This window comes from Aliidiomarina shirensis, from assembly GCF_003987345.1.
Lineage (GTDB): Bacteria > Pseudomonadota > Gammaproteobacteria > Enterobacterales > Alteromonadaceae > Aliidiomarina > Aliidiomarina shirensis.
On record NZ_PIPP01000003.1, the window covers coordinates 1 to 57,671 of the forward strand.

Genomic DNA, 57,671 nt, shown 5'->3' on the forward strand with positions numbered 1-57,671 from the left:
GTATAAAAGTAAACTTTCATACCTGCCACCGAAATGGCGTTTGGTTGATGCTTTTCTTGCGCAAGTGCCCACACAGATTACTTGGCTTGATATATTGTTAAAGAACGTTTGCTCGGCTCAGTGGAGCTCGTAGCGAGGTGCGCATTCTACACGCCTCATTTTTGCTGTCAACCGCTTTCGAAAAGTTTTTCATTTCTCTATGCTAGCTGACTTAAAATCACTCGAAACCTTACTAGAATACTGCTTCTTTTGGGGTTTTCGTGCTCATCCGCAGATGAGGGGCGTATTTTAGGCTTTTTCGCGCTGGCGTCAACTACTGTTTTGCTTTTTAATTACTGTTTGCGCAGATATTGAACAAAACTGAGTGTTTTCCAGAAATATGCTAAGCTATCCTTTAGTAGATGCTCTTTTTTGCCGTGTTCAATCTACTTACTTTTACCTTTTTAATCTTTCAAATAACCAAGGAACCCATATGACTCGCGCATCCTCTGGCCTTCATATTATTATTGCAGCAATTGTTGCTGTTGTTTTCACTATCATTGCTCAGCTTTTTATTACTGCACCTGATAGCCTCACCGTTTCATTAATCGCACTTGGAACTTTCCTCGGCGGTGTTGTTACTCCTTATATTAACTTTTACCTTTCTCAACAGAAAACTAAAGTAAAAGCATCTAAGTCGCCAACTAAACGAACTAGTAAAGGCACCGATGGACGCACACTTTACGTTGGCAACTTACCTTTTAAGATAACTGAAGAAGAAGTTGAAAACCTGTTTGGCCGTTACGGCGACGTTACAGATGTGCGCCTTGTTAAGGATCGCCGCACTGGCCGTAAGAAAGGTTATGGCTTTGTAGAGATGGACGTGACCGGTGCAGATTTAGCTTTAGCTAAACTCAACGACAACGATTTTGAAGGACGTACTTTAAAAGTGCGTACCGCTCATGCAGAGCAAGACGAAAAGTAATGTAAACGAGCCGGTGTTCATGCACCGGCTCTTTAATTCTATCCCCGATTTTCTCAACACTTCCTTATTTCACTGCAGAAAGCCCCAAATTACGTTAAAATCCTGCCCTCATTTATTGTAGTGTAGGGCTCAGCATGATTGAACAAGATCTCCAATCGCGATATCAAGAACAGTTAAACGAAAAAGAGCAGCGTTTAATTACGTTACTCGCGCCGTTTAATGCTCCCGCGTTAACTATCTTTCCATCTGAACCTGAACACTATCGTATGCGCGCCGAATTTCGTGTTTGGCACGAAGGCGATGATCTCTTCTATATCATGTTTAATTCAGAAACCCGGGAAAAGTATCGCGTTGATCAATTACCTGCTGCTAATCAATTGATTAATCGTTTAATGCCGGCTGTGTTGAACTATGTTCGCGATAAAGAAACGTTGCGCCGCAAATTGTTCCAAGTAGATTTTTTAACCACCACCACTGGCGAAGCGCTCATTTCGATGCTTTATCATAAGCAACTCGATGACCAATGGTTACTAGAAATAAACCAAATGAGAGATGAGTTTGCCAATTTTGGCACCGTGAACTTTATCGGCCGTGCTCGGAAGCAAAAAGTTATCATCGATACCGATCGCGTTATTGAGCGGCTAAATGTTCATGGCCGTGATTATAACTTTGAACAAATTGAGAATAGTTTTACGCAACCCAATGCCCAAGTGAATACCAAAATGATCGAATGGGCATGTGATATCACCGGCAAACAAACGCATGATTTACTTGAGCTGTATTGCGGGAATGGGAATTTTAGCCTACCGCTTGCTGAAAACTTCCGACGTGTGCTTGGAACTGAGATCAGCCGAACATCGGTGGGCTCAGCGCAAACGAATATTGCCATGAATGGTATTAATAATGCTCGCGTGGAACGCCTGCCAGCAGAAGAGTGCGCAGCCGCAATGAAAGGTGAAAAACTACCAACCCGATTACAAGATATGGATCTGCACACTTACGATTTTAAAACGGTTTTGGTTGACCCGCCGCGTGCAGGCCTCGACGACGATACCTTAGCTATGGTGGCCGAGTTTGATAACATCGTTTATATCAGCTGCAATCCAGAAACTCTTGCGGAAAACTTAGTGCAACTATCACGAACCCATGAAGTAACCGCTAGTGCATTATTCGATCAATTCCCGTTCACTCATCATATAGAAACGGGCGTATACTTGCAGAAACGAAGCGAAAGCTAACGCCAGTACAAAGCACACGAACAGGTTTGAATAGCTGTATTTTCAGGATTTGTAGGTTGAAAAACGGAAAGGAAGTGCCTTGTTCGATTCAGCGAAGAGCCTAGAGGGTAGGCTCTTCTAAAACACCTTCCTCTTGAAGCTGCTCTTCTACTTCTTCGCAAGGCTTGCGGTTACGAGAACGGCACAAGTGCAAGTTTAAAGTATGTGCAACAACGATTAAACTCGCACCAACTAAAATCACCAGCGGCTCCCAACTATGGCCAAGAATGTGCTTATTGAAATACAGCAAACCGCCTAATGCAAGGAAGGTGACTGGCCACCAACTCTGATGATGGCGCATGCCCATCACCACAGCAATACCGCCGACAAACAAACTCACGCCCAGAATAATCCGTTCGAACAATTCAAAGCCTAAGAACGATAGCCCCATCAGCGCCAAGGTAGGTAATATCACAGGCACAATCAAGCAATGCAACGCGCATAACACGGCTACAATAATTCCTGCTTTATCGAGTGGCTTATGATGCATTAAAGGCTCCGAGTGCTGATACACGTGTTTTCGCAATTAAGCGTGTGCGAGCGTTTGTGATGATGCTAGTAACTAGCGAACGGGATAAGTGTAACTGTAATAGTATAACATTTCAAGCTCGGCTAACTGGAAAGGTTAATATTTCAGCAATATCCTTCACACCCAACCGCAGCATCAACAACCGATCAAGGCCTACAGCCACCCCGCTACAATCAGGTAACCCGTGTTCGAGCGCCGCGAGAAAGCGTTCATCAAGGGGTTGCGTGGCTAAGCCGAGCCGTTCACGTTCAACATTATCGGCCAGAAACCGCCCCCGTTGTTGTTGCGCATCAGCCAATTCCCAGAACCCGTTTGCTAATTCCAGGCCTTGAAAAAACAACTCAAACCGGTGGGATACTCGATGATCAGCAACTGCAATTCGAGCAAGTGCTGCTTGGCTAGCTGGGAAATGGCTAACGAAACACGGACGCCTTTGACCAATCACCGGTTCTATAAGCACGCTCATCGCTAGCTGCAATATGGTATCAAGGTTATCACTTTCATTTACCGCGCCATCATATCCGCGTTCGCTTAAAACCTTCAGCAGTGCTGGTTTCGCATCGCTATGAAGCGGATCGATATCGAGTATACTCAAAAATGCTTGCTGATAAGTAAGGTACTCGGCTGGTTCACACCCTAATACTTCCTGCACTAACGCATCCAATTCGGCCATTAATGCAGCATCATCGTATTCTGGTCGATACCATTCCAGCATCGAAAATTCAGGGTTATGCCGGCAGCTTATTTCATCATCACGCACTACTTTGCAAAGCTGGAAAATAGCACCACTGCCAGCGGCAAGTAAGCGCTTCATCGCGTATTCAGGCGACGTCTGTAAATAGAAATTTTGCGGTTCAGGCATGCCCGGGCCTTGCAACCGTGTAACCACATTACATAAATGCACATCGGTAACACCAGCCCGCGCTAATATTGGCGTTTCCACTTCGAGCACATTTCTTTTAGCAAAAAACGCGCGGATGCATTGCTGCATTTCCGCGCGTTCCTTTATTGCCTGCCAACTTGCGGTTGGCCGCCATTCAATGCCTGACATGGCTAATTTATTTCACTCGTGAAACGTATTCACCAGAGCGAGTATCTACTTTGATTACTTCACCGATTTGTACAAACAAAGGTACACGCACAACGGCCCCGGTAACCAAGGTTGCAGGCTTACCACCAGTACCCGCAGTATCACCTTTCAAACCCGGATCGGTTTCAGTGATTTCTAGTTCAACAAAATTTGGTGGTGCAACATTGATAGGTTTGCCGTTCCAAAGTGTAATGGTGCAAACATCTTGTTCAACCAACCACTTTTTATTGTCGCCTACCGCAGCATCATCAGCTGCAAGCTGCTCGAAAGTTTCATTATTCATGAAATGCCAGAACTCGCCATCGGAATATAAATAAGCAAGTTCAACATCAACAACATCGGCACCTTCTACGCTATCACCCGATTTAAATGTCTTCTCAACTACTTTCCCAGAGAGTAGTTTACGAATACGAACACGGCTAAATGCCTGGCCTTTACCAGGTTTTACCATTTCGTTTTCTAAAATTACGCACGGCTCGCCGTCTTGCATAATTTTAAGCCCTGATTTGAATTCGTTTGTGCTGAAATTGGCCATATGCCCCTCATTTCCTATAAAGCATGTTCAAAACTGGCCTAATAATAAACCAAAGCTGATTTGATTTCAGGTAAAATAACAAGAGTTCATTCGATAACACTATGGTTCTTCGATTTCGTGGAAATACAACTACAAGAAAATTGGCAACGGCAAATAGCTGAAGCGGTTACTTCACCAACCGAGCTAGGTGAATTATTGAACCTTCCTACCAGCTGGGTGAAGCAGCATAGTGCTGCGAGAACACTTTTCCCCATGCGTGTTCCGCGGCATTTCGTGAATCTTATGGAACCCGGAAACCCACGAGATCCTTTGTTATTACAAGTCATGCCACATGCAGAGGAGTTTGTTGAAGTTACCGGTTTTACCAAAGATCCGTTAATTGAAAGCGAAGCTACGAGCGCTTCTGGCATGCTGCATAAATATCACTCACGGGTGTTACTTATTTTCCGCGGCGGTTGCGCGATTAATTGCCGCTATTGTTTCCGGCGCCACTTCCCTTACCAAGATCATCATTTAAGCCAAGAGAAGTGGGCCACGATCGAGCAATATATTACAGCGCACCCAGAAGTGAATGAGGTTATTCTTAGTGGTGGCGATCCATTAATGGCCAGCGATGCACAAATCATCAAAGCCGCAAAGCGCCTTGCTAAACTTCCGCAAATTAAACGCTTACGTATTCATTCCCGATTACCGATAGTAATACCCGATCGGCTTACTGAGGAGCTTGCTACAGCGCTTAAAGCCACCGGGTTGCAAATTATTTTAGTAGTACACGCAAATCACCCGCAGGAAATATCTGTTCAACTAAAACGTAGAATCGCAGTGTGGCAGAAAAAAGGTATTACTCTATTAAACCAAAGTGTACTGCTCGCGGGCGTCAATGATCATGCCGATATACTTGCGGAACTTAGCGAAGCGCTATTTAGCGCCGGAATCTTGCCCTATTATCTACATCAACTCGATAAAGTAGCGGGAGCCGCTCACTTTGAGGTTTCTGACAAGCAAGCTCTTACGATTCAAAGCGAGTTACTGAAAATTCTACCGGGCTTTTTAATGCCCACATTAGTGCGGGAAATTGGTGGTGAGGCGAGTAAAACGCCGCTTTAGCTGCTTTTTCACACCTCGAAAACCAAAAAAGGCCAGTAGCAAACGCTACTGGCCCCCTCAGAATGGTTTCTGTTATTTACTCTTCATTACTTTCAAAAGTATTACGAAACCAACGATCTAGCATGGCACTTTCATATTCAATCAAGTTACCACCACGACGGCGTTCCGCTGTTGATAAACCTTGACCGGGTACTTCGTTACCACGAATGCGCTCATCTTCAACTTGTTTCAAAACATTGCCATCAGCATCATAAAGCGTATAACTTAGCTCCATGTACGGATAGTCCATGTTTTCTACAACTCGAAAATTCTGCATGCTGCCGCCAACTTCGCGCGGCGTCACCATTCCCGCTAAATCAACATCAGTAACCGTTATATGTAAACGCTGATCTTCCGGCAACTTACTTGCCAGTTCGGAAAACTTCGCATCAAACGCTTCCATAACACGCTTCTCATAGCGCTCTTGGTTAGATTCCGCCGCTTGCATATCTTTGTAACTATCTGGCTCGTGCCAAGTTACTTCCACTTCTGCCGCTACTGCGTGCAGAGGCAGCACAAGGCCCGCTGCCATTGCTATTGATAATAAACGCAACATAAGCCCTCCTAGTTGCTATTGAACCCACTATAGGTATAGGTGATCTGCATACAAACCACAAGCCTATAAATTGTGAATAATTGTAAATAAATCAAAAAGAAAACGGCGCAGAAGCGCCGTTTGAAAATACTCTATGGACTACTAAGCGTAGAGGTAAGCACAAGCTTACATCATGCCGCCCATGCCCATATCACCACCCGGCATTGCTGGTGCATCATCCTTCGGGATTTCTGCAACCATAGCTTCGGTAGTAATCATCAGCGATGCAATTGAAGACGCGAATTGCAGTGCTGAACGGGTTACTTTAGTTGGGTCTAGAATACCCATCTCAAGCATATCACCGTAGGTATCGTTACCGGCGTTGTAACCGAAATTACCTTCGCCAGCTTTTACCTTGTTGGCAACTACCGAACCTTCAGCGCCAGCATTTTCTGCGATTTGGCGTAATGGTGATTCCATTGCCCGCAAAGCTAGTTTGATACCTACGTTTTGATCTTCATTATCACCACGTAAATCACCTAACTTGCTAGCTGCGCGAACCAATGCCACGCCACCACCAGGTACAACACCTTCTTCAACAGCTGCGCGTGTTGCGTTTAATGCATCTTCAACACGTGCTTTTTTCTCTTTCATTTCAACTTCGGTAGCTGCACCCACTTTAATTACCGCAACACCGCCTGCAAGCTTCGCTAAACGTTCTTGCAGTTTTTCTTTATCGTAATCAGAAGATGTCTCTTCGATTTGCTGACGAATTTGCGCTACGCGGCCTTCTATTGCAGCTTCATCACCAGCACCATCAACTACAGTAGTGTTGTCTTTATTGATAACTACACGTTTCGCACTACCTAACTGCTCGATAGTAGCTTTTTCAAGCTCCATGCCGATTTCTTCAGAAATCACAGTAGCACCGGTTAATGCAGCAATATCTTGCAACATTGCTTTACGGCGGTCGCCGAAGCCAGGTGCTTTTACTGCAGCAACTTTTACGATACCGCGCATGTTGTTCACTACTAAAGTAGCTAAGGCTTCGCCTTCAACGTCTTCCGCAATCATTAACAATGGCTTACCGGATTTGGCAGTGCCTTCAAGAATTGGCAACAATTCGCGAATGTTGCTGATTTTCTTATCCACAACAAGAATCAACGGATTATCAAGCTCAACCGTGCCCGTTTCTTGGTTGTTGATGAAATATGGAGATAGGTAGCCGCGATCGAACTGCATACCTTCAACAACATCCAGTTCATCTTCAAGGCCTTGGCCTTCTTCAACAGTAATAACACCTTCGTTACCCACTTTATCCATAGCCTTGGCAATGATTTCACCAATGGTGCTATCAGAGTTCGCGGAAATCGTACCTACTTGGGCAATAGCTTTGTTATCTGCGCAAGGTTGTGAAATGTTTTTCAACTCGGCAACCGCAGCAATTACCGCTTTATCGATACCGCGTTTCAGGTCCATTGGGTTCATACCCGCAGCAACCGCTTTCAAGCCTTCAGAAACAATTGATTGTGCTAAAACAGTTGCTGTAGTTGTACCATCACCCGCTTCATCATTAGCGCGTGAAGCTACTTCTTTCACCATCTGCGCGCCCATATTTTCAAACTTATCTTCAAGTTCGATTTCTTTGGCTACGCTCACACCATCTTTGGTGATCGTTGGTGAACCGTATGATTTATCAAGCACAACGTTGCGGCCTTTAGGGCCTAAAGTAACTTTTACCGCATCGGCTAAAACATTAACGCCTTTCAGCATTTTCTGACGTGCGTTGTTACCAAATTTAACTTCTTTAGCTGCCATCTTTTCTATTCCTTATCTTGAAAATTCAGTGAAATCTCAAAAACTCTGGAGATTAATCTTTCGAAGATCACTCAACAATTGCGAGAATGTCTGATTCACTCATGATCAAATATTCTTCGCCGTCGATTTTCTCGGCCTTCACGCCGTAGCTCTCACTGAACAACACTAAATCACCTACTTGCACATCAAGTGCTTTCACTTCACCGCTGTCGAGAACGCGACCATTACCCACGGCAACAACTTTACCGCGAGTTGATTTTTCTGCCGCTGAACCTGTTAATACGATCCCGCCAGGTGATTTGCTCTCTGCTTCTGCACGCTTCACAATCACGCGATCATGTAATGGACGAAGTTTCATTCTTTTGATACTCCCATATCAGTGTTGATAATTAACGAAAGGCCAAATGGCCGGTGTTAAAAGTTTGTGCAATACAAATGGGGGCGCTGAGTATGTTTCCAAGCCCCCCCAATGAAAAAAATCTAATCTTTTTTGTGATTTTCATCCGCTTCGTTTTCTAACCGGCGGCGGCGTTCTTTCTCAGCACTATCGCTGACATCAAACGAATCTGCTTCAAAGGTGCGGCCACTCTCATCGTTTCGGTGCTCAAACGGGTTCTGCCCCGGGCGCTGGAATCCGCCCTTAGTATGAAAACCGAACGATTGAAAACCACCAGTGTTCACCTGTACCTGCATCCGCGCCATTATCTTCTGTGCTAGCGGTCGGCGAATAAAAGGAATTAATAATAAAATAGCGAACAAATCGGTGATAAGGCCGGGCGTTACGAACATCAAACCCGATACAAAAATAAGAATGCCTTCAGCAAGCTGCAAACCGGGCATCTCGCCAAGCGCCATGCGCTGCTGAGCTTGTTGCCATGCCTGCATTCCTTGGCCGCGCACTAACGCTGCACCAATCACCGCAGTAACAACCAGCACAAGAACGGTGTTTAAGCCACCAATTACCGAGCCCACTTGAATCAACACAAAGATCTCAAGCAGCGGCATAACGATAAATAATAAGAAAATCACTGGAAACATAGTTTACCCACCTTGGTTATACAATATATGTGGGGCGTTACTGGGAATATTTCAAGAGCACACTGGGAAACTACAAGAAAACAGATATGCGATAACACGCATCTGGTTTATTGTTGCGTTGAGCTAGCCCCAAAACGTGGTTCATCGGTTTGCGGCACGAGCACGCGAGGTACCCTGTGGCAATCGACATGAGTATAAGAAAAAGCTAATATGATCGCTCAACTAATCCGCAATGCAGTTACCGGAATTTATGAAAACACTTTTTGCCGCATCCAGCCTTTTAAATAGATTCGCCACGAACCCCGAAGCCGGCGCACGCTCAGGTATATTCTTTAGCCTTCTTCTGTTTCTTTTACTCGCGGTGTCCTTGGTATCGCCGGCAAACGCGCAACAATCATTTTTTGGTAACAATACCGGTGATTTTCTACCTGTACAGGAAGCCTTTGTTCTTGATTACGAACAGCAAGGCGATACGCTATATATTAATTTTCGCATCACTGAAGGCTACTATCTGTATCAGCATCGTTTTGGCCTAACCCCGGAAACTTTAGTTGGTAACCTCGAACTACCTGAAGCGATGCCTTATAGCGACGAGTTTTTCGGCGATGTAAATATCTACCGCGATTATGTAAGCCTTACCGTTGATTTAGCCGCCGCCGAATTAGGTGATGTGCTCACCATTCGCTATCAAGGTTGTGCTGATGCCGGCTTATGCTATGCCCCTACCACAGCGGAAATCTATTTGCAGGCAACCTCTGGTGATACCGAGGCTGGCAGTTATCAACTGGCAGATTTTTCCGAACCCACCAATGAATCTAGCGGCGTGTTTCAGTTTTTGCAGCCCGATAGATTAGCGTTTACGGCTGGTGTGTTCTTATTACTCGGCCTTGGCTTAGCATTCACCCCTTGCGTGTTCCCCATGTATCCGATTATCTCGGGCATTATCATGGGGCAAAAGCGACCGTTAAGCATGCGCCGCGGTTTCATGCTTTCGTTTGTTTATGTGCAAGGCATGGCGATTACATACACAATTCTGGGAATTGTAGTAGCACTTGCTGGCATGCAGTACCAAGCTTATTTGCAGCACCCAGCGCTACTTGGGGTGCTTGCAGCGCTATTCGTGATATTCGCCTTGGCTATGTTCGGCACGATTGGCTTTGATTTACCCGCTAGCTGGCGCAACAAGCTCAGTGCATTAAGCCAAAACCAAAAAGGCGGTGCCTACCCCAGCGTATTTTTCATGGGTGTGCTTTCCGGCATGATCGCTTCACCATGTACCACCGCACCGTTATCCGGCGCACTGTTATTTATCGCGCAATCGGGTAATGTGGTGGTTGGCGGCGTAGTACTCTACGCACTCAGCTTGGGCATGGGTATACCACTGTTAGCCATTGGCGCTTCAGGCGGGAAACTCCTACCTAAGAGCGGCCCATGGATGAACAGCGTAAAAGTGATGTTCGGTGTGCTTATGTTGGCTGTTGCATTGTTCTTAGTTGAACGATTACTGCCACTCACCGTTGCCGCATGGCTATGGATTCTATTCTTTGTTGCTTCGGCAATTATTCTTTATCGCGAGTTCTACCAGCAATTTGCCACAACAGGGCGCACATTGAGCGCTATTGTGCTGATCATTCTCGCGGGTATTGGTGTGAACTGGCAAAAACCTTATGTCGATGGCAGCTTCGCAGCCAGCAAGCTGCAATTTGAATATGTTCGTAATTTAGCGGAACTAGAACAGCGTATCACAGACGCACAAGCCGACAACCAATGGGTGATGCTCGATCTATATGCCGATTGGTGCACAGCTTGCCTTGAACTTGAGCGCTATACCTTTAGCGATCCTGAAGTGCAAAGTACGCTCGATAACTTCGTTGTACTGCAGGCCGACGTTACCGGCGTGAACGCTACCAACACTGAGTTGTTGAGCAACTATCAGGTGCTTGGGCTACCCACCATTCTATTTTTTAATCAATCCGGCGAAGAACTGACCGAACTGCGTGTTACCGGCTTTATGAACGCCGAAGCATTCCAAAAAAGGTTGGAACAAATTCAGCAACGTTAGAAATATTCAAGAGCACAAAACATGATTGAGTTGTTGCTAATTTCGCTGATAAGACCAGTATTTTGCTGCTAAAATTGAAATTAACCTTATAATGACCCGAACTCTTGTAAAAGTTTCGGGTCATTTTGTATATGATGGCGTTTCTTTCAATTTCGCAGCAGATAGCAACACAATGACCAATAAAACCCAAATTTTAGTAATTAATGGCCCAAATCTGAACTTGCTCGGCAGCCGCGAGCCGGAAGTTTATGGCGCCGCTACCTTGGCTGATATAGATAAAAGCCTACAAACAAGTGCAGAAAAACTCGGTTGTAACTTACGTAGCGTGCAAAGCAACGCGGAACATGAGCTTATTGATATTGTTCATCAAGCACGCGGCAACGTTGATTTTATTATCATCAATCCCGCGGCTTTTACCCACACAAGTGTGGCGTTACGCGATGCATTACTAGGGGTAGAAATCCCTTTTATCGAAGTACATTTATCTAATGTGCATGCGCGTGAAGCATTCCGCCGCCATTCGTATTTTTCAGATTGCGCCAAAGGCGTGATTTGCGGGCTCGGAGCCCAAGGTTACCAATTCGCTTTAACAGCTGCCGCGCAATGGCTAGCTGATAACAAATAAACATTTAATTCGCATTCACAGTGAAAGGTTAATAACACAATGGATATTCGTAAAATTAAAAAGTTAATCGAACTTCTTGAAGAATCTGGCATTTCTGAGCTAGAGATCACCGAAGGTGAAGAATCAGTTCGCATTAGCCGTCATTCAACTGCGCCACAACCGCAAATGATGCATTACCCTATGCAGGCACCAATGCAACAAGCGCCTGTTCAAGGTGGGCAAGCACCAGCGCCGCAACAAAGCCAAGATAGCGCAGCAGAAGCGGCAAAAGCGGAAGAAGTAAGTGGCACTATCGTACGCTCTCCAATGGTAGGCACTTATTATGAATCACCAGCTCCGGGTTCAAAAGCATTCATCGCCGTAGGCCAACGCGTAAATGTTGGCGATACATTATGTATCGTAGAAGCAATGAAAATGATGAATCACATTGAAGCGGAAGTATCAGGTGTTGTGAAACAAATTCTGGTGGAAAACGAAGCACCGGTTGAATTTGATCAGCCATTATTCGTTATTGAATAAATCACCAGATAAGGCAATTGTTATGCTAGATAAAGTTGTAATAGCCAACCGTGGTGAAATTGCTTTGCGAATTCTGCGCGCCTGTAAAGAGCTCGGAATCAAAACGGTAGCGATTCATTCCACGATTGATAAAAATTTAAAGCATGTTCTTTTAGCCGATGAATCGATTTGCATTGGCCCAGCCTCTGCAACCGAGAGCTACTTGAACATTCCACGCATCATTAGTGCTGCTGAAGTTACCGATGCAGCAGCGATTCACCCTGGATATGGCTTTTTAGCTGAAAACGCTGATTTCGCCGAACAAGTAGAAAACTCCGGTTTTATTTTTATCGGCCCTACTCCTGATGTTATCCGCATCATGGGCGATAAAGTAGCTGCGATCGAAGCGATGAAACAAGCGGGTGTTCCTTGTGTTCCTGGCTCTGGTGGTCCACTTGACGACGACGATGAGAAGAATAAAAAAATTGCGAAACGCATTGGCTATCCAGTAATCATCAAAGCTTCGGGCGGTGGTGGCGGCCGCGGTATGCGTGTGGTTCGTGAAGAAAAAGATTTATTAAAATCAATTCAAGCTACGCAAAGTGAAGCGCGCTCAGCGTTCGGTAACCCAGTGGTTTACATGGAGAAATTCCTTGAAAACCCACGGCACATCGAAATCCAAGTGCTTGCCGATGGTCAGGGTAACGCAATTCATTTAGGTGAGCGCGATTGCTCAATGCAACGCCGCCACCAAAAAGTAGTAGAAGAAGCGCCAGCACCTGGTATCACTCCGGAAATGCGCAAGAGCATTGGTGAACGCTGTGCCCGTGCTTGTGTTGAAATCGGCTACCGTGGTGCCGGAACCTTTGAGTTCTTGTATGAAAACGGCGAGTTCTATTTTATTGAAATGAACACCCGAATTCAGGTAGAGCATCCTGTTACCGAAATGGTAACCGGAATTGATTTGGTGAAAGAGCAGCTGCGTATTGCCGCCGGCCGCCCACTTTCAATTAGCCAAGAAGATGTGATTGTTCGTGGCCACGCGGTTGAATGTCGAATTAATGCCGAAGATCCGAAGAGCTTCATTCCTTCGCCAGGCTTAATTACGCGCTTCCACCCACCAGGTGGCATGGGCGTGCGTTGGGATTCTCATATTTATTCTGATTACCGCGTACCCCCGAATTACGATTCAATGATTGGTAAGTTAATTACGTACGGTGAAAACCGTGAAGTTGCCATTGCACGTATGCGAAATGCCTTAAGTGAGTTAATTATCGAAGGCATTAAAACTAATACGCCGTTGCAGAAAGACATTATGGCAGATGAAAACTTCCAGAATGGCGGTACCAACATTCATTACCTCGAGAAAAAGCTAGGTATGAGTTAACACCTGTGTGCTAAACTCGCGATATAATAAAAAGCTCAGGCCAACAGCCTGGGCTTTTTTCATGCATTTCTGGCGTTATGCGCGCTTAGTGCTCACGTAGCACTGCCACGCTAGATTACTGCTGAACACGAACAATTGTAGGATATCGGTATGCCTTGGATACAACTCACACTTACCACCAAAGAAAGTTATGGCCGTCAGCTTGGCGATATTTTAATGGCCAACAAAGCACAAGCGGTTACCTACCGCGATGCCAAGGATGCGCCAATCTTTGAACCAGGCCCTGGCGAAGTGCCGCTTTGGGAACTCACGCAAGTAACTGGTTTGTATCCAGCAGAAACCGATATGCGCGCGGTGATTAATAACCTAAGCAAGGTAAGCTTTCTAGCCAAGCCATTACGCTACAAAACTGATCAGCTTGAAGACAAGGATTGGGAACGCGAATGGATGGATAACTTCAAACCCATCGATTTTGGCAACGGTTTGTGGGTTGTGCCTTCTTGGCATCAACCGCCTGTTCCAAATGCTGCCAACATCTTACTTGACCCCGGCATGGCATTTGGTACCGGCACGCACCCTACTACATCATTATGTTTACAATGGATAGCAGAGCAAAACCTAACCGATAAAAGCACCGTAGATTTTGGCTGTGGTTCTGGCATTCTCGGTATTGCTGCGTTAAAGCTAGGCGCAGCGAGTTGCATGGGTACTGATATCGATCAGCAAGCGCTAAAGGCTACGCGAGAGAATGCCGAGCTCAATGGTGTTGCTGATAAATTCTCAGTGTACTTACCCGAAGATGCACCACATGAACAAGCCGATGTTGTGATCGCCAATATCCTTGCTGGCCCGCTTCGCGAGCTTGCACCAAACCTTTTGGCCTATTTAAAACCCGGTGGCATGATCGCAATGTCGGGAATTTTAAAACGCCAAGCCGAAGAAGTAATGGCTGCATATCGGCCAATTATTGATTTTGAACCGGTGCGTGAAAGTGATGATTGGTGCTTTTTACATGGTACAAAAGTGAATTCATAAACATCTGCGTAACATTTAACCGCAAACTGCATTTTGGTGGCGGTAAAGTCAAGAGCAAAAAATGCAATTTTCTGCTATTTTGTTCACTTTATCGCCTTTCCTTTCTGCGCTAAATTCCCTAAAATTCATGCCCCTTTCGCTGAACAGAAAATAACCGATGCGGATAGGCTCATATCAGCTTTCGAACAATGTACTCCTAGCACCGATGGCAGGAATAACCGATCTGCCCTTTCGTCGTTTGTGCGTGGAACTTGGTGCAGGTATGGCAGTTTCGGAAATGCTTTCGAGTAATCCGAGAGTGTGGGATACCGCAAAATCGAAAGCCCGTATGGTGCATTCCGATGAACCTGGCATTCGCTCTGTGCAAATCGCGGGTTCAGATCCGGAAATGATGGCCTTAGCGGCCCAGCACAATGTGGCTGAAGGCGCTCAGATCATTGATATCAACATGGGGTGTCCGGCGAAAAAGGTGAATAAAAAATTAGCGGGTTCAGCTTTGCTTCAAGATCCTGAACTCGTTGAGCGAATTCTGCTCAGTGTTGTGAACGCAGTTGATGTGCCAGTAACACTGAAAATAAGAACGGGTTGGGCCCCTGAACATCGCAATGGTGTAACCATTGCGAAAATAGCAGAACAAGCAGGAATTCAAGCGTTAGCGGTGCATGGGCGAACGCGCGCTTGTATGTATAAAGGTTTTGCGGAGTACGACACCATTGCTGCAATTAAAGCCGCGATTAATATCCCGGTTATTGCCAATGGTGATATTACTTCCCCCCAGAAAGCACGGGAAGTACTCGATTACACCGCAGCTGATGCCGTGATGGTTGGCCGTGGCGCTCAAGGAAATCCTTGGATTTTCCGCGAGATTGTTCACTACCTCCACACTGGGGAGATGCTCGCACCTCCCAGCGGCATAGAAATAGCCCAAGTTATGAATCGGCATATACGCCAACTACATGAACTGCACGGTGAGCATCGTGGCATGCGCATCGCTCGTAAGCATATTGGTTGGTACATGCAGGGAAATTTGCAACAAGCCCCTGGCTCTGCGGAATTTCGGCGTGATTTTAATTTGCTGGAATCGGCGGAAGCACAGCTTGCTGCACTTGAGCATTATTTTGTTAACTTTAACGAGAGATAAGAGCGCTATTATGTTTGACCAAAACGGAAATCGTGATGCAGTAACCACGCCTTTGACTACCATTGGCCAAAATTCTAACCCGAAGCCATTGCGGAACTCGGTAAAGCAGGCGCTAAATAACTTCCTGAAGCAGTTAGATGGGCAAGATCCAGATGATTTGTATGAGTTAGTATTAGCTGAAGTTGAAGCACCATTGTTAGAAGAAGTAATGACATATACTCGCGGCAACCAAACTCGCGCGGCAACTATGTTAGGCATTAACCGCGGTACCCTGCGTAAGAAACTTAAAAAATATGGTATGAACTAAGCACAGTAGCTACTGGGTTTAAGATGCAGCATTAGAATTAATCTTCCGCCGCACCTCATACAGAAGCCAACGCTCTGATTATCTCAGGCCGTTGGCTTTTTTTATGGCAATTTGCCAAGAACACATACCGTTACTGCCTACAGCATTAGCCTTTGCGCAACGCAATCAGCTCAGGTAAAGTGCGGGAAACCTTCTCAGTAAGCCGGAATAGAACACTATGAAAATCATTATTGCCTTTATCCTTGGTGCGCTTCTTGCCACAGGAATCACCTTCAGCGTTATGCAAAGCAATAGCTCAACAAACGCAATCACCACCGAGCGTGCCGCTGATAACGAAACGCTCATAAGCGCCATTCGCGAACAGAGCCCGCAATTTCGCAACGCGCCGATTCGCGTTTACCGAGAGCTTTCCGAATTTGGCTTCTCTGGTTTCTATGAGATTTCAATTGGTGGCCAAGGCATGGTGGTCAATAGTGCCGGAAATCACGCGGTGGTCGGTGATTTATTTCAGCTCGAAGGGGTTACTAACTTATCGGCTAATTATCGCAATACACTGTTAGCAGAATCAGCCCGCACGGAAATAGCGAATATCAGTTCGGATCTCACCATCGAATTTCCAGCGAATGCCGATGTACCAGAGCTTGGTACACTTTATGTGTTTACCGATCCAACTTGCCCTTATTGCCAGCGATTACATAACGAGAAAGAGGCATACGCCGCGGCAGGGATTAATATTCACTATATTCCATACCCGCGCACAGGGTTAGATGGTGGCCGTGATTATCAACAGTTGGTGCAAATAATGTGTGCCGATGATCAAGCACAAGCCATGAGTGATTTTAAAGATGGCAACGCTAATAATCGCTATACCATCCCAGGCGACGATACTGAATGCCGCGCGTTAGTTCAGCAAGGTTTTGAAATGGGCCAACGCATTGGTATTTCTGGTACACCATTTATAATTAAATCTACTGGCGGGGTACTTCCCGGATACAGCCCCGCGCAAACAATCATCAATCAAATGCGCAGTAATCGCTAACGAACAAGCAACGTTTAATTAAATATTTTCTCACTTTCTGCCGCGGGTAGAAGTTCGCTTCTGCCCGCTTTTACCGTATAATATGCAACCGCACCCTGATCATTCGCGCCAAAGCCTTTTGGCGACAATGATTGTCCTCTCTAGCTAGCAAAAAACGAGAACTGACCATGAGCCAGATCCGCCCTATCCAACGTGCGTTATTAAGTGTTTCTGATAAAACCGGTATTGTTGAATTCGCCTCTGCTTTACACGAGCGCGGCGTAGAAATCCTATCTACTGGTGGCACCGCTAAATTGCTCGAAGAAGCTGGTATCCCAGTAATTGAAGTAGCCAGCTACACCGGCCAAGCTGAAATTATGGATGGCCGCGTGAAAACATTGCATCCGAAAATTCACGGTGGCATTTTGGCACGGCGCGATTTAGATCAAGAAGTAATGGAAGCGCAAGGCATTGGCGCTATCGATTTGGTGGCGGTAAATTTATACCCATTTGCTGAAACCGTGAAAAAGCCGGGTTGTAGTTTCGCGGATGCAGTAGAGAATATTGATATTGGCGGCCCAACTATGGTGCGCGCGGCAGCTAAAAATCACAACGATGTTACCATTATTGTAAATGCTCACGATTATGATCGGGTCTTAGGCGAACTAGCTGAATTCTCTGGCGTTACCGATGCCACGCGTTTCGATCTTGCCGTTGCTGCCTTCGAACATACTGCAGCATACGATGGCATGATCGCCAACTATTTTGGCCAACGGTTGCAAAGCCATTCCGAACCAGAGCGTTTCCCACGCACACTGAATTTCCAGCTCGAGAAGAAACAAGATCTTCGTTATGGTGAGAACAGCCATCAAAGCGCCGCATTCTATGTTGATCCAAGCCATCACGAAGCTTCCGTGGCATCATCAACGCAACTGCAAGGTAAAGAACTCTCGTTTAATAATATTGCGGATACCGATGCGGCACTTGAATGTGTGAAATCATTCACCTCGCCTGCCTGCGTCATTGTGAAGCACGCCAACCCATGTGGTGTGGCGGTAGGTGCTAACATTCTTGAAGCTTATGAGCGCGCCTTTAAAACCGACCCAACGTCAGCGTTTGGCGGTATTATTGCGTTCAATGAACCACTTGATGAGCAAACGGCGCACTTAATTATTAACCGTCAGTTCGTAGAAGTCATTATTGCACCCGGCGCCAGCAAAAAAGCGCAAACTATTGTTGCTGCCAAGAAAAACGTGCGCCTGCTCATCACGGAACCTTTCGGTGAACGCAAAGCGCAACTTGATTTCAAACGTGTGCAAGGCGGGTTGTTGGTGCAAGATATCGATCACGCAATCGTGCCTGAATCTGATTTACAAATCGTAACCAAAGCGAAGCCGAGCAACAGCGAATTAAACGATTTGTTATTCGCCTGGAAGGTAGTGCGCTACGTTAAATCAAACGCCATCGTTTATGCCAAAGATGGCATGACAATTGGCGTTGGTGCAGGCCAGATGAGCCGCGTTTACAGTGCTAAAGTTGCGGTTTTGAAAGCTGCCGATGAAGGTTTAGAAATTGCCGGTTCAGTAATGGCATCAGATGCTTTCTTCCCGTTCCGCGATTCAATTGATGCGGCGGCTGAGGCAGGCGTGAAAGCCATCATTCAACCGGGTGGCTCCATCCGTGATAATGAAATCATTGAAGCCGCCGATGAGCACGGCATTGCTATGGTATTAACCGGAATGCGCCATTTCCGCCATTAATACGTATTAATGACTGAATTGAGGGGCAATAAATATTGCCCCTCTGCATTTCGGCTACTAGGATTAGCAAACACTCACAGAGGAATTTCTTATGAAACGTTCCATTCTTTGCAGCAGTACTTTATTACTCAGTTTTGCACTGGTTGCTTGCCAACCTTCGGCTCAGCAAAGTGCAGCGGTAGCAGAAACACCAGAAGCCACTCCCGCTCCGAACTTAACCAGCATGCTTCACAACCCTTCGCGCACACCAGCCAACACGGCTCGCGATGAATATCGTAATCCGGTTGAAACACTTGAGTTTTTTGGTGTAGAGCCGAATATGACAGTGGTAGAAATTTGGCCAGGCGGCGGCTGGTATAGCGAGATTTTGGCGCCATATTTACAGGCGAATGGTCAATTTTACGCAGCCCATTTCCCACAATCAGAAACCCGTGATTTTTACATAAATTCACGAAACCGCTATGCGGAACGCATCGGTTCTGATCCGCTTTTCGCTAACACAATCATGACCGAGTTTGCGCCATTAGAACAAAGCGCCATTGCACCTGCGGGCACTGCTGATGTTGTGCTTACTTTCCGCAACGTTCACAACTGGTATATGGGCGATGGCGAAGAAGCCCTAGCCGGTGCATTTGAAACCTTTTTCACCGCACTGAAACCAGGTGGTGTGCTAGGCGTGGTGGATCACCGTTTACCGGAAGATCGTACCGACGACGCCATGCGTTCATCCGGGTATGTGAAACAAAGTTTAGTGGTTAAATATGCCGAACAAGCAGGTTTCGTATTGGCGGATAGCAGCGAAGTAAACGCTAACCCACAAGATACAGCCGACCATCCACGTGGTGTCTGGACACTACCACCAAGCTTACGTTTAGGTGATGAAAACCGTGCGCATTATGAAGCCATTGGCGAGAGCGATCGCTTCACTTTAAAATTTGTTAAACCTGCAACGAGTGAATGAGTAAAAACATGAAAGTTTTGATAATCGGTGGCGGTGGCCGCGAACATGCGTTGGCATGGAAGGCGGCGCAATCTACCCGGGTAGAACATGTATTTGTAGCACCGGGAAATGCAGGATCGGCTTTAGAGCCAATGGTAACGAATGTTGCCATTGGTGCTGAAGATATTGATGCTCTGCTTGCCTTTGCCCAAAAAGAAAAAATAGATCTCACTATTGTTGGTCCGGAAGCGCCATTGGTAAAAGGTGTGGTAAATACGTTCCAAGCTCACGGCTTAGCTATTTTCGGACCAACCAAGGGTGCAGCACAACTCGAAGGCTCAAAAGCATTCTGTAAAGATTTCCTTGCTCGGCATAATATCCCTACTGCGGCATATGAGAACTTTACCGATATTGAACCTGCGAAGGCCTATGTTCGCGCCAACAAACTTCCAATCGTTATCAAAGCCGACGGTTTAGCTGCAGGGAAAGGGGTGATTATCGCCGAAAGCATGGAGCAAGCTGACGCAGCCATTGAAGATATGCTGGCGGGAAACAGGTTTGGTGAGGCTGGTAGCCGTGTGGTGATTGAAGAGTTCTTGATTGGCGAAGAGGCAAGCTTCATTGCCATGGTTGATGGCGATACCATTTTGCCATTTGCTTCCAGCCAAGATCACAAAGCACGCGATAATGGCGATAAAGGACCCAACACCGGTGGTATGGGCGCTTATTCACCTGCACCGGTAGTGACTCCGGAAGTAGATGCATGGGTAATGGATCACGTGATGAAACCTACCGTGGAAGGTATGCGAGCGGAAGGGAATACTTACGTTGGCTTTTTATATGCCGGCCTCATGATAGCGCCCGATGGCACCGCTAAGGTTTTGGAATATAACTGCCGTTTCGGTGACCCGGAAACGCAACCTATTATGTTGCGCTTACAATCTGATTTAGTGGAGCTATGCTTAGACGCTCTTGCAGGCCGATTAGGCGACACCCCCATCGAGTTCGACCCAAGAGCTGCGGTAGGTGTGGTTATGGCCGCAGGTGGCTATCCAGAGAGCTATAACAAGGGTGATGTGATTACTGGCATCCCACAAGAAACGGAAGATAGCAAAACCTTCCATGCTGGCACGCAAACACACAATGACCAAGTTGTTACCGCCGGTGGCCGCGTGCTTTGTTGCACTGCACTGGGCACCTCAGTAACCACTGCCCAACAGCGAGCTTACGAGTTAGTGAAGGCTATTTCCTGGAAAGATACCTACTTCCGCACGGATATTGGCCATCGCGCCATTAAACGCGAGCAAAGCTAACGCCTATACCAAGCGATAAAGCATTGAAGTAGAAAGTAAAATGGCTCCCTAGGGAGCCATTCTTAATTAATCTTCAACAACTAAATCGTCTTCGGTAGAACTGGCGCTATCGAAATCACCGTCGTCTTCCACAACTTTTGAGCGGCCATACATGCTGCCCACTTTCGGACGGTTGATCCGCGCCATATATTTAACCCAAGCTTTCTCTACTTGAGTTTCGGCTTCTTTCTTGCCAAGTGCTACCGCTAGCAGTGATTTATCTTCTTCCGTTTGCGCTTTAAACTCTCCACTCACCATCGCTGAAATCAAGCAGCCATAATGCAAGAGTGCATCGCTTTCACGAATTGAAAAATCACCTGAGCGAGCAAATCCATAAGGATAATTACGGAAGTCGTTAAAAGGCTTCCGAAGCAAGGTATCACGTGTTTGAGTCGCCATATCATTTCCACCATTCAGACAACTTTCTTAAGAAGGCAGCGTACTGCCGTGTTCAACAGACGATATAGAGGCGAATAATAATTTTGTCAATCTTTTTCAATCAAAATCGGTGATTTCTTCACATTTAGTGTTAAATCAGTGTTTCGGCATTGAAAAAACAATATGGGAACGTAGAAAAGCAAAAGGCAGCCCGAAGGCTGCCTTTCTATATTTGGAGCGGGAAACGAGATTCGAACTCGCGACCCCAACCTTGGCAAGGTTGTGCTCTACCACTGAGCTATTCCCGCTTTGTAGCTGTCTCTCGACTGCGAGCGCATTTTACTTAATTCAGGGGGCAATGCAACCCCCTTTATTCAAGATTTTGTCTGTTCGGTGAAAAAATGTTCGCGATAGTAGCGAAGCTCCTCGATCGATTCGATAATATCAGCCAATGCTTCATGCTTATTGTGCTTCTTAAAACCGGGTAAAATTTCCGGTTTCCACCGCTTTGCTAATTCTTTAACCGTACTCACATCGAGATTGCGATAATGAAAAAATGCTTCCAATGTTGGCATATAGCGTGCCAAGAAACGGCGATCTTGGCCAATACTATTTCCGCACATCGGTGAAACGCCTGCGGCTAAATGCTGCTGTAAGAACTCGATAGTAGCCGCTTCTGCTTCTGCCTCACGATAAGTGCTTTCCTTAACACGCTTCACCAAGCCAGATTCACCATGGGTTCGGGTGTTCCATTCATCCATTGAATTCATCCGCTCATCACTTTGGTGAACTGCGAGCACCGGCCCTTCGGCAATAATATTCAGCTCGTCGTCAGTAACAATGGTAGCGATTTCAATAATCACATCGTTCTCAGGGCTAAGACCTGTCATCTCTAAATCGATCCAGATTAAACGCCCGGCGTTATCACTCATCTTTAATCTCCTTAAACATTCTGTGTTAATGCTACCACGGAGCCCAGCACAATGGTTAACTTCCAGTAACTCTCAACGCCAGTATTTGCTATCATGCACCGCATACATATTACGGCAACTCAGGAATAGATTTGGCTAAGCGTACAAAACTAACCAAAGGGCAAATGCGGCGAGTACGTTCGAACCGCGATCAGCGGCTTGCAAAACGGCAAACCGAAAATGATGCTGATTGGCAAGACGACCAGCTCGGGCGGCTGGAAAGCGGCCGCGTTGTAAGCCGTTTTGGCCAGCACGCCGATATCCTTACCGAGGAAGGCGAAATCTTGCGCTGCAATATTCGCCGCAATGTAAGCACGCTGGTAACCGGTGATCGCGTGGCTTGGCGTCGAGCTGCAGCTACCGAACAAGGCTTGCAAGGTGTTGTAGAGGCCTCAGAGGACCGCGAATCGGTATTGTGCCGCCCAGATCAATATGATGGTATTAAGCCCATAGCGGCAAACGTTGAGCGCATCTTCATTGTCTCCAGCCCACAACCGGCATTTTCCGATCAAATTATCGATCGCTATTTAGTGGCGTGTGAAGATGCGGGCATTGAGCCCATTATCGTAATGAACAAAACTGATTTGATTGCGGAACATGAGGCGGAACACATTGCCCAACGCTTATCCGTTTACGAACAAATGGGATATCAGGTTTTTCATGCCAGTGCGGCCACTGAAGAAGGGATTGCTGAACTACGCGCAGCATTTCAAAATAAAATTTCCGTACTTGTTGGCCAATCTGGAGTGGGTAAATCATCCTTGATTCAAGCTGCGTTACCCGAAGTTAGTTTAGCTATTGGTGCGATTTCGAATAACTCGGGATTGGGTCAACATACCACTACCGTTGCCCGCTGGTTTCCACTCGAAAACGGCGGTGCGTTAATTGATTCGCCAGGTATCCGCGAATTTGGCCTTTGGCATATTGCTGCCGATCGCGTTACCTATTGTTTCAAAGATTTCCGGCCGTTTTTAGGTGGCTGTAAATTCCGTGATTGCAGCCACACCAACGATCCTGGTTGTGCACTACAACAGGCTGTAGCGGATGGGGAACTAGACGCTGGCCGTTTAGAGAATTATCATCGTATTATTCAATCGCTCGAGCAAAACTGAGGAACACCCGTGGCTAATTTTGATCGCCTAAAAATCACATTACAGTACATCACCCCGAAGCATTTAATTTCCCGGGCTATGGGCAAATTCGCAGCTGCGGAAGCAGGTTGGTTCACGCGTGCGTTCACCCAGTGGTTTATCAAACGCTACAACGTAGATATGAACGAAGCGGCGGAATCAGATCCGCGTGCGTACCCTACTTTCAATCAGTTTTTCACGCGCCCATTACGCCCTGATGCGCGCCCGCTTGAAGCCCAACAAGGGCAACTTGCGCACCCAGTTGATGGCGCCGTAAGCCAGCTTGGTCCAATTCGCGGTGATAGCATTATTCAAGCAAAGAACCACGATTACAGCATGCAAGCGCTGCTCGGCGGTGATGCGGAAATAGCTAAACAGTTTGAGAATGGTTCGTTCGCTACCATTTATCTAGCCCCGCGTGATTACCACCGCATTCACATGCCTTTAAAAGGTACATTGCGGCAAATGGTATATGTGCCGGGCGATTTGTTCTCTGTGAACCCGTTAACCGCAGAAAATGTGCCAAATTTATTCGCCCGCAACGAACGTGTTGTAGCGGTATTTGATAGCGAACATGGCCCGTTCGCCATGGTATTGGTAGGCGCTACTATTGTGGCGAGCATTGAAACCGTGTGGGCAGGAACCGTTACCCCACCAACCGGCCCACGTGTACACACCTGGGAATACCCAGCCGAAGGGCTCAATAGCATTACTCTCGATATTGGTGAGGAAATGGGCCGCTTTAAATTAGGTTCTACGGTGGTTTTAGTGTTCCCTGAAAACATGGTGGAGTTTGCGGACGATTTGGCACCAGAGAGTATTACCCGCATGGGCACCGTATTTGGAAAACTGAAGTAACCTCGTTCAAAATAAGGACATCGAATGCTCGTTATTGCGCATCGCGGCGCTAGCGCCGAAGCTCCTGAGAACACTGTAGTGGCATTCAAGCGTGCACTCGATACGCACGCGGATGCCATTGAAATAGATATCATGCAGGTTGAAGACGAGATTTACGTTTTTCATGATCGTTACCTGCGCAGGCTTGCGGCACAACCCGGCCGATTTATCGATTTAAGCAAAGCGCAAGTTGCCGCTCTGCGTATCTTTAGCCAACATCCTGTTCCTACGTTAGCAGAAACGATCGCCTTAATTCGGGGCCGCTGTTTACTCAATATTGAACTGAAAAGCGAAGTGGATTTAGGGTTACTCGCCGAGCATATTAAAATCGCTCAACGAGAGCATGCGTTTACCAACGAAGCCATATTAGTATCATCATTTAACCACCACTGGTTACATTCCCTGAAGCAGCTTTTACCCGAGTTACGTATTGGCGCGCTTACCGCTGGTTGTCCAATCGGTTTAGCTGGGTTTGCTGAAGAACTACAGGCCTGGTCGGTGCATATCGATATCGGTTTTGTAACTGAAGCCTTTGTTATCGATGCCCACAAAAGGGGCTTAAAGGTGTTCGTTTACACTGTTGATGAGCCTGAAGATATTCAGTTCATGCAAGACATCGGTGTTGATGGCATTTTTACCAATCACCCGCAGCATACCCGCAACGTAATTTCCGGCCACACTACTCGCTCGCCGTACGTTATTTAGCATTTCCTCGGTTTATTTTTTTGCATAAAAAAAGCTGCTGTTTCTAATTGAAACAGCAGCTTTTTAGCGTTTAGCGCTAAAGCGTTATACGTTCTTCGCTTCCGCTAATGCTTCATCTTCAGCTCGACGATCTGGGTACTTCGCTTCAAGTGCCTCAATCTTCTTCTCAAGCTGCTTCGGCGAACCTGTGTTCTTCGCTAAGCCCATGTAAAGGGCAGGCACTAAGAAGATGGTCATGAAGGCCGAGAACGCCACACCACAGAAAATAACAATACCGATTACCATTCGGCTTTCAGCACCCGGGCCCACCGCTAATACGAGTGGTAAGGCACTCATTAAAGTAGTGAACGCGGTCATGATAATTGGCCGTAAGCGCAAGCGCGAAGCACGTGCTAAGGCATCTTCAAACCGCATACCGGCATCGCGTAGTTGGTTAGCAAACTCCACGATTAAAATACCGTTTTTCGCGGCTAAGCCTATCAGCATGATAATACCAATTTGGCTGTAGATATTTATCGTTTGTCCGGTAGCCCATAAGCCAGCTAAGGCACCGAACACCGCCAACGGCACGGTAAGTATAATTACAAACGGGTGTACAAAGCTTTCGAACTGGGCAGCCAATACCAAGAACGTAATGGCCAACGCCAACGCGAAAATGAACATAATAGTGCTGCCACCTTCTTGGTACAGCAACGATTGCCCTTTGTAATCAATAATTACATCATCGGGTAGATGCTCAGCTACAATATTTTCCAAATAAGCCAAGGCATCGCCCAGCGAATAACCATCTTCAAGATTACCGGTAATGGTCACCGCACGCATACGGTTATAACGATTCAACTGCCGCGCCGTAGCCCCTTCGGTAACCGTGATCAAGTTCGACATCGGCACTAATTCACCCGTGCGCTGCGAACGAACATAAATATTATCGATATCTTGCGGAGAACGATAATCTTCCCGTTCACCTTCTAATAGAACATTATATTCTTCACCACGATCTTGATAACGCGTAACCTGACGTTGCCCCAACATACTCTCGAGGGTACGGCCAATATCACCAACCGACACACCTAAATCAGCTGCGCGTTCTTGATCGATTTGAATCAGTAGCTGTGGCACGGTTTCATCGTAATCACTATCAAGTGAAAGTAATCCTGGGTTTTCCGCCGCTTTCTCCAGCACGATATCGCGGTAACGGGCGAGATCTTCATACGTGTTGCCTTGCAACACGAATTCAATCGGCCGTGAACCTCCGCCACCACGAATACCACTGCGCATATTGGCAAATGCCACCACATCAGGTATTTCATCCAGCTTGGCCCGAATCTCGTTCATTAAATCGAATGAACTCCAATCGCGCTCGCTAAATGGCACGGTACCCACGATAGCGATACCGGCGCTATTACCCCAACCCGGCGTACGCACAATAAGGCGGTCTACTTTGCCTTCATCGATATACGGCAACAATACACTTTCTACCAGCTGCATATTGCGTGAATTCGATTCAATACTCGCACCTTCTGCCGCTCGAACCATAACAAAGAAGTTACCGCGATCTTCTGGCGGCACAAACTCTTGGCCAATACGATCCAGCAGTAAATAAGCGCCTGCACCTGAAAGAATAACTAACGCAAAAGCCATTGCGGGGAAGCTAATTACTTTCTTAACGGCGCCTTCGTAGCGCTCTTCAACTTTCTTAAAATTGCGGTCGATAAAGCTACTAAAGCCGGTGTTTTTCTCTTTCTTTTTCAGTATTTTTGAGCACAACATCGGCGATAACGTTAACGCTGTAATACTGGAGAACGCCACCGCAGCGGCGAGCGCTATGGCAAATTCGGTGAACAGAAGCCCTATATTTCCCTCAAGGAAAATCAACGGTACAAACACCGAAATCAATACTAAGGTAGTGGCAACAACAGCAAAGCCTACCTCGCGAGCACCACGATATGCAGCGAGCAATGGCGGATCGCCAGCCTCAACTCGCCGATAAATATTTTCTAAAACAACAATGGAATCATCCACCACTAGCCCGATGGCAAGCACTAGCGCCAAAAGCGTGAGCAGGTTAATCGAAAAGCCCATGGCATACAGCACAATATAGGATGATAACAGCGCTACCGGCACAGTAATGGCTGGAATCAGGGTTACTCGGATGTTACCCAGGAAGAGGAAGATAACAATAACCACCATCGCCATAGCAATGAATAGGGTGTTGTATACCTCTTGAATTGAATCACGGATAAAGATCGAGGAATCATAGCTCGGCACCAAGATCATGCTCGCCGGCAATGTTTGCCGTAAACGCTCTACTTCGCGGTTTACATTATCGACCACATCAAGGGTGTTAGCATCCGATTGCCGGATAATACCAATACCCACCATGTTGATACCGTTGCCACGGAACTCAGAACGATCATCCTCGGCTTCTAGCGATACTCTGGCAACTTCACCAAGACGCACTAGGTATCCGTCCGAGCCAGATATAATACTTAAATTAGCGAAATCTTGTGGCGATAAGTAGCTCCGCGCTACCCGAACCGAGAACTCACGATCGCGCGATTCAATAGTACCCGCAGGTAATTCAACATTTTCCGCACGCAAGCGGCTTTCAATATCAGTAACGGTAATCCCACGAGCCGCCATAGCGTTGCGATCAAGCCAAAGCTTCATAGCATAGCGGCGCTCACCACCAATATTTACCCGCGCAACTCCATCAACTACCGCAAGCCTATCCACAATGTAGCGGTTGGCGAAATCGGTGAGTTCTAGGGTTGTCATGTTTTCGCTACGCAGGTTATACCAAACTACAGTATCTTCATCGGCGTTAGCCTTGGTAACTTCAGGTGGCTGCACCTGTTCTGGCAAACTGCGTATTACTCGCTGAACCCGCTCCCGAACATCGTTGGCAGCAGAATCGATATCCCGGTTTCCTTCAAACTCAATAGTAATTGAAGAGCGGCCATCGCGGCTGCGCGAGTTGATCGATTTAATCCCCTCAATACCACTAATACGTTCTTCAATTACCTGAGTAATTTGCGATTCAATAATTTCAGCGTTCGCACCTGGATAGCGTGTATCTACCGAAACTACCGGTGGTTCAATGTTAGGATATTCGCGTAGTGGCAAGGATGTAAAAGCCACCACACCGAAAATAATTAACAGTACGTTGATAACGGTTGCGAATACTGGCCGTTTTACTGAGGCATCTGATAAAAACATGAATTACTGCTCCGTTAAATCAACCGTTATTGTTGAGTAAGCGATACCGGTAGGCCATCACGAACACGAATAGTACCTTCAACGATAATCATATCGCCTTCACTAATTCCGCTGGTAACTTCTACCCAACCAGGGAGGCGGCGAGCAACCGTTACTAAGGTCCGAATCGCTCTATCATCTTCAACTTTATATACAAAGTGCTCGTTCCGAATCGGAATAACTGCTGTTTCTGGGATCATTAAGGTGTGATCTACTCGGCGCTCTAATTCAATGCGTAGTAACATGCCCGGGCGCAATTCACGATCTTCATTTGCAACCGCTGCGCGCACCATAATTGAACGCGTTACCGGATCCACACGCGAAGCAACACTTGCAATTTCACCGGCAAATTCACGGCCCGGGTAAGCTGCGGAAATAGCTGCAACCGTTTGGCCCGTCGCTAAGCTTGGTAAGTAAAGCTCCGGCACGGCGAAATCGACATAAATGGGAGAGATATCATCAAGGGTGGTAATTACATCACCCGGACGCACTAGTTGCCCTGGGCTTACTTGGCGCGTACCAAGACGGCCAGAAAATGGCGCGTGAATGGTGAGTTCTGCTAACCGGCTGCGCGCTACTTCAAGCTCCGCCTCGGTTTGTTGCACGCGTACTTCTTGTTCTTCAATCATACTACGCGAGGCTGCATTTTCTTGTGCTAGCTCACGTAAACGTTCAAGCTGGCGGCGGCCATCAGCCAAACGAAATTCTAACTCTTGTACTCGCGCCTGTTCTTCACGATCTTGCAAGGTAACCAGCAACTGGCCTTCTTCAACATCTTCCCCATCGCTGAAATAGATTTCGCGAACACTCTGGCTAACACGTGCCATAACATCTACCGATTCCCGGGCCTGAGCTGTACCCAAACCTTCGATAACATCACGAAATTCCATTATCCGGGCTTGCGTGCCAACTACATTCGCAGCCGCAGCATCGCGATCAGCAACAACTGATTCATCGTCGAAGAAGAACAAATAGCCAACAATGGCAGCCACAATAACAACAACAAAGGAAAGTGGGGTGAAATAAGATCGCTTAGACATAGTGCTCCCGGCATTTCTTTAATAATGCGAATACAACGTATGGGTATTGTATAACAAAGGCGCCCGGAAACCGGGCACCTTCAACGCTTATATATCGAAACTGGTCGCAAAAACGATCACTTGTGAAAGCGAGGGCTCAGTTCGTGTACCGCATTAATGAAGGCACCTGCGTGCTCCGGGTTCACTTCTGGATGAATGCCATGGCCTAAATTGAACACATGCCCTGGGCCATTGCCATAACTGTTTAAAATGATTTCCACTTCGTCACGAATGCGTTCTGGGCTCGCATACAATACGCTCGGATCCATGTTGCCTTGCAAGGCCACTTTATCACCTACTTTCGCACGTGCCGTTGCCAAATCAGTCGTCCAATCTACGCCCAACGCATCACAACCGGTTGCTGCCATAATATCTAACCATTGCCCACCATTCTTGGTGAACAACGTTACCGGAACTCGGCGGCCATCGGCTTCACGTGTCAAACCATCAACGATTTGAGCCATGTAGCGCAGTGAGAATTCTTGATAATCGCGTGGCGATAAAACACCACCCCATGTATCGAAAATCATGACAGATTGTGCGCCATTGGCAATTTGCGCATTCAAATATGACGTCACCGATTGCGCCAGCTTATCCAGCAACTGGTGCATAACTTTTGGTTCGCGATACATCATCGCTTTAACAATCGAAAAGTTCTTCGTGCTCCCGCCTTCCACCATATAAGTGGCTAACGTCCACGGGCTACCCGAAAAGCCAATTAACGGCACATCACCATTCAGCGCTTTACGAATGGTGCTTACTGCTTTCATCACGTAACCCAGCTCATCTTCTGGGTCTGGAACTGGCAATTTTTCAACCGCACGAGCATCACGTATCGGATCTTTAAAGCGTGGGCCTTCACCTTGTTCGAAATATAGCCCAAGGCCCATGGCATCGGGAATAGTAAGAATATCAGAGAATAAAATTGCGGCATCGAGCGGGAAGCGGCGCAATGGCTGTAACGTTACTTCACAGGCTAATTCAGCATTCCGGCACAGGCTCATAAAATCACCGGCTTGGCCGCGCACTTCACGGTATTCTGGCAAATAACGGCCCGCTTGGCGCATCATCCAAATAGGCGTGCGATCTACCGGTTGGCGCATCAGCGCACGTAAATAACGATCGTTTTTCAGCTCTTGCGTCATATTCACATATTCCTTAAATTTCAATCCGGCAATTCTATCAGGAGCGCGCTTTAACTTCAGCTATTACTGTTGCAATCAATTTACCCGCAATGGTTCCCGGGGGCGGTATTCTTGGCAAATCATCGATTTTAAACCAATCTCCCGCAATTAATTCACTGGGATCGATTTTTAGCTCACCACCGGCATAACGGGCGATAAACCCAGCCATCAACGAATGCGGAAATGGCCATGTTTGGCTAGCGATATAGCGTAAATCGGTTACTTGAATTCCAGCCTCTTCATATACTTCACGATGTAAACATTGCTCAAGTGATTCGCCACTTTCCACAAATCCAGCGAGCACCGAATACAACCCTTCAGGATGGCGAACACCGCGCGCCAACAGTATTTCATCGTCACGATAAATACCCACAATGATGCAAGGCGAAATCCGCGGATAACATTGGAATTCACATTCCGGACAAATCACCGCAAGCTCATCGCGATCCTGCACCGTTAAACTACCGCACCGACCACAATATTGATGCGTCGTAAGAAAGTGTTGGATTTGGCAGGCTCGGCCGCCTAGCGCAAATAAATCAGCATCTGAACGCGCTAAGGTATTCCGCAAAGGCTGCCAAGAAAAGCCAGATAACTTTAATTCAGGCTCTTTTTGCATGAGCATAAATGCAGGCTCACCTTGGTAATCGCCAATTTTTGCGGTGTATTCTACCTCTGAACCGGGAACTTCATGGCTCGGCAAAAACGGTATTGCCGGCGCATTTTCATCATCAGCTACGAGAATTTGATTCCCCGAAACGATAAACCACCAAACGTTTTCATCGACTGCAGGAATAATATCGGGCTGAATCATAACCTTTCCTCTGTTTTCACAAATGTAATCGCGGCGGCGCATAAAGCTAGCAAAACCTTTGTTTTAGCTACTCTTACGCGGATATTACGCAACTTTGTAAAGAACCCCAATCCCCACGTTGTAAAGTTTCGTGAATAAATTTGATTTTCATTAAATTCTCGCAGTAAAGTGTACATTCGTGCAGTGGCCGCTGTACGCATTCAAGGAGTTACCATGTTAAGCCGAAATGAAGCAGCAAAAGAACAATGGGCTGGGTTACACCAAGCGTTAGATCGTTGGTTAGATGAGCGCCAAGATTTATTGGTCCGCTATTGCAAATTAGCAGGCCTCCCTCCGTATAACGCCAACAGTGCGCAATTGCCTGCCGCTATTGATATTCGAGAGTTCTGTGAGATTTTAGTTGATTACGTATCAGCTGGGCATTTCGAGCTTTATGATCATATTCTTGAAGAAGCGAGCGCTCACAACCAATCTACGTTGGCTTTTGGCAAAAAGATTTTCCCGCTTATTAGCGATACCACCGAAGTAGCGTTAAGTTTCCATGATACCTACGCAGAGGCAATTGATACCGATTCTTTACCGAATTTCACTAATGATATTTCCAACCTCGGTGAAGCACTACAAAACCGGTTAGAACTCGAAGATCAGCTTATCGCGCTATTAGAAGAACACGAAGTAATTGGCGCCATTGAATAACGTTACAAAATAGTTTTATGAAAATAAAAACGGCTTCCGATTGGAAGCCGTTTTACGTTTAAATACCAACGCTAATTATTCTTCTTCACCAATATTCAAAACAGAAATCGTATTCGCTTCAATATCATCACGGTGGAACCAAATCGGCGCCAACTGTGGCATATCTGAATACAACTCAGTTTGATCAATAAAGTGTGGTGAACGAATATCTGAAGATTGCGAATAGGTTAACAATCCGCGGCCCACAGGACCATCTTCAGTGAACTCCATCACGAACATCCAGCTTGAACCACTGGTAATATGATAGCCTTCTTCAGAAAGCTGAGTGCCTGGCAAGCTTGGATAGCGATGGCGTGGTAATAACGTGCCATCTTCCGCACCTTGCGAACGGAACACGTTGAAGCCACCTTCAACATTATTCGCACCACCCCAAGGTAAGCGATTACCGCTCGCTACACCATTTGGCAAACTACGCTCAACAAACTGCACTTCGCCAAGCGGATCCATAACGCTAAAGCCTGCAGCCTCAATGGTTTGCACCGCTTCAGCTAACAAGCGTACTGCGGCGCTATCACTACCTAAGCCAGAAGGCGTAGTTAATGGCTGTTGGAAGTTGTACGGCACAGCCCAGGTAGGATTGCGGCTAAATTTCTCAGCAAACTCACGGAATACAACAGCACCTACGCTATTTTTATCCATGCGGCCATCCCACATTGCCAATGCAGCACACGCTTCAGCTACGCTGACACTATTCGCGCCTACTTCAACCGGCGTTGCACCTTGCGCACTACAAGCGGCAAGTAGCTCAGGTAGCAGCTCTTCACCAAGGTAGGCGCGGTTACTCAGCAACGTTTCTTCCAACTCAAGCAAAGTAATTGAGTTCGATTCCATTAGTTTCTTCTGACCCATGCGCGAACGCAGGGTTTGTTGATCATTTACCGGACCAAACAACAGGTAATCAACGTTATCATTGGTGATAATGGGTGAATCAGGGTTCGTTAACCAGAAACTGTTGTTCGAGTTCTGTACGAAATCGTTCCGGCGTAAGCGCGGTGCACGCTGATGCGGCACTTTACCCAACGGCCGGAATATTTCACTATTACCCGGCACCAAGGTAAATGGTGCTTGCCCACGAATCGCGAGTAATGGCAAACTCGTACGAATCGTTTCAAGCGCTTCTGGGCGTAAATCAGGTACTGACGAGCCATCAGTAAAGAAGGCATCGCCGTCTTTATCAACTACCATCGCGTTGTTGAAGATTAGGCCGGTGTATTTACCAAATAACGATTCAACTTCATCAATATCAGAAGCTAAGTTAAGCCCTAACCAATGGTCCAAAATATCCCAGTTGGGTAAGTTGGCATCATGTAATGCAAACGCAGATGTAGTGCCTACTAAATCCATTCCCCACTCAAACGAATTTGGAATCGTCATTAATGGACCAAACGAACTATGGTAGAACGTTTTCTCCAACATAATGGAAGAATCTGGGCCAGTAGCTACCTGAATTTGGTAGGTTTCTGGCTCAATCTGATGCTTCTCACCATCAACCAAATACGTTAAACCAGTTGAATCACTGGTATCCAATTCTAGTTGATAAACAATGAAGCGCTCTGCAGTTGAAAACGTATGAGTCCACGCGATATCTTCGTTGTAACCAATATTTACAACACCAGGCATACCCGAAAGCGAACCACCTACCACTTTCAACTCACCCGGAATTTCAATCCCGAAGCGCCAAAAGCGTTGGTTGCCCACGTGTGGGAAATGCGGGTTAGCCAACAACATACCTTGGCCGCTCGCCGTCATTTCACTACCTAAAGCCCAGCCGTTCGATCCTAATTCTGAAGGGTTCACTTCCGGCATAGAAACCGAGGAAGCGCTAAAATTAGAGGCATAGCCCGTTGCACCCATTGGGGTTGGGGCGAAATCTTCACCCGGAGGCGCCGCAATAAACAGTGGTTGCAAGAAGTTGGCAGCCCCTGGTAGCAAAGCAACACCTAACGCATAGGTAAGCATATCAACATCAGAGATTGGGCGAACCCAAGCGCCACCAGCACACGGTGGTGCAATATTATCAACGCCAGTTTCACTCAAATACTTGTTGTAACCTGCTGCGTAGCCCTGCAATAACGCTTGGCTTTGGGTACTCAGATTACCAATGTTTTCTTCGGCAAGATCACGAATACCTAAAGCTTTATAAGTAAAATCGTTTATCACGTTACCGCTATCGCCAGAACCAGGCACAGCATCAGGGCCAAAATAGGCAGAACGTTGCGAGTTAAAGCGCACAATTTGGTCGGCTAATACGCAAATATTATCTTCCGCAAACGCAAACGCGGTGCCGTAAGCAATGCCTTCCAAACTATCAGAAGTAATATATGGCACGCCGAAATCGGTGCGGCGAATCTCTGCATTCACTTCACCTGGTGCGTAACTAGTTACCGCAGGAAATTCGTAGTCAGATTGGGTTGGCGGATAAGGAGGAGCCGGAGGAGGTTCAGGTGGATTCGGGTTGGCGATCACTTCCGAATCGCTACTTGAAGAGCTCAAGCAACCGGTTAAGGCTAACGAGCAAGCAATAGCTAACGCGCTAGCACGCAGCACACTGCGCCCAGTAAGGCTTGTGCGTGCTTTAAAAACTGAATTAGACATTATGGAATCCTTGTTATTGTCATTATTTTAGAGCCTGCCCATAAAAAACAAGCAACTTCCAGTATTAACGCCAATAAAGGAAAGGTCAAACCAGCTTTGAAACTGCACATAAAACAAAGGCTTCCAAATGGAAGCCTTTGTGTACATTCATCTCAATGTAACTTATTCAGCGGGGTTGATACTCAATAATTCCACTTCAAAAATTAACGTTGAGTATGGCTGAATTAAGCCTTCAGCACGCTCAGAAGCGCCATACGCAAGCTCAGCTGGAATCACAAAACGATATTTAGCGCCAACTTGCATGAGTTGCAAGCCTTCTGTCCAACCAGCGATTACACGGTTTAGTGGGAACGTAATTGATTCTTCGCGCTCATAAGAGCTATCAAAAACTTCGCCGGTAACTAAGGTGCCTTCATAATGCACTTCAACACGATCTTCAGCTGTAGGGCGTTCGCCATCACCTTCCCGTAATACTTCATATTGCAAACCAGATTCGGTAACTACAACACCATCACGGGCCGCATTTTGTTCTTGAAATTGAATACCAATAGCTTGATTCTGCACCATCGGCTCTTCGCCTTCAGCGCGCGGCTGAGTAAGAATGTCGCGAATCAGTTCCCATTGCTCATCAATTTCTTCATCGGTTAATCGGCTAGCACCATCAACTGAATCAGAAAAACCAGCAACAACCGCCGGGCCAGTTAAGCCTTTTTCTTGCTCTAACAGTAAATCATTTACCGTTAACACTTGCACCGCCATGTACGCACCCAAGGTGTAAAGCATTTCGCTTACTTCATCATCTTCCGCTGGCGTGTATTCCATGATTTCAGGTAAACCGGTAAGCATGTTTTCTTCCGTGATACCACGGTTCTCTAATTCAAACTCAAAGCGCTCAATCTCTTCACGAGGCGTTAAGTGTAAGAGATCGATAAAGCCCACCACCATGATGCTTTGTTTCTCTTCATCATCTAAATTTGGGTATTGCTCAAGCACGTTATCAATCAATTGCCGTGCTTCACGCAGCGATGCTGCACCTACTGAGTATGAACGCAGATCTTGCTCATCACTTAGGTCTACTTCTTCCGGTGCTTGGCCACATGCTGCAAGTGCTACGGCAACTACTGCAACCGATAAGAATTTAATCATTAACTTCATGAATTTCTCCGCTATCATATAGATTCAACGCTGAACGCGGTAAGGTATGCGAACGCGATAGGTGCACTATCATATACGTAAATAGCCACCAATGACCATGGGATAACGAAAGAATGACAGATTTTCCGGCTGAAGCGCCGCAAAATAATAATTACAGTGTGCTTGAACAGCGAATTGTTGATTTAGAAAGCCAATTGGCGTTTCAAGAAGATACGATTAGTGAACTCAATAAATTAGTTACTGCACAGAGCCAAGAGCTGCATCGTATTCAAAAGCACTTAGTGCTCGTAGCCGAACGCTTACAACAAATTCCAGAAAGCCAAGATCAAGCGGCAGGTGATGAACGGCCACCGCATTATTAGAATTCAGGGTTGAGTATCGCGTATGAGGTTAGTTTGTATTTGCGCGCAATAAAACAAGAGAGGAAGTTTAATGTCAGCACGCCACCCCATTATCGCCGTAACTGGTTCTTCCGGTTCTGGCACAACTACTACAAGCCAAGCTGTTCGGCATATCTTTCGTTCGTTGCGTGTTAATGCTGCTTTTGTTGAAGGCGATAGTTTTCACCGCTATACCCGCCCAGAAATGGATGTAGCGATTCGAAAAGCGCAAGAGCAAGGCAAACATATTAGCTACTTCGGCCCTGAAGCCAACGATTTACAAGCACTAGAAAACCTATTTGCTACCTATGCCGAATCAGGCAACGGCGATTATCGGCGCTATTTACACAGTTTCGATGATGCGGTGCCTTACAATCAAATGCCTGGCACGTTTACGCCATGGGAAAAGCTGGCGAAAGACACTGATTTGCTCTTCTACGAAGGGCTGCATGGCGCGGTGGCTGGCGAAGATTATGATGTGGCCAAACACGTTGATTTAATGATTGGTATGGTGCCGATTGTAAACTTGGAGTGGATTCAAAAAATTATTCGCGATACATCCGAGCGCGGGCATTCAAGAGAATCGGTTGCGCAGAGTATTATTCGCAGCATGGACGACTACATTCACCATATTGTGCCGCAGTTTTCACGCACTCACATTAATTTTCAGCGCGTACCAACGGTTGATACCTCAAACCCGTTTAGCGCCAAAGATATCCCTTCAATGGATGAAAGCTTTGTGGTTATCCGCTTCCGTGGCATTACCGATGCCGATTTTCCATATTACCTACAAATGATTGATGGCGCGTTTATGTCGCGTATCAACACGTTGGTAGTTCCGGGAGGAAAAATGGGGTTAGCCATGGAGCTTATTCTTACACCACTGATTCAACGCCTACTCGAGAAGCAAAAAAAAGCGCTCAAGGATTAATCCTCTGAGCGCTACGTTTTGTTTTCAATATCAATCGAGGCGCTTAGCCAGCCACAATCTCAAAGCTATGAGTCATATTCACGCTGGCGCTGAGCATAATCGCTACTGAACAATATTTATCAGCGCTAAGCTTCACCGCACGCTCAACATGGCTTGGCGATACATCAGTGCCATGCACAATAAAGTGCAAATGAATATCGGTGAAAACCGCTGGCACCGAATCGGCGCGTTTGCCTTCAATGGCCACTTCACAGCGCGCAACCTGCTGCTTAGTTTTCTCCAAGATACTCACGACATCTACCGATGAACAGCTACCCGCGGCCATTAGCACCATTTCCATGGGGCTTGCGCCATTGGCTTTATCACCATCCATCAGCACCGAGTGGCCACTGCCCGAGGTAGCTTTAAATTGCATGCCTTGCTGCCACTCAACGTGGGCGCTCATACTATTACTCATACTTTATTCCTGTGTCTAAACCTGCACTTGAGGCTGTACGTAAGCTGTGCCTATACCGGCACTACTAAAACCGTAAACCTGGGTTCAGGGTATCCGGGAAATCTACCTTATCGGCTTCCACAGAAGCTACCGGGTAAGCACAGTAATCAGCCGCATAGTAAGCACTTGGGCGGTGGTTACCACTTTCACCAATACCACCAAACGGCGCAGCACTGCTGGCCCCCGTAATAGGCTTGTTCCAGTTCACGATTCCAGCACGAATATGGGTGAAAAACTGCTCCCAATCCGCGCGCTCATCGGCTAACAAGCCTGCCGATAAACCAAAGCGCGTGTTGTTCGCTTCCGCAATTGCCGCATCGAAATCGTTGTAACGATACACTTTCACCAATGGGCCGAAATGCTCTTCATCTGGCATTTCATTGATAGTGGTTACATCAAGAATACCTGGGGTTACAAAACCTTTTTTGGCATCAGGCTGGTCCATTTTCAACAATGATTTTGCGCCAGCAGCCAATAACGCTTCTTGAGCTGAAACCATACCTGCCGCAGCTTTAGCAGATATCATAGCGCCCATAAATGGCTGATCGTCGGCATCGTAATCGCCCACTTGAATTTGCCCAGTTACTTCTAAGAAGCGCGCTAAAATGGCATCGCCATTTTCACTATTTTCAATGAACACACGGCGCGAACAGGTGCAGCGCTGGCCACTGGTAATAAACGCCGATTGCACCAAGTTGTGTACCGCAGCATCAATATCTTCAACGCCTTTAACGATCAGGGCGTTGTTACCACCCATTTCAAGCGCAAGAATTTTATCAGGACGGCCACCAAACTGGTCGTGCAGTAACTTACCGGTCGTAGAAGACCCCGTGAAAAATAAGCCATCCATTTCTGGGTGCGAAGTAATGGCTTTACCGGTTTCAACGAAACCTTGTACCAAGTTCAATACGCCCGCAGGTAAGCCAGCTTCTTCCCATAGTTTCACTGTTTCTTCGGCAAAATATGGCGTCAGCTCGCTTGGCTTAAATACCACCACGTTGCCCGCAAGCAATGCCGGAACAATGTGGCCGTTGGGTAAATGGCCAGGGAAATTATACGGGCCAAATACCGCAACAACGCCGTGTGGCTTGTGACGAATAAATGCCTTGGCGCCTGGCATTGGGTTTTCTACGGTGCCAGTGCGCTCGTGATAGGCTCGTTCAGAAATCGCTACTTTACCTACCATAGCGCCAATTTCTGTGCGGGTTTCCCACAATGGCTTGCCGGTATCTTTGGCGATAACCAAGGCTAAACGTTCTTTATTTTCTTCTAGCAACTCAGAAAAACGCTTAGCAATGGCCAAACGCTCTTCAAAACTTTTCCGCGACCATGCAGGGAACGCAGCCCGTGCTGCTTTCATTGCCGCATCAACTTGGCTAGCCGTGGCAGCTCGGCCACGCCATACCGTTTCATTTTTGGCAGGGTCTATTGAGGTCATTTCAACCCCTTCACCGGCAACCCATAGGCCATCTATCCATAATGATTTTTCAGTAGAGCTCATTTCAAATCCTCTCTGTTGTTCGTGCAAAAGTGCTTCTATAGAGCAACAAGGCGCACTTGCTCGCCTACACTTACATGTAATGCATCCGCCTGTTTTTGGGTAAGAATCACATTATCACCACAGCAGTTCACATCGGCTTGGCAGGCCCGAAAATCGGCCACACGCGTGTTACAAATCAGCATGGTTTCGCTTACTTCCGGCTGACCAATTTGCACATTCATTAAACGGCTGTTGCGCACTGAGCGCAATTGGCTAACCTCAGCTTCCACCGTAGGGCCAGCATCGAAAATATCCACATAGCCGCGGTAACGGAAACCTTCTGATTGCAGTAGTTTCAACGCCGGCAACGTATTGCCGTGCACTTTGCCCACCACTTCTTGCGCTGCTTGATCGAGCATGTTCACGTAAATTGGGAATCGCGGCATAAGCTCAGCAATAAAGGTTTTCTCGCCCACACCAGTAAGATAATCAGCGCTGGGGAAATCCATCGTGAAGAAATGCTTTTCTAACCACGCCCAAAACGGCGAACGGCCAGCATCATCGGAAACACCACGCATTTCAGCAATCACTTGCTTGGCAAAACGTTCCTTAAACTGCGCCATAAACAGCAAGCGGAATTTCGAAAGCACTCGGCCGTTGCGGCCTTTACGATAAGGTTCTCGTAAAAACAAAGTACACAGTTCGCTTACACCGGTGTAATCGTTACACAAGGTTAGCGTTTGTAGCGCGTTATAAACATTGTGCTTCGGCGAATGATGCACCACCTTGCCCAAGTGGTAATGGTAAAAGGCGCTGCTTAAACCCACCGCGGCTTCAATACCACTCACACCCACAATATCGCCATTGCGCGTATCTTCCATTACGAACAAGTAGCCTTCTTCGCCCGGTTGTTCAACCGAGCTTTTTGCGAAAGCTTCTTGCGCACGCTGGATACGGCTACGTAATAGCGTTTCATCAACTGGCAGTGAAGTGAACCCATGGCCCGATTCCACTGCACAGTTATAAAGGGCTTCGTAATCGCCTTCAGCGATTGGCCGAATCACCAACATAAATATTCCTTAAATTCGTTCGCTTGTGCTTGCTCGCCTTAGCTATTGGCAGCAACCACTTTCGCTACGGCTTCTTCAAAGCGAGCCATACCTTGCGCAATATCGGTTTCTGGAATCACCAACGAAGGTGTAAAGCGAATCACATCCATACCCGCAACCAAAACCATAACGCCTGCTTCTGCGCCTGCCACTAAAAACTCACGCGCTTTGCCTTTGTATTTTTCGTTTAACGCCGCACCAAGCAGTAAGCCTTGGCCACGAACTTCTTCAAATACATCGTATTTATCGTTAATTTTTTGCAGTGCATCGCGGAACCACTGCTCACGATCTTTCACGCCAGCTAATACTTCTTTAGTGTTCACTACATCCATCACCGCTTCAGAAACAGCGCAAGCTAATGGGTTACCGCCATAGGTACTGCCGTGCGTGCCAGGCTTCAAATGCGCAGCAATTTCAGCGGTAGTTAACATCGCGCCAATTGGGAAGCCGCCACCTAGTGCTTTTGCCGTAGTAAGAATATCTGGTGTGATACCTGTTTGCTCGTAAGCATATAAAGTACCGGTACGGCCAAAGCCGCTCTGCACTTCATCAAAAATAAGCACTGCATTGTGCTTATCACAAAGCTCACGTACACCTTTTAAAAATTCTTTCGTGCCCGGAACAACACCGCCTTCACCTTGCAATGGCTCAATCATTACTGCACAAGTTTTATCCGACATCACCGCCGCTAAGCTTTCAAGATTGTTGAATTCAACGTGCTGAACGCCACCCGGCTTCGGACCGAAGCCATCAGAGTAAGCTGCCTGGCCACCCACAGTTACGGTAAAGAATGTGCGGCCATGGAAACCTTTATGGAACGCGATAATTTCTTGCTTCTCTTCACCGTGCACTTCTAATGCATACCGGCGGGCTAATTTCAGTGCCGCTTCATTCGCTTCAGCGCCTGAGTTAGCAAAATATACGCGCTCGGCGAATGTGGCATCGGTCAGCTTCTTCGCTAAACGAAGTGCCGGCTCGTTGGTTAATACGTTACTCAAGTGCCACAATTTATTGGCCTGCTCAGTAAGTGCGTTCACCATCGCCGGGTGGCAGTGACCTAAGCAGCTAACAGCGATACCGCCAGCAAAATCGATATACTCACGATTATCTTGATCCCATACACGTGAACCTTCACCGCGCACTGGAATAATTGCCGCTGGGTTGTAGTTTGGCACCATCACTTCATCGAATAACGCACGGGTAACTGGCATAACATCAGACATTCAGAATCTCTCCTTTGTAGCGCTCGCGGAATAAAATTTGGCGGCGCAATCTATGGTACATAAAGCTACTTCTTTATCGTGTTTTTAAAACACTAAAAGGCTTTCTAGTTTGATTTTTTGAACTTCTTTTAGGCTTCTTTTTAAATTGTACAGACAAGTACAGATGGCCGCTATTATGGCATGTTCAGCGGAAAATGTCTGTGCTTGCAAGCACTCGAGGTGAAAGGATTTAACGGGTCAAAATTAGATTTGCGTGTAAGCCGCATAAGTATGCATATTCATGTAAGAGGCACACACAGATGCACAGCTCTGCGCCCACAACATCTGATACTTATTCTGCGCTTTCAATATGAAAATTTTTTCGTTTTAATAACTAAACCCGCTGCGGAAGCGGTTCTCGGCTCCCCGATTCGAGCGCCTTTTGTTGTTCCGTGCTCAAACCTGGGAGTAATTTGCAGAAATTCGCCAATACTTGGTGGCCAAAATCGCTTAATACCGATTCTGGGTGAAACTGCACGCCGTAAATTGGAAGTGAGCGATGTTGCAGCGCCATAATTTCTGGACTCATGTTCTGATCAGCAACACGCGCGGTTACTTCTAAACATTCCGGCATGCTGCCCTCACGCAGCACTAGGGAATGATAACGCACCACATTAAAATGCATCGGCATATCTGCAAACAACGCGGTACCATTGTGCTGTACCTTTGAAAGTTTACCGTGCATCACTTCATTCGCCCGCACTACTTCAGCACCAAACACTTGGCCAATCGCTTGATGGCCCAAGCACACGCCTAAAATAGGTAGCTCGCCTGCAAGTTGTTCAATTGCTTCTAAACAAACGCCAGCCTCGTTTGGGGTACACGGCCCCGGCGAAATAATCAATGCGGCAGGTTTTAACGCACGAATATCGGCCACGCTAAGGGCATCGTTACGAACCACTTTTACGGTTTGGCCAAGTTCTTCAAAGTACCGCACAAGATTGTGGGTAAAAGAATCGTAGTTATCGAGCATTAATAGCATGTGTGTTTTCTTTGCTCATAGTTAAAGCTCCCAGCTGGAGCCCAAAGACGCTTTTTGAAAGCGCAGGCTAACCAAATAAAAATAGCCATGCAAGCAATGATCAATGGGTTTTTCTCAGCGCTTTCCTAGCTTTTTGTAAAGTAAGCGTAATTTAACCTCTCGTTTAACCCAAACTTTACACCGGACCGCCTGTATTTAAAGGGGTATAGGCGTAGCATGAAGCTCAACTCAAGTATTTCACTTTCAGTTCGTAACGAATGCTTGAGCGTTGGAGAACAACTCACAAAAGGATCTATATCATGAAAATTAAAACGCTTACGATTGCTTGCACCCTAGCACTAGGTTTCACAACTACAGTAGCTTTGGCTGATACACCTTCGTTCTCATACCTAGAAGCACGGTACGTTGAGCTCGATGAAGCAGAAACTACTTTCGATGGGTATGAAGCAGAATTATCGGGCCGGTTAGGCCGATATAGCTTCCTCGCTTTAAACTATGGCGAAGTATCGGGTGATTGGGCTGGTGTTGCGAATGCCAACCTAGAAATTGCTACGGCGCGCTTAGGTTTCATTTTTGGTGAAAACCAACCTATTGCTGCCTATCTAGGCCCGCAAGTGAGCCACATTAAAACTAATTATGGCCCAGGTACAGACGGAAATTGGACCGGCGACGGCGACACTACAACCGAATGGGGTGCCTTCGGTGGCGTACGCGCTATGATTCTGCCTCGCGTAGAAGTAAACACGGAAGTAAGCTATATCGATTTCGATCGTGAAAGCCTTACATCTTATAGCGTGGGCACTCGCCTGTTCCTAACCGAAAATCTTGCCGCAACCGGCCAGCTTCGTATGGGCGACCTCGATGGTTTTGCCGTAGGTGTTAGTTACCAGTTCTAATACCGACCAGCAGAAACAAAAAAGGAGCCGAAAGGCTCCTTTTTATTAAGCTACTCAGTTAATCATCGGAAAGGCTTTTTAATCTATGTTCCCAACGCCGTTTTGCAAAACGGCGCATATTCGGAATGTCATCGGTTTCATCCATAATCGGCTGGCCAATAATGGTTTCCAACACATCTTCCATGGTAACCACACCAAGCCAAGTTCCATACTCATCGTAAACCAAACACATGTGTTGTCGCTCACGAATAAGCTGTGCCATGAGCTCTTCAGCATTTGTTTTGTCCGATACAACCTTTACCGGCTTCATCAAATCAGCCACAACTGTTTCCGAAGTGATATTGAGCATATCGTAGCGAAAAATGATGCCCAACGGCTCTTCATTATCCCCTAACACCGGATACCGCGAGAACTGCCCTACTCGAACCCGTTCCGCAAAATCAGTTAACGTATCGGTTGGCCGTGCCGATTCACACACAGTTCTTGGCGTCATAATGTCGCGTACTTTGATATCGTGTAAATCAAGAATGTTCGCAATAACACGCTGCTCATCTTCATCGAGCGTTTTCATTTCTCGACCAAGAACGGTAAGCGCTTTTATTTCTTGGCGTAAATCATGTTGATGATGGCCTCCACCAAACACTTTCATCAGTTGATCAGAAAGCCAGATAAATGGCTTAAGGATAATAATCATCGCATTCAAAGTGCTTGGTAGGATTGGCGCCAACTGCGGCCAATAACGGGCACCAATAGTTTTCGGTACAATTTCAGATAACACCAAAATGAGAATCGTCATGATTGCCGAGGCAATGCCCAAATAACCATCACCAAATACTACCGCTACCTGGGCACCTACACCTGTTGCACCCACTGTATGAGCAACTGTGTTTAACGTAAGAATGGCTGCAAGCGGCTGATCAATTTTATCTTTTAAGGTTTTGAGTTTTTCATACAGTTTTGGCCGTTCAGCCTTTTGCTGCGCGATAAAACTAGGAGTAATCGATAATAATGCCGCCTCAAGAATTGAACAGATAAATGAAACAAGAATCGAGAGCAACGCAAACGCGATTAATAAACTCATAAGTAGTTAGTGTCCAAGCACAATATCAACCATAAAATTGGTCGGATATTCTACGGTTAATTCAGCAAATGTACACAATGATTGTAAAACATAAAGAGGCCCCGTAGGGCCTCTTCTCATTCACTCAATACTGCATACTGCAACTTATTGACCGCTCGCCGGCTTATTCGCTTCAATAAACGGCACTGTCGAGTTTGGCAGCATGGTGGTTGGCAGCTTGCCATCCCATTTCTCCGCTTTTACCAATTCAACGAGTAGCGGGTTATCAGCCAATGCCGCGGCACGATCACGAATAGCAGCCGCTTCTGCGCTACCCCGTAAACGAATACCATCGGCCTCTGCGGCCGCTTGCTCGCGCACTCTATCGGCTTCTGCACTTGCACGCGTGCGCACGATATCCGCTTCAACACGCTCACGCTCCAAGTTCTGACGCTCTCGCTCAACGGCAACTTCAGCTAACATGCGCTGCTCAACACTTTCTTCGTACGCGGCACTGAAAGAAACATCTTCCACTTGCACACCCAAGATGATCACAGGGCCGGTTACCGAGTTCTGCACAGCCCGCGCCATTTCAGCATTTAAACGGCCACGTTCCCGAATGGATGTTGCCGCATTAAATTGCCCCAACACCGTTTTCGCTTCTTCTAAAACAATCCGCGTAACTTGACGATCGATAAGAGCCTGACGCGTACCAAAGTTACGATACACCTCATCTACTCGGCTATTATCAATTTGATAGCGTACAGAAATATTCATTACCGCTGGCTGCTGATCGTTACTATACGCTTCCATACGCTGATACATTTCAACCTGCTCTTGCGTTGAAATTTTCCGCACCGCATCTACCAATGGAATCTTAAAGTGCAAGCCCGGTTCAGAAACAGAAACCACGCTACCGTAACGCACTACAACGCCGCGTTCGCCTTCATCTACCGTGTAGAAACTACCAAAAGTTAGTAGTAATACAAAAGTACCAACTACCAAACCACCTATAATTGTTATGTTCTTCCTTACCGACATCTATTTAATCCTTTTATTCTTATTTCCAATAATTTCAATAGCTTTAACAACCCCTAAAACCACAAGTATTAGCACTACAGCTAAGCCAATCAATGATAATCCAAAGCCCATATTATCCTCCGTTGTCATTCTTATCAGCGGTTTTGCCTGCCCCATTATGGTTCTAATTTTACTTCTAGCTCAACTTTTTTCGGTTTTGCCCAAAGATTTGAAGGATTGCTCATACGTTGAAAACTGGGTAAATTAAAATAACTTTATGGATAGTGCTCAGGCGAAAGGGAGTTCACATGAAACGATTTGCTTTACTGCTAATGAGTGTTTTATATCTTGCGGGCTGCGCATCGCCTTATACACCAAGGGATATGGAATATTTCGACACTACAGATAGCCCGATAATGTATGGTAAAAATTGGGCGCTGGAACGCAAAACCATGCCTGTTTACCCGTTGGGAGCTGGCCTTAATGGGCAATCTGGCTGCGTGATCCTCTCGTTTACCATCAATAAAACTGGGCGCCCCACAAATATTGAGGTTGTGCAGAGCTACCCAACCGACATATTTGAGCACAACGCGCGCGTAGCGCTCTCATTCTGGCGCTGGTCACTTATTGAGAACGCCACCCCGAAACCACACCACACCGGCGTTCAGCTCTTTTTTTATTCTGGGCTAGAATCTAGGAAAAAAGCCAATGAATCATGCGATCTCCTAAACGATAAGAAGTCGTAACGCAGCAGCGCAAATCAGGATTTTTGCTATCTCAGGCATACCTCCTATACTTACCCACATACTAAGAAACCGTGTAATTGTTTCACTTCGCCAAATCCCACAGGAGGCATATTGAATGCCAGATAAACTTGGCGCGAAATCTCCTCGTTCGTCCGCTCGTAAGGAACAACGCTCCCCGCACTCCCTCAAAAATAGTGAACAAAAATTTTATGAGCTGATTGAAAGCATGCCTATGGTAGCGGTTCAAGGCTACGATAAGCAGCGCCGGGTAATTTATTGGAACGATGCGAGCCGGCTTATTTATGGTTACACCCGTGAAGAAGCTGAGGGGCGGTTGTTAGAAGACTTGATTATTCCTGACCATATGCGCGAGGGTGTAATCGATGCACATCAAAACTGGTTAGATAATAACGTAAGCATTCCAGCGCAAGAGCTGGATTTGCAGCACAAAGATGGTCATCTTGTTCCTGTGTTTTCGAGCCATGTAATGATTAAGCAAGATACAGGCGAATGTGAGATGTTCTGCATTGACATTAGCTTGCAAGAACAAAAGAAAGCGAAAGAAAAACTGCATTGGATGGCAAACTTCGATGATCTTACCGAACTCCCTAATCGTCGGCTGATGGAACTCGAACTAGAGGTTCGGATTGAAGAAGCAAAGCGACGGCCAAATAGCGAAGTGGCTGTGGTGTTTATAGATTTAGATAACTTTAAAATTATCAACGATACCTTAGGCCACCATTATGGCGATGAACTGATATGCGCAGTTGCTGAAAGTTTAAAAGCGGAAACACGCAGTAGCGATCTCATTAGTCGATTTGGTGGAGATGAGTTCGTACTTTTACTGGTTGATTACCATGGTATTGAGGGCATTGCCGAGCTTTGTCATCGCCTAAACAAAGCACTTGATCGTGGCTTTAAAATAGATGGTTTACTCTATCAAGTTACGGCTAGTTTCGGCATCAGCCTGTTTCCGAATGATGGCGAAACTGTGTCTGAACTATTGGGAAACGCCGATGCGGCTATGTATCAAGCCAAAGATAAAGGCAAAAACAGCGTTTGTTTTTACACCTCAGATATAAATGATCGGCTCCACCATTATCAAAAAATCGCCATGACTCTGCACAATGCACTTTCTGACGATACCTTGCAGCTATATTTTCAACCACAAATTGATTTAAATGATGGCCATATTCTTTCCTGTGAAGCTTTGCTGCGCTGCTCCGATAACAACTCGCAACCCATACCGCCCGATGTTTTCATTCCAGTAGCGGAGAAATCGGGATTAATTAATCGCATTGGTAATTGGGTTATTGAAGCGGCCTGCCAACAGCTTGTTGCCTGGAAAGGCACAGCGCTTGAAAACGTGAGAATTGATATCAACTTATCGGGTAAGCAACTCACCAACCCGAATTTGGCAGAGCAAATATTAAAAACACTCCACCAACACGAGTTACGCCCTTCTCAACTCGGGGTGGAACTCACAGAAAATGAAGTTATTGGCGGTGATAATGTGCAAATCGGGCAGTTAGAAACGCTGAAGAATGCGGGCGTGCATATATCCATAGACGATTTCGGCACTGGTTATTCATCGCTTGTTTATTTAAGTAAACTACCGGTATGCAGCCTTAAAATTGATCGCAGCTTTTTAGTGCACGCCATGGAAAACGAAAGCGATATGGCCATCATGAAAGCCATTATTAATGTCGGCCACAGCTTAGGGTTAACTGTTGTGGTCGAGGGCGTGGAAACTATTGAACAAGATAAATTGGTGAAATCACTAGGCTGTGATCTTGCGCAAGGTTACTTATATGCGCGGCCAATGCCCGCAGATAAAATGCCAGAATATCTTTATGACATATTACCCAAACCTTAATTGAGAAATTAACGAAGGGAACCGAAATAGTGGCTTATTACACTCCACCTCAAAAAGCCAATATCTGGTTAGCTATCGAGATCGTTACTATTGCGGTTATTTTAGTAGGTGCTTTTATTTACAGTAAGCATTTAGCATTTACTTCATTAGAACTATTCGATTCCGATCCAATTCAGGCTGAACGCGGTGTTTTTCGCGCTTTCGCGATCTATGCGGCGACGATCACCATAGTTCTCTATTTTGTATTTCTACGCAACACTTGGTTTACCATCCGGGTGTTTAAAACGGGTGAGTGGCCACCGCAGAACAGTGATTACACGAGCAAGGCTTCAATAAAAACTGGCTCCGCGGCCAGGTGGGAGGCCGCTAAAGTCATATTTGTCTTTATACCTTTCCTGATTGTTCCCATCCCTTGGCAATATAACGCTTACCATATGTACCAACAGATGAAAGCCTCGGAAGCTCTACATATTAAAATTAATGAGCTCCTAAAAGACTTGGAGGATTGCACTGAACCAGCTAGCAAAACTTAGCGAGGAAGCACAAACCCTACCGCATCGTAAACACGGCGCACGGTTTCGGCTGCCACTTCACGGGCCTTGCCGGCGCCTTTGGCGAGTACTGCATTCATCATGGCTTCATCGCTACGGATCTCGTGGAAGCGTTGTTGCATTGGCTCTAAAAAGGCTACTACCGCATCGGCAACATCACCTTTTAAGTGACCATACATTTTGCCTTCGTATTCGGGCACTAACGAATCGATACTGCGGCCAGTGGCACCCGAAAGTAAGGTGAGCAAGTTAGAAACGCCAGGCTTTTCTTCTGGGTTGAAGTAAATGCGTGCTTGCTCATCAGAATCAGTTACCGCACGTTTAATTTTCTTGGCAATTTTTTTCGGTTCTTCTAATAACCCAATGTAGTTGTTGGGATTATCATCTGATTTTGACATCTTTTTGGTTGGATCTTGCAGGCTCATAATACGCGCGCCGTGCTGCGGAATAAACGGCTCTGGCACTTTGAATACATCACCATAAATATTATTGAAACGGGCCGCTACGTCACGCGCCAGCTCAAGGTGTTGTTTCTGATCATTGCCCACTGGCACTTCATGCGCGTTGTACAACAAGATATCGGCAGCCATCAGAACTGGGTACGTGAACAAACCCGCGTTCATATTCGATTCTTGTTTCTGCGATTTATCTTTGTATTGGGTCATGCGGTTAAGCTCGCCCATTTGCGTGTAGCAGTTCAATATCCATGCGAGCTGAGAATGCTCTGGCACATGCGATTGTAAGAACAAGGTGCTGCGCTCTGGATCAAGCCCACACGCCATGTATAGCGCAAGGCCATCAAGCGTTGCGTTACGCAGTGCTTGCGGATCTTGGCGCACGGTGATGGCGTGTAAATCAACCAGCATAAAGTGGCAATTATGGCTATCTTGCATGCTCACCCACTGGCGCAATGCTCCCATGTAATTACCAATGGTTAATTGCCCAGAAGGCTGGCACCCACTTAATACTACTGGCTTGGTCATTTGTTTACCTACTTTTATTCGTTATGTGTTCGTTCTAATTTTTATATAATGAAATTCACACTTACATGAACTTCATTCAGGTTTGTTTATTCTTAAAATGAATGGCATTCATTTTCGGGAAATGGCGGCCTAGGCTCGCGTGCTAGCTGCCAATTCTGCGCGCATTTTCTTAATCACTTCAGCGTAATCAGGCTGATTGAAAATAGCGGAGCCCGCCACAAACATATCCGCACCGGCATCGGCAATTTCACGAATATTATCTACTTTCACGCCGCCATCAACTTCTAACACGATATTACGCCCACTCGCATCAATACGCTCACGCACTTGCCGTAATTTATCGAGCGTTGATGGAATAAAACTCTGGCCACCGAAACCTGGGTTCACCGACATCAGCAAAATCATATCCAGCTTATCCATTACGTAATCTAGATAATGCAGCGGCGTTGCTGGGTTAAATACCAAGCCCGCTTTACACCCCGCATCTTTTATCAACTGCAAGGTGCGATCGATATGCACCGAAGCTTCCGGGTGAAAGGTAATCATGCTGGCACCGGCATCGGCGAATTGCGGCACGAGTGAATCTACCGGCTGCACCATTAAATGCACATCTATAGGCGCAGTTACACCGTGTTTACGCAACGCTTCGCACACCATGGGGCCAATAGTAAGGTTGGGCACGAAATGGTTATCCATTACATCGAAATGCACCACATCAGCGCCAGCAGCTAAGACTGCATCTACTTCTTCGCCCAAACGCGCAAAGTTCGCCGATAAAATTGAAGGTGCAATGAGAAATTCTGCCATATGCAATTCCTTACCTGTGTACTTTAGGCGCGTATATACGAGCCGATGAATAATTGCCGCTTAGTTTATCAACTCATGGCGTTTCATTCACCTGAAAAACGTTATTAGCGTTTTTTAACATTTGCTGATAAATTACACACCTTAAAGAAAGTAAGATATTGCTTACAACAATAGTTATAGAAATAGCAGTAGTGCACCTTACCGGTAGATGTTTGGTAAGGCCCCGCAGTATAGGAATGAGTATGATAAAAGTATCGGTTATCCTCGCAGGCATTGCCGTTGCCGGCTTAATGTCGTGGCAAGTTACCGCAAATCGCCCCGCGAACGATTGCACAATCAAAGTATCAATACCCGGCGAGCGCCAAGTATTGCAACGCATTGATTGCGCCGCGAGCCTCAATTGGGTTGAGTGGGTTTCAGGTAAAAGCCGTTCACCGCAGTTTCATTTTCTTGATTTGCTTGAACTCGTGTTCGGTAAAAAAGGCAACCAGCCGAACTCTTTCGGTGCAAACCATCAGCCAGCCAACTCGTTTTTCCGCTAGAGCCTGTTAGTTTTTGAAAGGCTCACACTAAAGGAATCATCATGCACAGCGAAAATTCGCCAGCAAACAATGAAAACCATGCTGAATCGCACGAAAAACCAGGGCTTTGGGCTGTGGTAATGAGCGTTTTAGCCGCTATGTTTGGTGTGCAAACGGAAGCAAACCGCCGCCGTGATTTCTCAAGCGGCAACCCGATGGCCTACATTGTTATCTTCGTAATTTTCTTAGCATTATTTGTACTAACCATTGCAGGTATCGTTACCTTGGTGATCTCACTTTCGAGTTAGTACCGATAATGAAAGCTAGCCCTAAAACGCTACAACAAAAACGCCCCGACGTGTGAACATCGGGGCGTTTTTCATGTTAAAACCTAGCGCAAGATTTACGCGGCGATACCAGAATGACGTAATAACGGCGCAATATCGGGTTCACGCCCACGGAAGGCTTTAAACAGATCCATGGCATCTTTGCTGCCACCCATTTCCAGAATATTCTCCAAAAACGCACGGCCGGTATCGGCGTTGAAAATGCCTTCTTCTTCAAAGCGCGAAAAGGCATCGGCCGAGAGCACTTCCGCCCATTTGTAGCTGTAATAACCGGCCGCATAGCCACCTGCAAATATATGCCCAAAGCTATGTTGGAAACGATTGTAAGCCGGTGGTTTAACTACCGAAACCTGATCCCGAACGTCATCTAAGATGCCTTGAATATCCACATCAGCGCCAGCTTGGTGAATTTGCATATCAAATAATGAAAACTCGAGCTGACGCACCATTTGCATGGCCGCTTGGAAATTCCGCGCCGCTAGCATGCGTTCTAGCAGATCTTGAGGCAATGGCTCGCCCGTTTCGTAATGGCCAGAAATAAACGCTAACGCTTCAGGTTCCCAGCACCAGTTCTCGAGGAACTGACTCGGTAACTCTACCGCATCCCACGCTACGCCATTGATACCGGAAACGCCCGCCACATCCATCTTAGTGAGCATGTGGTGCAAGCCGTGGCCGAACTCATGGAACAAGGTAATCACTTCATCGTGCGTAAACAGCGCCGGCTTATCGCCCACTGGCTTGTTGAAGTTGCAAGTTAGATACGCCACTGGCAACTGCAGTTGGCCATCAGGTAAACGGCGGCGCACGGCACAATCAGCCATCCAAGCACCACCTCGTTTTTTAGCCCGCGCATATAGATCAAGGTAAAAACCGGCACGCAGTTCATCGCTGTTATCTCGGATCTCAAAATACTTAACTTGCGGGTGCCAGGTTTCTGCTTCCGCTTCCTGAATTTTAATACCGAACAAACGCTCAGCCACAGTAAACAGACCCTGCACCACCTTTTGCTCAGGGAAATAAGGCCGTAGCTGCTCATCAGAAATATTGTACGAATTCTGTTTTAGCTTCTCGGCGTAATATGGGATATCCCATGAATTTAAATCGCTCACACCGTATTCTTTGTTCGCAAAGGCCTTTATCTCAGCCATCTCTTCTTTCGCTTGCGGTAGCGAACGAGTAGCAAGATCGTGCAGGAAGTTCACTACCTGTTCGGCGTTATCAGCCATTTTCGTGGCTAACGACATATCGGCGAAGTTTTTAAAGCCAAGCAGCTCCGCCAACTCGTGCCGCAACGCTAAGATTTCTTGCATAATGGCGGTGTTATCAAATTTGCCCGCATCTGGGCCAAGCTCTGAAGCGCGGGTTACGTATGCTTCATACATGGTTTCGCGAAGCTTTCCGCTATCGGCATACATCATTACCGGCAAATAGCTTGGGATATCCATCGTGAACACCCAACCTTCAAGGTCTTTTTCTTCCGCAGCTTCTTTTGCACCCGCTATGGCACTTTCTGGCAAACCCGAGAGTTCGTTCTCATCGGTTACGTGCGCATACCAATGGTTGGTAGCATCGAGCACTTGGTTGCTAAACTGCGAGCTAATTTGTGAAAGGCGGTTTTGAATTTCGCCGTAACGCTTCTTCGCCGCATCTTCGAGGCCAACACCCGAAAGCTTAAAGTCACGAATCGTTTCAGTTACTACACGTTGCTGCGCTTCACTTAACTGATCAAATTCTGGGCCCGCCGCCAAAGCTTGATAGGCTTGATACAGCCCTTCATGTTGACCAACCCAAGTAGAGTATTCCGAAAGCAATTCTAGGCAACCATCATGCGCTTCGCGCAGTGCTTCTTGGCTCATTACCGCGTTTAGGTGCGAAATGGGGCCCCAAATTTTAGTGAGCTTATCATCGGCATGCTCCAACGGTGCTACCAGCGTTTCCCACGTAGGCGCGGTTTGCCCCACTACGGCTTCAATAGCCTGCCGACACTCGGCAATTCCGGCTTCAACGGCTGGTTGCACGTGCTCTGCTTTAATTTTCGAAAAAGGTGGGTGGGTGAAATCACCAAGCAGAGGGTTCGTTGCATTCATTGTCATTGCTATTCTTTCCTTCTTTCATGTAAGGAATGGCTTCAAATTCTTTCGTAGGCGTTACTATATCTTAGTATTACCTTATTAATGCGGCCACCAATGGCCAGTTTCAAGGCCAAGCGCCGGAATCAATCGGTCGGTTGGGGTTTATTCATACGCAAAAACCGATACAATCGATTGCCAAGAACTGTTTATGTCCTTTTGCCAATGGATAACCAACGGAAACTTATGATGAAAACAACAAAAATAATGGCGCTTGCCGCCGGGGCTTCATTGCTACTAAGTGCATGCGCAACTAGCCCAGAACTGCCTTCTCCGCGCGGGCAAGCTAGCCCAATGCCAGCCGATACTACATTCACACTCGCTGATATATATGCCAGCGATATGTTCAGTGCAAAAGGTTTTCCAACCACCCGTTGGCTAGCCGATGGCTCTGGCTACACCACCTTAGAAAGTGCCGAAGATGGCGGCCGCGATATTGTGCGCTATCACCCAGAAACTGAAGAACGCACAGTGTTGGTGCACGCTGCACAACTGCAGCCTGAAGGCGCGGAAGAGCCATTACGCATTGCGAACTACGAATGGTCGGAAGATGGTAAGCAATTGCTTATCTTCACCAACACCAAGCGTTCATGGCGCACCCACACCTTGGGCGATTACTGGGTATTGAACTTGGAAAACGGGCGCTTAGTGCAGCTCGGCTCTGATTTCCCAGAATCTACCTTACAGTTTGCCAAATTTGATCCTGCCGGTAGCCGCGTTGCTTATGTAATGCAAAATAATATTTACGTGCAAGAGTTAGCGTCGTTGGATATTACCCAAATTACCAGCGATGGCAGCAGCACTATTATTAACGGCACCTTTGATTGGGTGAACGAAGAAGAATTCTCGTTACGCGATGGTTTCCGTTGGTCACCGGATGGCGAGCACATTGCTTACTGGCAGCTCGATACTAGCGGCGTGCCAATGTTCACCATGATCGATAACGTGAGCGAGCTTTACCCTACCCTCACTGAATTCCCTTACCCGAAGGTAGGCGAAACTAACTCAGAATTGCGCGTAGGTACTATCTCTGCCAACGGTGGCGATACTACGTGGGTGCAATTGCCAGGCGATCCGCGGCAAAACTACATTGTGCGCATGGAATGGGCTGGCAACAGCGATGAGCTCATGGTTCAGCACATGAACCGCGCGCAAAACAACATGCAGTTTTGGTTAGCCGATCGCGCTACCGGTGAAGCGGTTTCATTGATTACCGAGCAAAGCAATGCGTGGGTTGAGCAGGTAGATGATGTTCGCTTCTTCCGCGATGGCCAAAGTTTCTTATGGCAGAGCGAACGTTCTGGTTACCGCCATTTATATCGTTTCGACCGCGATGGCAATGGCCTCACGCCATTAACGGAAGGCGATTACGATATCGTGCAAATGCTAGAAATCGTAGCTGATGAACAAGGCAATGGTTATGCCTGGTTTATCGCTTCGCCAGAAAACCCGCTGCAACGCTATTTATTCCGCGTTGATTTAAGTGGTGAAACGCCAGCTGAGCGTATTACCCCGGAAGATTGGCCGGGCTATCATGGTTACACCGTATCGCGCGATGGCCGTTTTGCTCTGCACACAGTAACTCGCATGGGTGTTCCTACTGAAACGCGCATGGTGCGGTTGCCGGATCATAGCGTAATTAACGAACTAGAAATGAACACCGAATTGAAAGAAGTATTGGCTGAGAAGCTTACCGCTGACGTGGAGTTCTTTCAGGTTGAAGCCCGCGATGGCCTAATGCTTGATGGTTACTTAAAGCGCCCAGCTGATTTTGACCCAAGCAAAAAATATCCGTTAATTATGCATATCTACGGCGAGCCATGGGGCCAAACAGTAGCCGACCGCTGGTTGGGCCAAACCCACTTATGGCACGATTACATGACTCAGTTAGGCTATGTAGTAGTTTCTATTGATAATCGCGGTACACGTTCACCACGGGGCCAAGAATGGCGCCATTCGATATACATGCAACTTGGTATTATCACCGTGCGCGATCAAGCCGATGCACTTGATCAGATGCTTGAACGCTGGGATTGGATTGATGGCAACCGTGTAGGCATGTGGGGCCACAGTGGTGGTGGTTCACAGACCTTGAATGCACTGTTCCGTTACCCTGAGAAGTTCCATGCGGGTGTGGCGTTAGCGCCGGTTCCAGATTTACGTTTGTACGATACTATTTATCAAGAACGTTATTCTGGCTTGTTACCTGATGCGGCGGACAGCTACGAAGAAACTTCGGCGGTTACCCATGCAGCAAACCTGCAAGGCAGCTTGTTGTTAGTTCACGGTACCGCCGATGATAACGTGCACTACCAAGGTAGTGAGCGCTTACAAGATGAACTTATCAAGCACAATAAACAGTTCCGTTTCATGGGCTACCCGAACCGTACTCACGGCATTCGTGAAGGTGAAGGTACCAGCCTGCATTTACGCACCATGATTACTGAGTTCTTCTGGGAAGCGCTTCCCGTAGAGTAAATACGGACACATCTAAATAGCTCTAATACAAAAGCCCGCTTTATGCGGGCTTTTTTCTTAATGAATTCAAATTAATTCATGTTTTGTTTGCCGACATTCGGGCCAGTAATGAGCTCGTAATGGATTAAATCTTTTTCCATCGCCTCCGCCAAATCGTTATCTAAATATCGGCTTACTTCTTCATATGGTGCTTTTAAGCCAGTAATACCATAAGCGCGGTTACGGCCATGAACTTTACCGATATATAACGCCATATCCGCTATCTGTAGGGTTTTCTCCCAACCGATATTACTTTCATCTACCCCGGCAAATGGCAAGCTGATAAAGCCGGCGGTAGCCGTTACTTGTATCTTTTTACCCTCATGAACAACAGCTTTTGAGCCAATCACTGTAAGCACTTTCTCAGCATAATCACTGAGTTTCTCGGGGTTCATATTCTGTAGATAAATTAAGAACTCTTCACCGCCCCAACGAATTACCAAATCGCTAGATCTTACGATGCTAAGCAAGCGTGTGCTGAGCTCCTTCAACACTGTATCGCCAGCGGCATGCCCAAAATTATCATTGATACGTTTGAAGTAATCGATGTCCAACAGAATCATTGCATCAGGATATTCTGCCAGATGTGCTCGGCGCTCGCCTTGCTCACGCTTTTGCATTTTTTCCTGCAATGCACGGCGATTAAACAATGCGGTGAGCGGATCGCGCTGAGAATGGAACTCAAGCTGTTTGTTCGCTACTTTTAGCTGTTTATTCGCTCGCCGCGCTGCTCGGTACATGATGCCCACTAATACCAAACCTAGAATAACCACAATAGCGAACAGCACCACTATTTGCTGTTGCAGTTGCTTATTCTCGATAACTCGTTCTTGCAAGGCATTACGCTGCTCTAAAAGCTCAATCTGCTGAAGTTGATCTTGCGCATCATAGCGACTTTGCAATTCACTGAGGCTAGCTTCCCGATCGCTACGGAAAATATCGGCACGCAAATCGCGCTGGGCAATTAATGCTTCGCCTTGTTGCTCGAACATACCAGCTCGTGCATACGCTCGGGCGATGTAATCATATAAATCCGCCTGTTCCAACGCTGAATATAGGGCAAGCAAGCGGTCACCGTTTTCGACTACTTGAGCAATACCCGATTCAATATTACCGAGAAATACATCAATGTAACCTAAATTAAACCTAAGCAAATGCGCCATAGAATCATCGTCGGCACTTTCCACATCAATATAGTTGAGCGCTTCGGTAAGCATCTCTTTAGCTTCTTCATAACGTTCAAGTTCTATCAATGTGCTACCGATATTATTCATGCTAAGTAACACTGTATCTTCAAAACCAACGCGCGAAGCCCATTCAATTGCTTCCTCGTAGGTAGCCATCGAATCTTCATACAGTTCCATTTGTCCTTCGATAAAGCCCTGTAGTAGTAACAGATCGGGAACATCCTCCACCAACTCAATACGCTTTGCTTCCTCTACATTCCGTTTTGCAAGAGCAAGGGCTTCATCAAAGTTACGCAAATCACTATGAATCCCAGTAATTTCACGGGTGAGTGATACCCGGCGAAGCTCTGTTCGTGGGTTATCACTACCTTGAATGGCATCCAAAGCTTGAATCGCCCGCTCCAGCGCT

At 46.7% G+C, this 57,671-nt stretch carries 54 protein-coding genes and 1 tRNA gene (1 of these 55 running past the window's edge); 27 read left to right on the top strand and 28 right to left on the bottom strand.

All coding sequences use genetic code 11. The annotated features are described in order from the left end of the window. Positions 1-472: 472 nt before the first annotated feature. Positions 473-964, top strand: a complete 492-nt coding sequence (locus CWE13_RS07445) for an RNA recognition motif domain-containing protein (protein ID WP_126807373.1) — start codon at positions 473-475, stop codon at positions 962-964. 134 nt (positions 965-1,098) lie between these two features. Beyond that, positions 1,099-2,202 carry a tRNA (uridine(54)-C5)-methyltransferase TrmA gene (gene trmA, locus CWE13_RS07450; protein WP_126807375.1) on the top strand — a complete coding sequence of 368 codons (1,104 nt, stop codon included), beginning with the start codon at positions 1,099-1,101 and terminating at the stop codon, positions 2,200-2,202. A gap of 100 nt (positions 2,203-2,302) precedes the next feature. On the opposite strand, the gene CWE13_RS07455 is transcribed toward trmA, so the two are convergent. The 3 genes from CWE13_RS07455 to efp all read right to left on the bottom strand — a co-directional run bounded on the left by CWE13_RS07455 (position 2,303) and on the right by efp (position 4,395). Continuing rightward, positions 2,303-2,731 (bottom strand): MerC domain-containing protein, encoded by a 429-nt coding sequence (locus CWE13_RS07455; RefSeq protein ID WP_126807377.1) that lies wholly within the window; start codon positions 2,729-2,731, stop codon positions 2,303-2,305. A gap of 112 nt (positions 2,732-2,843) precedes the next feature. After that, positions 2,844-3,821, bottom strand: a complete 978-nt coding sequence (epmA, locus tag CWE13_RS07460) for an elongation factor P--(R)-beta-lysine ligase (RefSeq protein ID WP_126807379.1) — start codon at positions 3,819-3,821, stop codon at positions 2,844-2,846. 7 nt (positions 3,822-3,828) lie between these two features. Next, entirely contained in the window at positions 3,829-4,395 is a 567-nt protein-coding gene (gene efp / locus CWE13_RS07465) for an elongation factor P (RefSeq protein WP_126807381.1), read from the bottom strand. 117 nt (positions 4,396-4,512) lie between these two features. Between efp and epmB the strand changes: the two genes are divergently transcribed. Then, positions 4,513-5,502 (top strand): EF-P beta-lysylation protein EpmB, encoded by a 990-nt coding sequence (epmB, locus tag CWE13_RS07470; RefSeq protein ID WP_126807383.1) that lies wholly within the window; start codon positions 4,513-4,515, stop codon positions 5,500-5,502. A gap of 76 nt (positions 5,503-5,578) precedes the next feature. Here the strand turns inward: epmB and CWE13_RS07475 are convergent, their stop codons facing one another. The 4 genes from CWE13_RS07475 to CWE13_RS07490 all read right to left on the bottom strand — a co-directional run bounded on the left by CWE13_RS07475 (position 5,579) and on the right by CWE13_RS07490 (position 8,932). Continuing rightward, positions 5,579-6,097 (bottom strand): DUF3016 domain-containing protein, encoded by a 519-nt coding sequence (locus CWE13_RS07475; RefSeq protein ID WP_126807385.1) that lies wholly within the window; start codon positions 6,095-6,097, stop codon positions 5,579-5,581. A 165-nt stretch (positions 6,098-6,262) separates the two neighbouring features. After that, positions 6,263-7,894, bottom strand: coding sequence for a chaperonin GroEL (groL, locus tag CWE13_RS07480; protein WP_126807387.1), 1,632 nt, complete (start codon positions 7,892-7,894; stop codon positions 6,263-6,265). Positions 7,895-7,961: 67 nt separating this feature from the next. Continuing rightward, positions 7,962-8,252, bottom strand: a complete 291-nt coding sequence (locus CWE13_RS07485) for a co-chaperone GroES (RefSeq protein ID WP_007419910.1) — start codon at positions 8,250-8,252, stop codon at positions 7,962-7,964. A 122-nt stretch (positions 8,253-8,374) separates the two neighbouring features. Then, a complete protein-coding gene (locus CWE13_RS07490; protein ID WP_126807389.1) occupies positions 8,375-8,932 on the bottom strand; it encodes an FxsA family protein in 558 nt (185 codons plus the stop codon). A 250-nt stretch (positions 8,933-9,182) separates the two neighbouring features. On the opposite strand from CWE13_RS07490, the gene CWE13_RS07495 reads away from it, so the two are divergent. The 11 genes from CWE13_RS07495 to purD all read left to right on the top strand — a co-directional run bounded on the left by CWE13_RS07495 (position 9,183) and on the right by purD (position 21,018). Next, complete coding sequence (locus CWE13_RS07495; RefSeq protein WP_126807391.1) at positions 9,183-10,994, top strand: protein-disulfide reductase DsbD; 1,812 nt, start codon at positions 9,183-9,185, stop codon at positions 10,992-10,994. Positions 10,995-11,166: 172 nt separating this feature from the next. Continuing rightward, positions 11,167-11,619, top strand: a complete 453-nt coding sequence (gene aroQ / locus CWE13_RS07500) for a type II 3-dehydroquinate dehydratase (protein WP_126807392.1) — start codon at positions 11,167-11,169, stop codon at positions 11,617-11,619. A gap of 39 nt (positions 11,620-11,658) precedes the next feature. Next, positions 11,659-12,138, top strand: coding sequence for an acetyl-CoA carboxylase biotin carboxyl carrier protein (accB, locus tag CWE13_RS07505; protein ID WP_126807394.1), 480 nt, complete (start codon positions 11,659-11,661; stop codon positions 12,136-12,138). Positions 12,139-12,160: 22 nt separating this feature from the next. Further along, positions 12,161-13,504, top strand: a complete 1,344-nt coding sequence (gene accC, locus CWE13_RS07510) for an acetyl-CoA carboxylase biotin carboxylase subunit (RefSeq protein ID WP_126807396.1) — start codon at positions 12,161-12,163, stop codon at positions 13,502-13,504. 150 nt (positions 13,505-13,654) lie between these two features. After that, positions 13,655-14,539: a 50S ribosomal protein L11 methyltransferase gene (prmA, locus tag CWE13_RS07515; protein ID WP_126807398.1), complete on the top strand. Its 885-nt coding sequence runs from the start codon at positions 13,655-13,657 to the stop codon at positions 14,537-14,539. 157 nt (positions 14,540-14,696) lie between these two features. Continuing rightward, the gene (gene dusB / locus CWE13_RS07520) at positions 14,697-15,680 is read left to right on the top strand and encodes a tRNA dihydrouridine synthase DusB (RefSeq protein WP_126807400.1); all 984 of its coding nucleotides are present in this window, start codon (positions 14,697-14,699) and stop codon (positions 15,678-15,680) included. Positions 15,681-15,690: 10 nt separating this feature from the next. Continuing rightward, positions 15,691-15,987, top strand: a complete 297-nt coding sequence (gene fis, locus CWE13_RS07525) for a DNA-binding transcriptional regulator Fis (protein WP_007419918.1) — start codon at positions 15,691-15,693, stop codon at positions 15,985-15,987. 217 nt (positions 15,988-16,204) lie between these two features. Next, a complete protein-coding gene (locus tag CWE13_RS07530) occupies positions 16,205-17,026 on the top strand; it encodes a DsbC family protein (protein WP_126807402.1) in 822 nt (273 codons plus the stop codon). A gap of 167 nt (positions 17,027-17,193) precedes the next feature. Further along, complete coding sequence (gene purH / locus CWE13_RS07535) at positions 17,194-18,765, top strand: bifunctional phosphoribosylaminoimidazolecarboxamide formyltransferase/IMP cyclohydrolase (RefSeq protein ID WP_126807404.1); 1,572 nt, start codon at positions 17,194-17,196, stop codon at positions 18,763-18,765. Between the two features lie 91 nt (positions 18,766-18,856). Further along, entirely contained in the window at positions 18,857-19,726 is an 870-nt protein-coding gene (locus CWE13_RS07540) for a class I SAM-dependent methyltransferase (RefSeq protein ID WP_126807406.1), read from the top strand. An 8-nt stretch (positions 19,727-19,734) separates the two neighbouring features. Further along, the gene (gene purD / locus CWE13_RS07545; protein WP_126807407.1) at positions 19,735-21,018 is read left to right on the top strand and encodes a phosphoribosylamine--glycine ligase; all 1,284 of its coding nucleotides are present in this window, start codon (positions 19,735-19,737) and stop codon (positions 21,016-21,018) included. Between the two features lie 66 nt (positions 21,019-21,084). Here the strand turns inward: purD and CWE13_RS07550 are convergent, their stop codons facing one another. From CWE13_RS07550 to orn, 3 genes are all read right to left on the bottom strand, one after another. Next, positions 21,085-21,456: a MaoP family protein gene (locus CWE13_RS07550; RefSeq protein WP_126807409.1), complete on the bottom strand. Its 372-nt coding sequence runs from the start codon at positions 21,454-21,456 to the stop codon at positions 21,085-21,087. A 212-nt stretch (positions 21,457-21,668) separates the two neighbouring features. After that, a tRNA-Gly gene (locus CWE13_RS07555) sits at positions 21,669-21,743 on the bottom strand. 66 nt (positions 21,744-21,809) lie between these two features. Next, the gene (gene orn / locus CWE13_RS07560; RefSeq protein ID WP_126807411.1) at positions 21,810-22,367 is read right to left on the bottom strand and encodes an oligoribonuclease; all 558 of its coding nucleotides are present in this window, start codon (positions 22,365-22,367) and stop codon (positions 21,810-21,812) included. Positions 22,368-22,498: 131 nt separating this feature from the next. On the opposite strand from orn, the gene rsgA reads away from it, so the two are divergent. The 3 genes from rsgA to CWE13_RS07575 all read left to right on the top strand — a co-directional run bounded on the left by rsgA (position 22,499) and on the right by CWE13_RS07575 (position 25,138). Continuing rightward, complete coding sequence (gene rsgA, locus CWE13_RS07565) at positions 22,499-23,518, top strand: small ribosomal subunit biogenesis GTPase RsgA (RefSeq protein ID WP_126807413.1); 1,020 nt, start codon at positions 22,499-22,501, stop codon at positions 23,516-23,518. Positions 23,519-23,596: 78 nt separating this feature from the next. Continuing rightward, the gene (gene asd, locus CWE13_RS07570) at positions 23,597-24,394 is read left to right on the top strand and encodes an archaetidylserine decarboxylase (RefSeq protein WP_126807970.1); all 798 of its coding nucleotides are present in this window, start codon (positions 23,597-23,599) and stop codon (positions 24,392-24,394) included. A 24-nt stretch (positions 24,395-24,418) separates the two neighbouring features. Then, entirely contained in the window at positions 24,419-25,138 is a 720-nt protein-coding gene (locus tag CWE13_RS07575) for a glycerophosphodiester phosphodiesterase (RefSeq protein ID WP_126807415.1), read from the top strand. An 84-nt stretch (positions 25,139-25,222) separates the two neighbouring features. Here the strand turns inward: CWE13_RS07575 and CWE13_RS07580 are convergent, their stop codons facing one another. The 4 genes from CWE13_RS07580 to nudC all read right to left on the bottom strand — a co-directional run bounded on the left by CWE13_RS07580 (position 25,223) and on the right by nudC (position 31,473). Further along, the gene (locus CWE13_RS07580; RefSeq protein ID WP_126807417.1) at positions 25,223-28,357 is read right to left on the bottom strand and encodes an efflux RND transporter permease subunit; all 3,135 of its coding nucleotides are present in this window, start codon (positions 28,355-28,357) and stop codon (positions 25,223-25,225) included. 26 nt (positions 28,358-28,383) lie between these two features. Then, positions 28,384-29,436 (bottom strand): efflux RND transporter periplasmic adaptor subunit, encoded by a 1,053-nt coding sequence (locus CWE13_RS07585; protein ID WP_126807419.1) that lies wholly within the window; start codon positions 29,434-29,436, stop codon positions 28,384-28,386. Between the two features lie 116 nt (positions 29,437-29,552). After that, positions 29,553-30,620 carry a uroporphyrinogen decarboxylase gene (hemE, locus tag CWE13_RS07590; RefSeq protein WP_126807421.1) on the bottom strand — a complete coding sequence of 356 codons (1,068 nt, stop codon included), beginning with the start codon at positions 30,618-30,620 and terminating at the stop codon, positions 29,553-29,555. Positions 30,621-30,657: 37 nt separating this feature from the next. Beyond that, positions 30,658-31,473, bottom strand: coding sequence for an NAD(+) diphosphatase (nudC, locus tag CWE13_RS07595; protein WP_126807423.1), 816 nt, complete (start codon positions 31,471-31,473; stop codon positions 30,658-30,660). Positions 31,474-31,686: 213 nt separating this feature from the next. On the opposite strand from nudC, the gene rsd reads away from it, so the two are divergent. Continuing rightward, entirely contained in the window at positions 31,687-32,169 is a 483-nt protein-coding gene (gene rsd, locus CWE13_RS07600) for a sigma D regulator (protein ID WP_126807425.1), read from the top strand. 75 nt (positions 32,170-32,244) lie between these two features. On the opposite strand, the gene CWE13_RS07605 is transcribed toward rsd, so the two are convergent. Both CWE13_RS07605 and CWE13_RS07610 read right to left on the bottom strand, forming a co-directional pair. Then, positions 32,245-34,824: a penicillin acylase family protein gene (locus tag CWE13_RS07605; protein ID WP_126807427.1), complete on the bottom strand. Its 2,580-nt coding sequence runs from the start codon at positions 34,822-34,824 to the stop codon at positions 32,245-32,247. 162 nt (positions 34,825-34,986) lie between these two features. Then, positions 34,987-35,979, bottom strand: a complete 993-nt coding sequence (locus CWE13_RS07610; RefSeq protein WP_241973656.1) for a BamJ family beta-barrel-assembly machinery protein — start codon at positions 35,977-35,979, stop codon at positions 34,987-34,989. A 113-nt stretch (positions 35,980-36,092) separates the two neighbouring features. On the opposite strand from CWE13_RS07610, the gene CWE13_RS07615 reads away from it, so the two are divergent. Next, a complete protein-coding gene (locus CWE13_RS07615; protein ID WP_126807429.1) occupies positions 36,093-36,341 on the top strand; it encodes a SlyX family protein in 249 nt (82 codons plus the stop codon). 70 nt (positions 36,342-36,411) lie between these two features. Further along, positions 36,412-37,290, top strand: coding sequence for a phosphoribulokinase (locus CWE13_RS07620; RefSeq protein ID WP_126807431.1), 879 nt, complete (start codon positions 36,412-36,414; stop codon positions 37,288-37,290). A 43-nt stretch (positions 37,291-37,333) separates the two neighbouring features. Here CWE13_RS07620 and CWE13_RS07625 read toward each other — a convergent pair whose 3' ends face one another. The 5 genes from CWE13_RS07625 to CWE13_RS07645 all read right to left on the bottom strand — a co-directional run bounded on the left by CWE13_RS07625 (position 37,334) and on the right by CWE13_RS07645 (position 42,619). Continuing rightward, a complete protein-coding gene (locus CWE13_RS07625; protein ID WP_241973657.1) occupies positions 37,334-37,747 on the bottom strand; it encodes an OsmC family protein in 414 nt (137 codons plus the stop codon). Positions 37,748-37,811: 64 nt separating this feature from the next. Next, complete coding sequence (astD, locus tag CWE13_RS07630) at positions 37,812-39,287, bottom strand: succinylglutamate-semialdehyde dehydrogenase (RefSeq protein ID WP_126807433.1); 1,476 nt, start codon at positions 39,285-39,287, stop codon at positions 37,812-37,814. A 35-nt stretch (positions 39,288-39,322) separates the two neighbouring features. Next, complete coding sequence (astA, locus tag CWE13_RS07635) at positions 39,323-40,336, bottom strand: arginine N-succinyltransferase (RefSeq protein WP_126807435.1); 1,014 nt, start codon at positions 40,334-40,336, stop codon at positions 39,323-39,325. Between the two features lie 38 nt (positions 40,337-40,374). Next, positions 40,375-41,586, bottom strand: a complete 1,212-nt coding sequence (locus CWE13_RS07640; RefSeq protein ID WP_275540872.1) for an aspartate aminotransferase family protein — start codon at positions 41,584-41,586, stop codon at positions 40,375-40,377. Between the two features lie 385 nt (positions 41,587-41,971). Beyond that, the gene (locus CWE13_RS07645; protein ID WP_126807438.1) at positions 41,972-42,619 is read right to left on the bottom strand and encodes an anthranilate synthase component II; all 648 of its coding nucleotides are present in this window, start codon (positions 42,617-42,619) and stop codon (positions 41,972-41,974) included. 299 nt (positions 42,620-42,918) lie between these two features. On the opposite strand from CWE13_RS07645, the gene CWE13_RS07650 reads away from it, so the two are divergent. Next, on the top strand, positions 42,919-43,515 hold the full coding sequence (locus tag CWE13_RS07650; protein WP_126807440.1) for a hypothetical protein: 597 nt from the start codon (positions 42,919-42,921) through the stop codon (positions 43,513-43,515). Positions 43,516-43,573: 58 nt separating this feature from the next. Here the strand turns inward: CWE13_RS07650 and CWE13_RS07655 are convergent, their stop codons facing one another. The 3 genes from CWE13_RS07655 to CWE13_RS12510 form a co-directional block, all read right to left on the bottom strand. Then, positions 43,574-44,596 carry a CNNM domain-containing protein gene (locus CWE13_RS07655; protein ID WP_126807442.1) on the bottom strand — a complete coding sequence of 341 codons (1,023 nt, stop codon included), beginning with the start codon at positions 44,594-44,596 and terminating at the stop codon, positions 43,574-43,576. A gap of 144 nt (positions 44,597-44,740) precedes the next feature. Next, positions 44,741-45,616 carry a prohibitin family protein gene (locus tag CWE13_RS07660; protein WP_126807444.1) on the bottom strand — a complete coding sequence of 292 codons (876 nt, stop codon included), beginning with the start codon at positions 45,614-45,616 and terminating at the stop codon, positions 44,741-44,743. After that, on the bottom strand, positions 45,617-45,772 hold the full coding sequence (locus CWE13_RS12510; RefSeq protein WP_157980947.1) for a hypothetical protein: 156 nt from the start codon (positions 45,770-45,772) through the stop codon (positions 45,617-45,619). 131 nt (positions 45,773-45,903) lie between these two features. Between CWE13_RS12510 and CWE13_RS07665 the strand changes: the two genes are divergently transcribed. From CWE13_RS07665 to CWE13_RS07675, 3 genes are all read left to right on the top strand, one after another. Continuing rightward, complete coding sequence (locus CWE13_RS07665; protein WP_126807446.1) at positions 45,904-46,341, top strand: energy transducer TonB; 438 nt, start codon at positions 45,904-45,906, stop codon at positions 46,339-46,341. Positions 46,342-46,456: 115 nt separating this feature from the next. Continuing rightward, the gene (locus tag CWE13_RS07670; RefSeq protein WP_126807448.1) at positions 46,457-48,217 is read left to right on the top strand and encodes a putative bifunctional diguanylate cyclase/phosphodiesterase; all 1,761 of its coding nucleotides are present in this window, start codon (positions 46,457-46,459) and stop codon (positions 48,215-48,217) included. Positions 48,218-48,246: 29 nt separating this feature from the next. After that, positions 48,247-48,750 (top strand): hypothetical protein, encoded by a 504-nt coding sequence (locus CWE13_RS07675; protein ID WP_126807449.1) that lies wholly within the window; start codon positions 48,247-48,249, stop codon positions 48,748-48,750. Here CWE13_RS07675 and trpS read toward each other — a convergent pair. Both trpS and rpe read right to left on the bottom strand, forming a co-directional pair. Continuing rightward, positions 48,747-49,751, bottom strand: a complete 1,005-nt coding sequence (gene trpS, locus CWE13_RS07680; protein WP_126807451.1) for a tryptophan--tRNA ligase — start codon at positions 49,749-49,751, stop codon at positions 48,747-48,749. The genes CWE13_RS07675 and trpS overlap by 4 nt on opposite strands. A gap of 129 nt (positions 49,752-49,880) precedes the next feature. Then, a complete protein-coding gene (rpe, locus tag CWE13_RS07685; RefSeq protein WP_007419949.1) occupies positions 49,881-50,558 on the bottom strand; it encodes a ribulose-phosphate 3-epimerase in 678 nt (225 codons plus the stop codon). A 242-nt stretch (positions 50,559-50,800) separates the two neighbouring features. Here rpe and CWE13_RS07690 point away from each other — a divergent pair, with 242 nt between their 5' ends. Further along, a complete protein-coding gene (locus CWE13_RS07690) occupies positions 50,801-51,100 on the top strand; it encodes a hypothetical protein (protein WP_126807453.1) in 300 nt (99 codons plus the stop codon). Between the two features lie 41 nt (positions 51,101-51,141). Beyond that, positions 51,142-51,387 carry a DUF2970 domain-containing protein gene (locus tag CWE13_RS07695; protein ID WP_241973658.1) on the top strand — a complete coding sequence of 82 codons (246 nt, stop codon included), beginning with the start codon at positions 51,142-51,144 and terminating at the stop codon, positions 51,385-51,387. Positions 51,388-51,482: 95 nt separating this feature from the next. Here the strand turns inward: CWE13_RS07695 and prlC are convergent, their stop codons facing one another. Beyond that, on the bottom strand, positions 51,483-53,522 hold the full coding sequence (prlC, locus tag CWE13_RS07700) for an oligopeptidase A (RefSeq protein WP_126807455.1): 2,040 nt from the start codon (positions 53,520-53,522) through the stop codon (positions 51,483-51,485). 222 nt (positions 53,523-53,744) lie between these two features. On the opposite strand from prlC, the gene CWE13_RS07705 reads away from it, so the two are divergent. Further along, positions 53,745-56,036 carry a S9 family peptidase gene (locus CWE13_RS07705; RefSeq protein WP_126807456.1) on the top strand — a complete coding sequence of 764 codons (2,292 nt, stop codon included), beginning with the start codon at positions 53,745-53,747 and terminating at the stop codon, positions 56,034-56,036. A gap of 71 nt (positions 56,037-56,107) precedes the next feature. Here CWE13_RS07705 and CWE13_RS07710 read toward each other — a convergent pair whose 3' ends face one another. Then, positions 56,108-57,671, bottom strand: the 3' portion of a protein-coding gene (locus CWE13_RS07710) for a GGDEF domain-containing protein (protein WP_126807458.1). Its footprint extends 536 nt past the window's final position; the window shows 1,564 of its 2,100 coding nt (coding positions 537-2,100); its start codon lies off the right edge, out of view; its stop codon occupies positions 56,108-56,110.

Bases quoted from the DNA above. Each gene is read 5' to 3' on its own strand.
- hemE (WP_126807421.1), bottom strand. From the start codon at position 30,620: ATGACGCAAGAGCTGAAAAACGATCGTTATTTACGTGCGCTGATGCGC.
- CWE13_RS07585 (WP_126807419.1), bottom strand. From the start codon at position 29,436: ATGTCTAAGCGATCTTATTTCACCCCACTTTCCTTTGTTGTTGTTATT.
- CWE13_RS07640 (WP_275540872.1), bottom strand. From the start codon at position 41,586: ATGCCAGTTACCCGTGCGTTATTCGATGAAGTGATGGTGCCAAACTAC.
- CWE13_RS07475 (WP_126807385.1), bottom strand. From the start codon at position 6,097: ATGTTGCGTTTATTATCAATAGCAATGGCAGCGGGCCTTGTGCTGCCT.
- accC (WP_126807396.1), top strand. From the start codon at position 12,161: ATGCTAGATAAAGTTGTAATAGCCAACCGTGGTGAAATTGCTTTGCGA.
- accB (WP_126807394.1), top strand. From the start codon at position 11,659: ATGGATATTCGTAAAATTAAAAAGTTAATCGAACTTCTTGAAGAATCT.
- CWE13_RS07655 (WP_126807442.1), bottom strand. From the start codon at position 44,596: ATGAGTTTATTAATCGCGTTTGCGTTGCTCTCGATTCTTGTTTCATTT.
- CWE13_RS07705 (WP_126807456.1), top strand. From the start codon at position 53,745: ATGATGAAAACAACAAAAATAATGGCGCTTGCCGCCGGGGCTTCATTG.
- nudC (WP_126807423.1), bottom strand. From the start codon at position 31,473: ATGATTCAGCCCGATATTATTCCTGCAGTCGATGAAAACGTTTGGTGG.
- purD (WP_126807407.1), top strand. From the start codon at position 19,735: ATGAAAGTTTTGATAATCGGTGGCGGTGGCCGCGAACATGCGTTGGCA.
- CWE13_RS07625 (WP_241973657.1), bottom strand. From the start codon at position 37,747: ATGAGTAATAGTATGAGCGCCCACGTTGAGTGGCAGCAAGGCATGCAA.
- CWE13_RS07530 (WP_126807402.1), top strand. From the start codon at position 16,205: ATGAAAATCATTATTGCCTTTATCCTTGGTGCGCTTCTTGCCACAGGA.
- CWE13_RS07620 (WP_126807431.1), top strand. From the start codon at position 36,412: ATGTCAGCACGCCACCCCATTATCGCCGTAACTGGTTCTTCCGGTTCT.
- efp (WP_126807381.1), bottom strand. From the start codon at position 4,395: ATGGCCAATTTCAGCACAAACGAATTCAAATCAGGGCTTAAAATTATG.
- CWE13_RS07445 (WP_126807373.1), top strand. From the start codon at position 473: ATGACTCGCGCATCCTCTGGCCTTCATATTATTATTGCAGCAATTGTT.
- CWE13_RS07650 (WP_126807440.1), top strand. From the start codon at position 42,919: ATGAAAATTAAAACGCTTACGATTGCTTGCACCCTAGCACTAGGTTTC.
- prlC (WP_126807455.1), bottom strand. From the start codon at position 53,522: ATGACAATGAATGCAACGAACCCTCTGCTTGGTGATTTCACCCACCCA.
- trmA (WP_126807375.1), top strand. From the start codon at position 1,099: ATGATTGAACAAGATCTCCAATCGCGATATCAAGAACAGTTAAACGAA.
- rpe (WP_007419949.1), bottom strand. From the start codon at position 50,558: ATGGCAGAATTTCTCATTGCACCTTCAATTTTATCGGCGAACTTTGCG.
- CWE13_RS07485 (WP_007419910.1), bottom strand. From the start codon at position 8,252: ATGAAACTTCGTCCATTACATGATCGCGTGATTGTGAAGCGTGCAGAA.
- CWE13_RS07540 (WP_126807406.1), top strand. From the start codon at position 18,857: ATGAAACGTTCCATTCTTTGCAGCAGTACTTTATTACTCAGTTTTGCA.
- dusB (WP_126807400.1), top strand. From the start codon at position 14,697: ATGCGGATAGGCTCATATCAGCTTTCGAACAATGTACTCCTAGCACCG.
- rsd (WP_126807425.1), top strand. From the start codon at position 31,687: ATGTTAAGCCGAAATGAAGCAGCAAAAGAACAATGGGCTGGGTTACAC.
- CWE13_RS07665 (WP_126807446.1), top strand. From the start codon at position 45,904: ATGAAACGATTTGCTTTACTGCTAATGAGTGTTTTATATCTTGCGGGC.
- CWE13_RS07610 (WP_241973656.1), bottom strand. From the start codon at position 35,979: ATGAAGTTAATGATTAAATTCTTATCGGTTGCAGTAGTTGCCGTAGCA.
- CWE13_RS07615 (WP_126807429.1), top strand. From the start codon at position 36,093: ATGACAGATTTTCCGGCTGAAGCGCCGCAAAATAATAATTACAGTGTG.
- CWE13_RS07495 (WP_126807391.1), top strand. From the start codon at position 9,183: ATGAAAACACTTTTTGCCGCATCCAGCCTTTTAAATAGATTCGCCACG.
- CWE13_RS07695 (WP_241973658.1), top strand. From the start codon at position 51,142: ATGCACAGCGAAAATTCGCCAGCAAACAATGAAAACCATGCTGAATCG.
- CWE13_RS07645 (WP_126807438.1), bottom strand. From the start codon at position 42,619: ATGCTATTAATGCTCGATAACTACGATTCTTTTACCCACAATCTTGTG.
- groL (WP_126807387.1), bottom strand. From the start codon at position 7,894: ATGGCAGCTAAAGAAGTTAAATTTGGTAACAACGCACGTCAGAAAATG.
- astD (WP_126807433.1), bottom strand. From the start codon at position 39,287: ATGAGCTCTACTGAAAAATCATTATGGATAGATGGCCTATGGGTTGCC.
- CWE13_RS07575 (WP_126807415.1), top strand. From the start codon at position 24,419: ATGCTCGTTATTGCGCATCGCGGCGCTAGCGCCGAAGCTCCTGAGAAC.
- CWE13_RS07660 (WP_126807444.1), bottom strand. From the start codon at position 45,616: ATGTCGGTAAGGAAGAACATAACAATTATAGGTGGTTTGGTAGTTGGT.
- fis (WP_007419918.1), top strand. From the start codon at position 15,691: ATGTTTGACCAAAACGGAAATCGTGATGCAGTAACCACGCCTTTGACT.
- CWE13_RS12510 (WP_157980947.1), bottom strand. From the start codon at position 45,772: ATGGGGCAGGCAAAACCGCTGATAAGAATGACAACGGAGGATAATATG.
- trpS (WP_126807451.1), bottom strand. From the start codon at position 49,751: ATGACCAAGCCAGTAGTATTAAGTGGGTGCCAGCCTTCTGGGCAATTA.
- asd (WP_126807970.1), top strand. From the start codon at position 23,597: ATGGGCAAATTCGCAGCTGCGGAAGCAGGTTGGTTCACGCGTGCGTTC.
- purH (WP_126807404.1), top strand. From the start codon at position 17,194: ATGAGCCAGATCCGCCCTATCCAACGTGCGTTATTAAGTGTTTCTGAT.
- prmA (WP_126807398.1), top strand. From the start codon at position 13,655: ATGCCTTGGATACAACTCACACTTACCACCAAAGAAAGTTATGGCCGT.
- CWE13_RS07580 (WP_126807417.1), bottom strand. From the start codon at position 28,357: ATGTTTTTATCAGATGCCTCAGTAAAACGGCCAGTATTCGCAACCGTT.
- CWE13_RS07605 (WP_126807427.1), bottom strand. From the start codon at position 34,824: ATGTCTAATTCAGTTTTTAAAGCACGCACAAGCCTTACTGGGCGCAGT.
- epmA (WP_126807379.1), bottom strand. From the start codon at position 3,821: ATGTCAGGCATTGAATGGCGGCCAACCGCAAGTTGGCAGGCAATAAAG.
- CWE13_RS07690 (WP_126807453.1), top strand. From the start codon at position 50,801: ATGATAAAAGTATCGGTTATCCTCGCAGGCATTGCCGTTGCCGGCTTA.
- aroQ (WP_126807392.1), top strand. From the start codon at position 11,167: ATGACCAATAAAACCCAAATTTTAGTAATTAATGGCCCAAATCTGAAC.
- CWE13_RS07490 (WP_126807389.1), bottom strand. From the start codon at position 8,932: ATGTTTCCAGTGATTTTCTTATTATTTATCGTTATGCCGCTGCTTGAG.
- orn (WP_126807411.1), bottom strand. From the start codon at position 22,367: ATGAGTGATAACGCCGGGCGTTTAATCTGGATCGATTTAGAGATGACA.
- CWE13_RS07455 (WP_126807377.1), bottom strand. From the start codon at position 2,731: ATGCATCATAAGCCACTCGATAAAGCAGGAATTATTGTAGCCGTGTTA.
- CWE13_RS07670 (WP_126807448.1), top strand. From the start codon at position 46,457: ATGCCAGATAAACTTGGCGCGAAATCTCCTCGTTCGTCCGCTCGTAAG.
- astA (WP_126807435.1), bottom strand. From the start codon at position 40,336: ATGTTGGTGATTCGGCCAATCGCTGAAGGCGATTACGAAGCCCTTTAT.
- CWE13_RS07550 (WP_126807409.1), bottom strand. From the start codon at position 21,456: ATGGCGACTCAAACACGTGATACCTTGCTTCGGAAGCCTTTTAACGAC.